This window comes from Rhodobacter ferrooxidans, from assembly GCF_000176015.1.
GTDB lineage: Bacteria > Pseudomonadota > Alphaproteobacteria > Rhodobacterales > Rhodobacteraceae > Pseudorhodobacter_B > Pseudorhodobacter_B ferrooxidans.
Genome location: NZ_ACYY01000001.1, coordinates 1 through 54,137, shown reverse-complemented (window position 1 = coordinate 54,137; position 54,137 = coordinate 1). Strand labels below are relative to the sequence as shown.

The 54,137-nt window shown below is 65.9% G+C and carries 57 protein-coding genes and 1 pseudogene (1 of these 58 running past the window's edge); 40 read left to right on the top strand and 18 right to left on the bottom strand.

The genetic code is table 11. From position 1 onward, the window contains the following. The 4 genes in view from RSW2DRAFT_RS00275 to RSW2DRAFT_RS00260 are tightly spaced (at most 13 nt apart) and all read left to right on the top strand, a layout consistent with a single transcriptional unit that may run on beyond the window. On the top strand, nt 1-1,666 hold the 3' portion of the coding sequence (locus RSW2DRAFT_RS00275; protein WP_008026860.1) for a dehydrogenase E1 component subunit alpha/beta. Its footprint begins 524 nt before the window's first position; only the last 1,666 of its 2,190 coding nucleotides appear in the window; its start codon lies off the left edge, out of view; it ends in the stop codon at nt 1,664-1,666. Then, nucleotides 1,663-2,685 carry an ACP S-malonyltransferase gene (locus RSW2DRAFT_RS00270; RefSeq protein ID WP_008026858.1) on the top strand — a complete coding sequence of 341 codons (1,023 nt, stop codon included), beginning with the start codon at nt 1,663-1,665 and terminating at the stop codon, nt 2,683-2,685. The genes RSW2DRAFT_RS00275 and RSW2DRAFT_RS00270 overlap by 4 nt, the downstream gene beginning before the upstream one ends. Before the next feature lie 8 nt (nt 2,686-2,693). Then, a complete protein-coding gene (amaB, locus tag RSW2DRAFT_RS00265; protein WP_008026856.1) occupies nt 2,694-4,193 on the top strand; it encodes an L-piperidine-6-carboxylate dehydrogenase in 1,500 nt (499 codons plus the stop codon). A 13-nt stretch (nt 4,194-4,206) separates the two neighbouring features. Further along, entirely contained in the window at nt 4,207-5,286 is a 1,080-nt protein-coding gene (locus tag RSW2DRAFT_RS00260; protein ID WP_008026854.1) for a saccharopine dehydrogenase family protein, read from the top strand. Between the two features lie 49 nt (nt 5,287-5,335). Here RSW2DRAFT_RS00260 and lpxK read toward each other — a convergent pair whose 3' ends face one another. The 6 genes from lpxK to RSW2DRAFT_RS00230 form a co-directional block, all read right to left on the bottom strand. Continuing rightward, nucleotides 5,336-6,310 carry a tetraacyldisaccharide 4'-kinase gene (gene lpxK / locus RSW2DRAFT_RS00255; RefSeq protein ID WP_008026851.1) on the bottom strand — a complete coding sequence of 325 codons (975 nt, stop codon included), beginning with the start codon at nt 6,308-6,310 and terminating at the stop codon, nt 5,336-5,338. Continuing rightward, nucleotides 6,310-7,506, bottom strand: coding sequence for a 3-deoxy-D-manno-octulosonic acid transferase (locus RSW2DRAFT_RS00250; protein ID WP_008026849.1), 1,197 nt, complete (start codon nt 7,504-7,506; stop codon nt 6,310-6,312). The genes lpxK and RSW2DRAFT_RS00250 overlap by 1 nt, the downstream gene beginning before the upstream one ends. Nucleotides 7,507-7,518: 12 nt before the next feature. Beyond that, complete coding sequence (locus RSW2DRAFT_RS00245) at nt 7,519-7,764, bottom strand: DUF4170 domain-containing protein (RefSeq protein WP_008026848.1); 246 nt, start codon at nt 7,762-7,764, stop codon at nt 7,519-7,521. Between the two features lie 144 nt (nt 7,765-7,908). Continuing rightward, nucleotides 7,909-9,024 carry a CaiB/BaiF CoA transferase family protein gene (locus RSW2DRAFT_RS00240; protein ID WP_008026846.1) on the bottom strand — a complete coding sequence of 372 codons (1,116 nt, stop codon included), beginning with the start codon at nt 9,022-9,024 and terminating at the stop codon, nt 7,909-7,911. Nucleotides 9,025-9,027: 3 nt separating this feature from the next. Then, nucleotides 9,028-9,690 (bottom strand): DsbA family protein, encoded by a 663-nt coding sequence (locus RSW2DRAFT_RS00235; protein ID WP_008026844.1) that lies wholly within the window; start codon nt 9,688-9,690, stop codon nt 9,028-9,030. An 11-nt stretch (nt 9,691-9,701) separates the two neighbouring features. Next, a complete protein-coding gene (locus RSW2DRAFT_RS00230) occupies nt 9,702-10,244 on the bottom strand; it encodes a DUF721 domain-containing protein (protein ID WP_008026842.1) in 543 nt (180 codons plus the stop codon). A 101-nt stretch (nt 10,245-10,345) separates the two neighbouring features. On the opposite strand from RSW2DRAFT_RS00230, the gene RSW2DRAFT_RS00225 reads away from it, so the two are divergent. From RSW2DRAFT_RS00225 to RSW2DRAFT_RS00215, 3 genes are all read left to right on the top strand, one after another. Beyond that, entirely contained in the window at nt 10,346-11,377 is a 1,032-nt protein-coding gene (locus RSW2DRAFT_RS00225; RefSeq protein ID WP_040671357.1) for an A/G-specific adenine glycosylase, read from the top strand. A gap of 46 nt (nt 11,378-11,423) precedes the next feature. Then, nucleotides 11,424-12,602 (top strand): alkane 1-monooxygenase, encoded by a 1,179-nt coding sequence (locus RSW2DRAFT_RS00220; protein ID WP_008026839.1) that lies wholly within the window; start codon nt 11,424-11,426, stop codon nt 12,600-12,602. A 134-nt stretch (nt 12,603-12,736) separates the two neighbouring features. Further along, the gene (locus RSW2DRAFT_RS00215; protein ID WP_008026838.1) at nt 12,737-14,059 is read left to right on the top strand and encodes an MFS transporter; all 1,323 of its coding nucleotides are present in this window, start codon (nt 12,737-12,739) and stop codon (nt 14,057-14,059) included. 154 nt (nt 14,060-14,213) lie between these two features. Here RSW2DRAFT_RS00215 and RSW2DRAFT_RS00210 read toward each other — a convergent pair whose 3' ends face one another. The 3 genes from RSW2DRAFT_RS00210 to RSW2DRAFT_RS17030 form a co-directional block, all read right to left on the bottom strand. Then, a complete protein-coding gene (locus tag RSW2DRAFT_RS00210) occupies nt 14,214-15,341 on the bottom strand; it encodes a site-specific DNA-methyltransferase (RefSeq protein WP_008026837.1) in 1,128 nt (375 codons plus the stop codon). Between the two features lie 84 nt (nt 15,342-15,425). After that, nucleotides 15,426-16,067 (bottom strand): ribonuclease HII, encoded by a 642-nt coding sequence (locus RSW2DRAFT_RS00205; protein ID WP_008026836.1) that lies wholly within the window; start codon nt 16,065-16,067, stop codon nt 15,426-15,428. 163 nt (nt 16,068-16,230) lie between these two features. Next, entirely contained in the window at nt 16,231-16,731 is a 501-nt protein-coding gene (locus tag RSW2DRAFT_RS17030) for a hypothetical protein (RefSeq protein ID WP_008026835.1), read from the bottom strand. A gap of 197 nt (nt 16,732-16,928) precedes the next feature. Here RSW2DRAFT_RS17030 and RSW2DRAFT_RS00195 point away from each other — a divergent pair, with 197 nt between their 5' ends. The 6 genes from RSW2DRAFT_RS00195 to RSW2DRAFT_RS18415 all read left to right on the top strand — a co-directional run bounded on the left by RSW2DRAFT_RS00195 (nt 16,929) and on the right by RSW2DRAFT_RS18415 (nt 22,072). Continuing rightward, nucleotides 16,929-17,219: a hypothetical protein gene (locus tag RSW2DRAFT_RS00195; protein WP_008026834.1), complete on the top strand. Its 291-nt coding sequence runs from the start codon at nt 16,929-16,931 to the stop codon at nt 17,217-17,219. Beyond that, complete coding sequence (locus tag RSW2DRAFT_RS00190; protein WP_008026833.1) at nt 17,191-17,895, top strand: winged helix-turn-helix domain-containing protein; 705 nt, start codon at nt 17,191-17,193, stop codon at nt 17,893-17,895. Before RSW2DRAFT_RS00195 ends, RSW2DRAFT_RS00190 begins: the two co-directional genes overlap by 29 nt. Nucleotides 17,896-17,984: 89 nt before the next feature. Next, nucleotides 17,985-19,307, top strand: coding sequence for a mechanosensitive ion channel family protein (locus tag RSW2DRAFT_RS00185; protein ID WP_008026832.1), 1,323 nt, complete (start codon nt 17,985-17,987; stop codon nt 19,305-19,307). Between the two features lie 8 nt (nt 19,308-19,315). Further along, entirely contained in the window at nt 19,316-20,464 is a 1,149-nt protein-coding gene (locus tag RSW2DRAFT_RS00180) for a TIGR03862 family flavoprotein (protein WP_040671384.1), read from the top strand. A gap of 400 nt (nt 20,465-20,864) precedes the next feature. Further along, nucleotides 20,865-21,386 carry a peptidoglycan-binding domain-containing protein gene (locus RSW2DRAFT_RS00175; RefSeq protein WP_008026829.1) on the top strand — a complete coding sequence of 174 codons (522 nt, stop codon included), beginning with the start codon at nt 20,865-20,867 and terminating at the stop codon, nt 21,384-21,386. 212 nt (nt 21,387-21,598) lie between these two features. Next, nucleotides 21,599-22,072, top strand: a complete 474-nt coding sequence (locus RSW2DRAFT_RS18415) for a hypothetical protein (protein ID WP_156790585.1) — start codon at nt 21,599-21,601, stop codon at nt 22,070-22,072. Nucleotides 22,073-22,168: 96 nt separating this feature from the next. Here the strand turns inward: RSW2DRAFT_RS18415 and RSW2DRAFT_RS17685 are convergent, their stop codons facing one another. Both RSW2DRAFT_RS17685 and RSW2DRAFT_RS00170 read right to left on the bottom strand, forming a co-directional pair. Further along, entirely contained in the window at nt 22,169-22,321 is a 153-nt protein-coding gene (locus tag RSW2DRAFT_RS17685; RefSeq protein ID WP_008026828.1) for a hypothetical protein, read from the bottom strand. A 140-nt stretch (nt 22,322-22,461) separates the two neighbouring features. Continuing rightward, nucleotides 22,462-22,791 carry a hypothetical protein gene (locus tag RSW2DRAFT_RS00170; protein WP_008026826.1) on the bottom strand — a complete coding sequence of 110 codons (330 nt, stop codon included), beginning with the start codon at nt 22,789-22,791 and terminating at the stop codon, nt 22,462-22,464. Nucleotides 22,792-23,165: 374 nt separating this feature from the next. Here RSW2DRAFT_RS00170 and zapE point away from each other — a divergent pair, with 374 nt between their 5' ends. Beyond that, complete coding sequence (gene zapE / locus RSW2DRAFT_RS00165) at nt 23,166-24,245, top strand: cell division protein ZapE (protein ID WP_040671355.1); 1,080 nt, start codon at nt 23,166-23,168, stop codon at nt 24,243-24,245. A gap of 3 nt (nt 24,246-24,248) precedes the next feature. Here the strand turns inward: zapE and RSW2DRAFT_RS00160 are convergent, their stop codons facing one another. Beyond that, nucleotides 24,249-24,893 (bottom strand): carbonic anhydrase, encoded by a 645-nt coding sequence (locus tag RSW2DRAFT_RS00160; RefSeq protein WP_008026822.1) that lies wholly within the window; start codon nt 24,891-24,893, stop codon nt 24,249-24,251. A 132-nt stretch (nt 24,894-25,025) separates the two neighbouring features. On the opposite strand from RSW2DRAFT_RS00160, the gene RSW2DRAFT_RS00155 reads away from it, so the two are divergent. The 5 genes from RSW2DRAFT_RS00155 to RSW2DRAFT_RS00135 all read left to right on the top strand — a co-directional run bounded on the left by RSW2DRAFT_RS00155 (nt 25,026) and on the right by RSW2DRAFT_RS00135 (nt 29,606). Next, nucleotides 25,026-25,409 carry a hypothetical protein gene (locus RSW2DRAFT_RS00155; protein WP_008026819.1) on the top strand — a complete coding sequence of 128 codons (384 nt, stop codon included), beginning with the start codon at nt 25,026-25,028 and terminating at the stop codon, nt 25,407-25,409. Nucleotides 25,410-25,470: 61 nt separating this feature from the next. Further along, on the top strand, nt 25,471-26,856 hold the full coding sequence (locus tag RSW2DRAFT_RS00150) for a leucyl aminopeptidase family protein (protein WP_008026818.1): 1,386 nt from the start codon (nt 25,471-25,473) through the stop codon (nt 26,854-26,856). Next, a complete protein-coding gene (locus RSW2DRAFT_RS00145) occupies nt 26,857-27,675 on the top strand; it encodes a C40 family peptidase (protein ID WP_008026816.1) in 819 nt (272 codons plus the stop codon). A gap of 90 nt (nt 27,676-27,765) precedes the next feature. Beyond that, nucleotides 27,766-28,851: a hypothetical protein gene (locus tag RSW2DRAFT_RS00140; protein WP_008026813.1), complete on the top strand. Its 1,086-nt coding sequence runs from the start codon at nt 27,766-27,768 to the stop codon at nt 28,849-28,851. Continuing rightward, nucleotides 28,848-29,606: a hypothetical protein gene (locus RSW2DRAFT_RS00135; protein ID WP_008026811.1), complete on the top strand. Its 759-nt coding sequence runs from the start codon at nt 28,848-28,850 to the stop codon at nt 29,604-29,606. The genes RSW2DRAFT_RS00140 and RSW2DRAFT_RS00135 overlap by 4 nt, the downstream gene beginning before the upstream one ends. 3 nt (nt 29,607-29,609) lie before the next feature. Here the strand turns inward: RSW2DRAFT_RS00135 and RSW2DRAFT_RS00130 are convergent, their stop codons facing one another. Continuing rightward, the gene (locus tag RSW2DRAFT_RS00130) at nt 29,610-29,951 is read right to left on the bottom strand and encodes a DUF2794 domain-containing protein (protein WP_008026810.1); all 342 of its coding nucleotides are present in this window, start codon (nt 29,949-29,951) and stop codon (nt 29,610-29,612) included. Nucleotides 29,952-30,211: 260 nt separating this feature from the next. Continuing rightward, complete coding sequence (locus tag RSW2DRAFT_RS00125; RefSeq protein ID WP_008026808.1) at nt 30,212-31,207, bottom strand: asparaginase; 996 nt, start codon at nt 31,205-31,207, stop codon at nt 30,212-30,214. 184 nt (nt 31,208-31,391) lie between these two features. Between RSW2DRAFT_RS00125 and RSW2DRAFT_RS00120 the strand changes: the two are divergent. The 13 genes and pseudogenes from RSW2DRAFT_RS00120 (at nt 31,392) to RSW2DRAFT_RS00060 (ending at nt 42,732) form a co-directional block, all read left to right on the top strand. Further along, nucleotides 31,392-31,921: pseudogene (locus tag RSW2DRAFT_RS00120) on the top strand (invasion associated locus B family protein). Between the two features lie 102 nt (nt 31,922-32,023). Beyond that, nucleotides 32,024-33,313 (top strand): 23S rRNA (adenine(2503)-C(2))-methyltransferase RlmN, encoded by a 1,290-nt coding sequence (gene rlmN / locus RSW2DRAFT_RS00115; protein WP_008026804.1) that lies wholly within the window; start codon nt 32,024-32,026, stop codon nt 33,311-33,313. A 42-nt stretch (nt 33,314-33,355) separates the two neighbouring features. After that, nucleotides 33,356-33,790, top strand: a complete 435-nt coding sequence (locus RSW2DRAFT_RS00110) for a relaxase family protein (RefSeq protein ID WP_008026803.1) — start codon at nt 33,356-33,358, stop codon at nt 33,788-33,790. Between the two features lie 212 nt (nt 33,791-34,002). Further along, nucleotides 34,003-34,308, top strand: coding sequence for a hypothetical protein (locus RSW2DRAFT_RS00105; protein ID WP_040671354.1), 306 nt, complete (start codon nt 34,003-34,005; stop codon nt 34,306-34,308). A gap of 1 nt (nt 34,309) precedes the next feature. After that, complete coding sequence (locus tag RSW2DRAFT_RS00100) at nt 34,310-35,974, top strand: methyl-accepting chemotaxis protein (protein WP_008026800.1); 1,665 nt, start codon at nt 34,310-34,312, stop codon at nt 35,972-35,974. A gap of 243 nt (nt 35,975-36,217) precedes the next feature. Beyond that, nucleotides 36,218-36,490, top strand: coding sequence for a hypothetical protein (locus RSW2DRAFT_RS00095; RefSeq protein ID WP_040671353.1), 273 nt, complete (start codon nt 36,218-36,220; stop codon nt 36,488-36,490). 131 nt (nt 36,491-36,621) lie between these two features. Further along, nucleotides 36,622-37,506 carry a hypothetical protein gene (locus RSW2DRAFT_RS00090; protein WP_008026797.1) on the top strand — a complete coding sequence of 295 codons (885 nt, stop codon included), beginning with the start codon at nt 36,622-36,624 and terminating at the stop codon, nt 37,504-37,506. A gap of 197 nt (nt 37,507-37,703) precedes the next feature. Then, the gene (rplU, locus tag RSW2DRAFT_RS00085) at nt 37,704-38,159 is read left to right on the top strand and encodes a 50S ribosomal protein L21 (RefSeq protein WP_008026795.1); all 456 of its coding nucleotides are present in this window, start codon (nt 37,704-37,706) and stop codon (nt 38,157-38,159) included. Nucleotides 38,160-38,165: 6 nt separating this feature from the next. After that, a complete protein-coding gene (gene rpmA, locus RSW2DRAFT_RS00080) occupies nt 38,166-38,435 on the top strand; it encodes a 50S ribosomal protein L27 (protein ID WP_008026794.1) in 270 nt (89 codons plus the stop codon). 142 nt (nt 38,436-38,577) lie between these two features. Further along, nucleotides 38,578-39,117 carry a GNAT family N-acetyltransferase gene (locus tag RSW2DRAFT_RS00075; RefSeq protein WP_008026791.1) on the top strand — a complete coding sequence of 180 codons (540 nt, stop codon included), beginning with the start codon at nt 38,578-38,580 and terminating at the stop codon, nt 39,115-39,117. 78 nt (nt 39,118-39,195) lie between these two features. Beyond that, a complete protein-coding gene (obgE, locus tag RSW2DRAFT_RS00070; RefSeq protein ID WP_008026790.1) occupies nt 39,196-40,221 on the top strand; it encodes a GTPase ObgE in 1,026 nt (341 codons plus the stop codon). Beyond that, entirely contained in the window at nt 40,218-41,333 is a 1,116-nt protein-coding gene (gene proB, locus RSW2DRAFT_RS00065; RefSeq protein ID WP_156790593.1) for a glutamate 5-kinase, read from the top strand. The genes obgE and proB overlap by 4 nt, the downstream gene beginning before the upstream one ends. A 139-nt stretch (nt 41,334-41,472) precedes the next feature. Continuing rightward, the gene (locus tag RSW2DRAFT_RS00060) at nt 41,473-42,732 is read left to right on the top strand and encodes a glutamate-5-semialdehyde dehydrogenase (protein WP_008026786.1); all 1,260 of its coding nucleotides are present in this window, start codon (nt 41,473-41,475) and stop codon (nt 42,730-42,732) included. A gap of 6 nt (nt 42,733-42,738) precedes the next feature. Here the strand turns inward: RSW2DRAFT_RS00060 and RSW2DRAFT_RS00055 are convergent, their stop codons facing one another. After that, nucleotides 42,739-43,332, bottom strand: a complete 594-nt coding sequence (locus RSW2DRAFT_RS00055) for a histidine phosphotransferase family protein (RefSeq protein ID WP_008026784.1) — start codon at nt 43,330-43,332, stop codon at nt 42,739-42,741. Between the two features lie 27 nt (nt 43,333-43,359). Between RSW2DRAFT_RS00055 and RSW2DRAFT_RS17305 the strand changes: the two genes are divergently transcribed. The 3 genes from RSW2DRAFT_RS17305 (at nt 43,360) to RSW2DRAFT_RS00045 (ending at nt 45,296) form a co-directional block, all read left to right on the top strand. Continuing rightward, nucleotides 43,360-43,533, top strand: a complete 174-nt coding sequence (locus RSW2DRAFT_RS17305) for a DUF3553 domain-containing protein (RefSeq protein WP_008026783.1) — start codon at nt 43,360-43,362, stop codon at nt 43,531-43,533. A gap of 159 nt (nt 43,534-43,692) precedes the next feature. After that, nucleotides 43,693-44,478: a GNAT family N-acetyltransferase gene (locus RSW2DRAFT_RS00050; protein ID WP_008026781.1), complete on the top strand. Its 786-nt coding sequence runs from the start codon at nt 43,693-43,695 to the stop codon at nt 44,476-44,478. Next, nucleotides 44,475-45,296, top strand: a complete 822-nt coding sequence (locus RSW2DRAFT_RS00045; protein ID WP_008026779.1) for a lysophospholipid acyltransferase family protein — start codon at nt 44,475-44,477, stop codon at nt 45,294-45,296. The genes RSW2DRAFT_RS00050 and RSW2DRAFT_RS00045 overlap by 4 nt, the downstream gene beginning before the upstream one ends. Nucleotides 45,297-45,471: 175 nt before the next feature. On the opposite strand, the gene RSW2DRAFT_RS00040 is transcribed toward RSW2DRAFT_RS00045, so the two are convergent. After that, the gene (locus RSW2DRAFT_RS00040) at nt 45,472-46,092 is read right to left on the bottom strand and encodes a thiamine phosphate synthase (protein ID WP_008026776.1); all 621 of its coding nucleotides are present in this window, start codon (nt 46,090-46,092) and stop codon (nt 45,472-45,474) included. A 119-nt stretch (nt 46,093-46,211) separates the two neighbouring features. Here RSW2DRAFT_RS00040 and RSW2DRAFT_RS00035 point away from each other — a divergent pair, with 119 nt between their 5' ends. From RSW2DRAFT_RS00035 to RSW2DRAFT_RS00025, 3 genes are all read left to right on the top strand, one after another. Next, nucleotides 46,212-46,961 carry an RNA methyltransferase gene (locus tag RSW2DRAFT_RS00035; protein WP_040671380.1) on the top strand — a complete coding sequence of 250 codons (750 nt, stop codon included), beginning with the start codon at nt 46,212-46,214 and terminating at the stop codon, nt 46,959-46,961. A gap of 134 nt (nt 46,962-47,095) precedes the next feature. Continuing rightward, nucleotides 47,096-48,247, top strand: a complete 1,152-nt coding sequence (locus RSW2DRAFT_RS00030; RefSeq protein WP_008026772.1) for a COX15/CtaA family protein — start codon at nt 47,096-47,098, stop codon at nt 48,245-48,247. Then, a complete protein-coding gene (locus tag RSW2DRAFT_RS00025; protein WP_008026770.1) occupies nt 48,244-49,713 on the top strand; it encodes a carboxypeptidase M32 in 1,470 nt (489 codons plus the stop codon). The genes RSW2DRAFT_RS00030 and RSW2DRAFT_RS00025 overlap by 4 nt, the downstream gene beginning before the upstream one ends. 82 nt (nt 49,714-49,795) lie before the next feature. Here RSW2DRAFT_RS00025 and RSW2DRAFT_RS00020 read toward each other — a convergent pair whose 3' ends face one another. After that, nucleotides 49,796-50,581 (bottom strand): enoyl-CoA hydratase, encoded by a 786-nt coding sequence (locus RSW2DRAFT_RS00020; RefSeq protein WP_008026768.1) that lies wholly within the window; start codon nt 50,579-50,581, stop codon nt 49,796-49,798. Between the two features lie 11 nt (nt 50,582-50,592). Then, nucleotides 50,593-50,967, bottom strand: coding sequence for a bactofilin family protein (locus RSW2DRAFT_RS00015; protein WP_008026767.1), 375 nt, complete (start codon nt 50,965-50,967; stop codon nt 50,593-50,595). Between the two features lie 198 nt (nt 50,968-51,165). Here RSW2DRAFT_RS00015 and RSW2DRAFT_RS00010 point away from each other — a divergent pair, with 198 nt between their 5' ends. Beyond that, nucleotides 51,166-52,146 carry an agmatinase gene (locus RSW2DRAFT_RS00010; protein ID WP_008026765.1) on the top strand — a complete coding sequence of 327 codons (981 nt, stop codon included), beginning with the start codon at nt 51,166-51,168 and terminating at the stop codon, nt 52,144-52,146. Then, on the top strand, nt 52,143-53,810 hold the full coding sequence (locus tag RSW2DRAFT_RS00005; RefSeq protein WP_008026763.1) for an amidohydrolase: 1,668 nt from the start codon (nt 52,143-52,145) through the stop codon (nt 53,808-53,810). Before RSW2DRAFT_RS00010 ends, RSW2DRAFT_RS00005 begins: the two co-directional genes overlap by 4 nt. Nucleotides 53,811-54,137 lie beyond the last annotated feature (327 nt).

The following is a 54,137-nucleotide window of genomic DNA, read 5'->3' as shown; positions in this document are numbered from 1 at the left end:
CGATGCCATTGTAATGTGCAGCTTTGGCGATGCCTCGGCCAACCATTCCACCGCGCAGGGGGCGTTCAACACCGCAGGCTGGACCGCCTATCAGTCGATCCCGCTGCCCTTGCTTTTCGTCTGCGAAGACAATGGCATCGGCATTTCCACCAAGACCCCGAAAGGCTGGATCGAGGCCGGGTTTTCCGCCCGCCCCGGTCTGCAATACTTTGCCTGCGATGGTCTGGACATCTTCGAAACCTACCGCGTGGCGCAAGCCGCCGCGCAGTTCACCCGCCAGCGCCGCAAGCCCGCCTTTCTGCACATCCGCACCATCCGGCTTTACGGCCATGCCGGCGCCGACGTGCCCACCACCTATCTTTCGCGCGAGGAGGTCGAGGCCGAGGAGGCCAACGATCCCCTGCTGCACGCCGTGCGGTTGCTGGATCAGGCCGGGGCGTTGACCCCTGCCGAGGCCTTGGCGATCTACACCGAAACCAACGACCGGGTGGCACGGATCGCTGCCGAAGCCGTCACTCGGCCAAGGCTGAAAACCGCCGCCGATGTGATGGCCAGCCTCATTCCGCCCAAGCGCCCCTGCAAGCCCACCAACGGCCCGACGCCAGCGGCGCGCGAGGCGGCGTTTGGCGGCGATCTGCGGCAGATCGACGAGCCGCAGCCGATGAGCCGCATCCTCAACTGGGCGCTGACCGACCTGATGCTGGCGCACCCCGAAATCGTGATGATGGGCGAGGATGTCGGGCGCAAGGGCGGGGTCTATGGGGTGACGCAGAAGCTGCAGGCGCGCTTCGGGGCCGAGCGGATGATCGACACCTTGCTGGACGAGCAGTCTATCCTCGGTCTCGCTATCGGCATGGCGCAGAACGGATTCATCCCGATGCCCGAGATCCAGTTCCTGGCCTATCTGCACAATGCCGAAGACCAGATCAGGGGCGAGGCGGCGACCTTGCCGTTCTTCTCCAACGGGCAATACAGCAACCCGATGGTGCTGCGGATTGCCGGGCTGGGGTATCAGAAGGGCTTTGGCGGGCATTTCCACAACGACAATTCGGTGGCGGTGCTGCGGGATATTCCGGGGCTGATCCTCGCCATTCCGTCGAACGGTGCCGATGCCGCGATGATGCTTCGGACCTGCGTGCGGCTGGCGCGCGAGGAGCAGCGGCTGGTGGTGTTCCTTGAACCCATCGCGCTTTACCCGATGCGCGATCTGCATGCCGACAAGGACGGCGGCTGGATGCGTCGCTATCCGGCGCCTGATCGCAGCATTCCGCTGGGCGAGGTGGGGGTGACCGGCGATGGCGCCGATCTGGCCATCGTCAGCTTTGCCAACGGTCATTACCTTAGCCAGCAGGCGCTGCCGCGGCTGGAAGCCAAGGGCGTGAAGACCCGGCTGATCGACCTGCGCTGGATTTCGCCCCTGCCCGAAGCCTCGCTGTTGCAGGCGGTGCAGGGGTGTCAGAACATCCTGATCGTCGATGAAACCCGCCGTTCAGGTGGGGTGGCCGAGGCGCTGATGGCGGTGCTGGCCGAACGCACCGATACCAACACCGCCCGGCTGACCGCCGAGGACAGCTTCATCGCCACCGGCCCGGCCTATGCCGCCACCATGCCCTCGGCCGACAGCATCTATGCAGCAGCTTTGCAGTTGTTGGGAGTGCGGCCATGACCACCGCTGTCGTCATCTGCCCCGGTCGCGGCACCTATGGCAAGGCCGAGCTGGGCTATCTGGGCCGCCACTTCCCCGACCGCGCCCTGCTGGCCGGTTTCGATGCCCGCCGCACTGCCTTGGGGCAGGAAACCCTTTCGGCGCTGGATGGGGCAAGCGCCTATTCGGTGGCCCGCCATACCCGCGGCGACAATGCAAGCGGGCTGATCTATGCCGCCACGCTGGGCGATTTCCGCAGCCTGAGGGGCGTGGACGTGGTGGCGGTGACCGGCAATTCGATGGGCTGGTATTCGGCGCTGGCCTGTGCGGGCGCGCTGAGCGCCGAGGCCGGGTTTGATCTGGTCAACACCATGGGCACGCTGATGCAGGATCGGCTGATCGGCGGGCAGGTGATCTATCCGTTCGTCGGCGAGGACTGGCAGACCGACCCCGCACGCAAGGCAGAACTGCTTGGGATCGTTGTCGAAATCGGCACGCGCTCCGGTCATGCTCTGGCGCTTTCCATCGACCTTGGCGGCATGCTGGTGCTGGCGGGCAACGAGGCTGGCCTTGCGGCGTTCGAGGCGGCGGTGCCGCAATTGCAGGGCCGTTTCCCGATGCGGCTGGCCAATCACGCGGCCTTTCACACCGCCTTGCAGGCCCCCATTGCCGCCGAGGGTCGCGCTCGGCTGGAACCGGACCTGTTCGCCCAACCGAAGGCTCCGCTGATCGACGGGCGCGGTGCCATCTGGTGGCCGGGCGCCACCGATCCCGCGGCGCTGTGGGATTATACGCTGGGCCATCAGGTTACCGAGCCTTACGATTTCACCCGCGCCATTGCCATTGCCGCCCGCGAATTTGCCCCCGATCTGTTCATCATCCCCGGCCCCGGCACCACGCTGGGCGGGGCGGTGGCGCAGTCGCTGATCCTGGCCGATTGGCGCCACATGCACAGCAAGACCGATTTCCAGACATTGCAAACCGCCACGCCGCTGCTGGTCTCCATGGCCATGGACGACCAGCGCGCCACCGTCACATGAGGACAAAGATGACCCACGCCGCCACCCTGACCGCCGCCGGTTTCACCTCTGCCGAACTGACCGGCGGCACGCTGACCGTGCGCTCGCCGATCGACGGCGCCGAAGTGGCGCATATCACCGAAACGCGGGTCGAGGAGATGGGCGAGATCATCGCGCTCAGCCAGGCCGCCTTTCGCCAGTGGCGCGAGGTGCCCGCCCCGCGGCGCGGCGAGCTGGTGCGGCTGCTGGGCGAGGAACTGCGCGCCGCCAAAGCCGAACTGGGCGCGCTGGTGACGCTGGAAGTCGGCAAGATCACCTCGGAAGGTCTGGGCGAAGTGCAGGAGATGATCGACATCTGCGATTTCGCCGTGGGCCTTTCGCGGCAGATCTACGGGCTGACCATCGCCTCGGAGCGCCCCGGCCACCGGATGATGGAAACCTGGCACCCGATGGGGCCCTGCGGCATCATCTCGGCCTTCAACTTTCCGGTGGCGGTGTGGTCGTGGAACGCGGCACTGGCGCTGGTGTGCGGCGATCCGGTGATCTGGAAGCCGTCGGAAAAGACGCCGCTGACCGCCATGGCCTCGATGAAGATCATGGAGCGGGCGCTGGCGCGGTTCGGTGATGCGCCCGAGGGGCTGGTGCAACTGGTGATCGGCGGGCCGGCGATTGGCGAGGCGCTGGTGGCATCGAAGGACGTGCCGATCATTTCCGCCACCGGCTCCACCCGGATGGGGGCAATTGTCGGGCCGAAAGTGGCGGCGCGCTGGGGGCGGTCGATTCTGGAGCTTGGCGGCAACAACGCGATGATCGTGGCGCCCTCGGCCGACCTTGACATGGCGGTGCGGGCCATCGTGTTTTCGGCGGTGGGCACGGCGGGGCAACGCTGCACCAGCCTTCGCCGACTCATCGTTCACAAATCGATTCACAATGAACTGGTGGCGCGGCTGACCAAGGCTTACGCCAGCCTGCCGATCGGTGATCCGCGGGTGGGAACCACGCTGATCGGGCCGCTGGTGGACCATGCGTCGCGCGACCGGATGCTGGCGGCGCTGGCAGCGGCCAAGGCCGAGGGCGGCACGGTGCATGGCGGGCAAACCGTTTCCAGCGGTGTGCCGCAGGGCGGCGCCTACATCGCGCCCGCGCTGGTCGAGATGCCTGCGCAGACCGCAACGGTAAAAACCGAGACCTTCGCACCGATCCTTTATGTGCTGTCCTACGACGATTTCGCCGAAGCGATTGCCCTGCAGAACGACGTGCCGCAGGGGCTTTCAAGCTGCATCTTCACCCTGAACCTGCGCGAGGCCGAGGCGTTCCTGACCGCCGCGGGTTCCGATTGCGGCATTGCCAACGTCAATATCGGGCCGTCGGGGGCCGAGATCGGCGGGGCGTTCGGCGGTGAAAAGGAAACCGGCGGCGGGCGCGAAAGCGGCTCGGATGCCTGGCGCGGCTATATGCGGCGGCAGACCAACACCATCAACTATTCCGCGCACCTGCCGTTGGCGCAGGGCGTGAAATTCGATTTCTGAAGGGGAATCCATCATGGCGTTCAACAAGATAGCCGTTCTCGGCCTGGGCAAGGTCGGCCATCTGGCCGCTGAATTGCTGCACGAGGCCGGGTTCACCGTTACCGGCATCGACACCCGTGCGCTGCCCGGCGCGCCCTTCCCGACGCAAGTGGCCGACCTGACCACTGCCACCGGTTTGCAGGATGCCCTCAAGGGCCAGCAGGCGGTGCTGTCCTGCCTGCCCTACCATCTGAACATCGGGGTCAGTTCCGCCGCACACGCGCTGGGCCTGCACTATTTCGACCTGACCGAGGACGTGCCGACCACCCGCCACATCCGCGAACTGGCCAAGACCGCCAAGGGCGTGATGGCACCGCAATGCGGCCTGGCGCCCGGCTTCGTCGGCATCGTCGCCGCCGATCTGGCGCATCAGTTCGACAAGGTGCGCTCGATCCGGCTGCGGGTCGGCGCGCTGCCGCAGAACCCCACCGGCCTGTTGGCCTATGCCTTCAACTGGTCACCCGAAGGCGTGGTGAACGAATACCTGAACGATTGTGAGGTTATCGAGGAAGGCGTGTTGAAAACCGTCTCGGCGATGGAATGGCTGGAGACGATCTATGTCGATGGCATGCAGTTGGAGGCCTTCACCACCTCGGGCGGGCTGGGCACCATGTGCGAAACCTTCGCGGGCGTGATCGAAAACCTCGACTACAAGACCATGCGCTATCCCGGCCACATGGCGCTGATGAACTTCTTCTTCCACGAGCTGCTGATGCGGGAAAACCGCGCCGATGCCGGGCGGATTCTGACCCATGCCAAGCCCCCCGTCGATGCCGATGTGGTGTATTTCCACGTTGCTGCCGAGGGCTGGCAGAACGGCCAGTTGCACCGCCACGAATTCGTGCGCTCGTATTACCCGTTGCAGATTGGCGGCAAGTCGCGCACCGCGATTGCCTGGACCACCTCGGCCTCGGTGGTGGCGGTGATCGAGATGGTGCGGGCGGGGGCGCTGCCGTTGCAGGGCTTCATCAAGCAGGAAGAGATTCCGCTGGCGCCCTATCTGGCCACCCAGACCGGCAATTACTACAACATCGGCCACCGCAGCCGACGGTAAAGACGCGAGTCAGGCGGCAAAACCGGTATCCACTTTTGCCTGACCCGCTTTAATGCGCACCAATCCGGGAAAGGGCGGCGTCCAGCGGCGCCCAATCGTCCAGCACCAGCCGCACCGGCAGGGTCAGCACCTTGGGGCGAAAGCTGGCGGGCAGGCGCACGGCGTCTTTCTCGGTGGTGACAAGCTGCGCGCCCAGCATTGTCGCCTCGACCTCCAGCCGCGACAGCAGGCGGCTGGACAGCGGCTGGTGATCCTCCAGCGCCTGCGCCCGCACCAGCACGGCACCTTCGGCCCGCAGGCTGGCAAAGAACTTCTCCGGCTGGCCGATGCCGGCAAAAGCCAGCAGCCGCTCGCCTTGCCAGTCCATGCCCATCTGCAAGGTTTCCAGCCGCCCGGTCAGCCGCGGCACCGGGGCGTCAAGGCGAGCGGCGAAGCTGGCCTGATCCTCGGGGCTGCCGATCGACAGCAGGAAATCGGCGCGCGCAAGGCCCACCGAAACCGGCTCGCGCAGCGGCCCCGCGGGGATGCACCGCTGGTTGCCAAAGCCGCGGGCGGCATCGACCACCACGATGGACAGCGATTTCTGCACCGAGGGGTTCTGAAAGCCATCGTCCAGCAGGATCGCCCGGGCTCCTGCCGCTTCGGCGGCCTTCACCCCTGCCGCCCGATCGCGTGCCACCCAGGTCGGGCCGAAGGCGGCCAGCAGCAGCGGCTCGTCCCCGACATCGGCCGCCGAGTGGCGCAGGGGGTCCACCAGCAGCGGCCCCGCCAGCCGCCCGCCATAGCCGCGCGTCACCACCTGCGCACCGGGCAGGTGCTGGATCAGCGCGATGGCGGTGGGGGTCTTGCCGGTGCCGCCGACATTCAGATTGCCGATGCAGATCACCGGCACCGCAGCGTGATAACCGGGCTGGCGCAACCGGCGCGCGGTGGCGGCACCGTAGGCCCAGCCCAAGGGGGCCAGCAGCCGCGCCCACAGATGCGGGCGCTCGGGCGGGGTTTGCCAGAACGCCGGTTGCGCCATCAGTCCTCTCCCAGCGTGCGACGGATCAGCTCCAGCACCCGGTCGGTCACATCCACCCCGTCAGAAGCCACGCTCCAGGCCGCCTGTGCCAGCCGCGCCGCCCGGTCGGGCGACAACAGATCGCCCAAAGCCTCGGCCATGTCGTTGGCCGAAGCCACCAGCCGCGCCGCCCGCGCCGCCCCAAGCCGCCCGAACACCGCACCGTAAGCCCCGGGCCGCGGGCCGTGGATGATGCCAGACCCCAGGGCCGCCGCCTGCAACGGGTCGGTCAGGCAGCCGCTGCCATAGAGGCTGCCGCCCAGAAAGGTGATCGGTGCCAGCCGATACCACAAGCCGTTTTCCGACGCCGTATCAGCGATGTAAACTGCGGTTTCGGCGTCGGGTTCCTGATCGGCGGCGCGGCGGGCCACCGCCCAGCCCTCGGCCTCTTCCATCCGGCGGGCAAGCTCGCCAGCCCGCGACGGGTCTTGCGGCACGATGATCAGCAAAAGTCGATGCGCCAGCCGCAACGCCGCATGATGCGCCGCGATCACCGCGTCCTCCTCGGCTGGCGGCAGACCGACCGCCAGCCAGACCGGACGGGTGCTGATCACCCTTGCCAGCGCCGCACGCTCGGCCTCGGTGCAGCGCAGGGCGGCGCTGCCCTCCTCCATCCGGCCGGACAGCTTGATCTGCGTGGGCGTGGCGCCCGCCTTGCGAAAGGCGCGGGCGGCAGCCTCGTCGCGCACCAGAACATATTGAAAACAGGCCAGACTGCTGCGGACAAGGCCGGGATACCAGCCGGCGCGCTCGCGCTGGAAATGCGGGGCGCGGCCATCAACCATCAGCAAGGGCACCTGCCGGGCCCGCGCCTCCAACAGCAGCGCCGGGCGCAACTCGCCCTCGGCCATCAGCGCGATGTCGGGCTTCCAGTGGTCCAGAAACGCCCGCGCATCGGGTTGCGTATCGGGCGGCGGCGGCTGGATGATCACGCCCGGAATAGGTGCCACCGGCACGCCGCAGGTCAACAGCACCGGGTGGCCATCCTCGTGCAGCAGCCGCCGCGCCAGTTCGGCCATCGACCTGGCATCATCGGCTTGTGGCGCGTGCAACCAGATCAGCCGCCCGGCGGGGCGCGGCGGGGCAGGTTCGGGCGCGGCCACGGTTTCGCGCCGCGCCGACATGCCGTAAAGCGTCAGGCCAAGCGAGTTTGCCATTCCGGCCCTGCGTCAGTCGCCCATTTCCTCGGTCGAGGAGGCAACCTCGGCCTCGTCGCGAAGGCGGTGGATATGGGCGATGAAATAGCGCATGTGGGCATCATCGACGCTGTGCTGGGCGGCCTTTTTCCAGGCGTTGAAGGCCAGGGCATAGTTCGGATACATGCCGACGATGTCGATGGCGTTCACATCCTTGAACACGTTCTTCGACGGATCGACAAGTTCGCCACCAAAGACAAGGTGCAGGCGTTGGGACATCGGGTGCTCTCCGGCAAGGTATATCGCCGGGCAACCTAACGCATGGTCTGGCAAAGTTAAAGCCGCGCTGGTGGCAGGTGCCGGCCAAGAGTTTTCGAAAACTCTTGGAAAATCCTTCGAAGGATTTTCGGCCGGTCTGTGGGGCTACTGCGGTTCCTGATCGGCCCCCAGTTTCGGCGCTGGTCGGTCCAGCGCCAGTTCCGCCCCTGAAAACGTGAAGGGCGAGCGCAGGCCCGGGATGCCGCCCAGATCAAGCTGCAAGCCGCGGTGCACCACCTGGGGGTCGGCAAACACCTCGGCCAGATCGTTGATCGGGCCTGCGGGCACCCCTGCGGCTTCGCAGGCGGCCAGCAGGTCGGCCTTGGCGCGCAACCGGGTGGCGGCGGTCAGCTCGCGGGTCAGCTCGGCGCGGTTGGCCACCCGGTCGGCGTTGGTCTGGTAGGGTTCCGACGCCAGTTCCGGCAAGCCCAGCAAGCCGCACAGCCGCTGATACTGCCCGTCATTGCCGGTGGCGATGATGATCCAGCCATCGGCACATTCGAACACCGCATAGGGCGTCAGGTTGGGGTGGGCGTTGCCCATGCGGTTCGGTGCCACTCCGGTCGCCAGATAATTCATCGCCTGATTGGCCATGATGCTGGTCGCCACATCCAGCAGCGCCATGTCGATCTGCTGGCCGACGCCGGTGGTCGCCCGCTGATGCAGCGCCGCCAGAATAGCCGTGGCAGCATAGACGCCGGTGAAGATGTCGGTCACCGCCACCCCCACCTTTTCCGGCGGGCCATCGGGTTCGCCGGTGACACTCATCAGCCCCGACATGCCCTGAATGATGAAATCATAACCGGCGCGGTGGGCGTAAGGCCCGGTCTGGCCGAAACCGGTGATGGAACAATAGACCAGCCGCGGGTTCACCGCGCGCAGGCTGGCGTAATCGAGGCCGTATTTCGCCAGTCCCCCCACCTTGAAATTCTCGATCACCACATCGGCATCGGCCACCAACGCCCGCACCAGCGCCTGCCCCTCCGGCGTGCGGAAATCGCAAACCACCGAGCGTTTGCCGCGGTTGGTGGCATGGAAATAGGCCGCCGAGCGTTCGCCTTCATGGTCGATGAAGGGCGGGCCCCAGCGGCGGGTGTCATCGCCTTCCGGTGCCTCGACCTTGATCACCTCGGCACCCAGATCGGCCAGCGTCTGCCCGGCCCAGGGGCCAGCCAGAATCCGCGCCAACTCGACGACCTTTACCCCCGCCAGCGGCGTCATGGCTTACTTGGCCAGTTCGGCGTCAAGGATCGGCTTCAGCTCGGCATAGCTCATGTTCTGGTATTTGGTGCCGTTGATGATCAGCGATGGCGTTCCTTCGATGCCGTCCGCCTCCATGTTGGCCTGGAAGGCGGTGACCATCGCCATCGCCATGTCGTTGTCGTTCAGGCAAGCCTCCATGGTGGCATCGTCCATCCCCGCGGCGCGGCCGATGGTTTTCAACTGGTCCACCACGGCGGTGGCATCGGAAAACGCCGCCCATTCCTTTTGGGTTTCGAACATCATGCCGCTGATGCCGAAGTAGCGCATCTCGCCGCCGCAGCGCGCGATCATCGACGCCCAGAGGCCGTATTTGTCGAAATACACCTCGCGGAAGATGAAACGCACCTTGCCGGTGTCGATGTAATCGGCCTTCAGCGGCTTGAACACGTCCTCGTGGAAATGCGCGCAATGCGGGCAGGTGTAGGAGGCGTATTCGGTGACAGTCACCTTGGCGTCCGGATTGCCGATGGCAAGCTCTGGCACGGCGGGCACTACGGGGGCCGGGGTGGTGGCGGTGTCCTGTGCCCGTGCGGCAGAGGTCAGGGCCTGCGGGGCGGCGGCCAACAGCCCCAGCGTCGTGGTCAGGGCCAGCGCCAGCGCGGTGGAGCCGAGTGTCTTGATCATGTCTTGCCTCTTCATGCTTTGGGGCGAGTTAAGATGTTTTGCGCCAGCGCTTCAAGGGCGGCGCGCAGGGTATCGTCATGCACACCGGCCGCAGAGGCGGCGGCGGCTTTGGCAATCGCCGGGTCGGCCGGTTTCGGCTCGGGTTTCGGCGCCGGGGTGAAACTGGCCTGGCCTTCGGCAAAGCCGGTGGCGGCGGTTTGCGTCAGGCTGATGCGGGCGATGGCGGCATAGCCGTAGCAGGCGTTCACCCGGTCCTTGATCTGCGGCAGTTGCATCTGCACCATCGGCGCTTCGGCGGCGCGGGTCAGCAGGGTCAGGGTGGCCCCCATGCCCTCGCGGGTGTGGCCGACCTTGACCGGGCGGGTGATGCGCGCCAGATCGGCGCCGACAATCTCGGGCCAGTGGGTCAACAGCCGGGTCATGGCAAAGCCGCGCGATTCGCCCGCCGCCCGGATGCGGTCTTTCAGCAGGCCGACAGCCGGTTCGAAGCCGCGCATCCGGCGGCCCGATGACGGGTAGCTTGGGGGGGTCGGCGGGCTGGGCGCGCGGGCCATCTGGCAAATTCCTTTTCCGGCCCTATCCTATGCAGACTGCGGGCAGGCTGGCCAGACCATTGGCAGGGCAGGGGGCATAAACATTGCGTGACGATCGGGTGATGACGGCGGGGGTGGCTCTGCTGGCATGGTATGACCGCGCCGCCCGGGTGCTGCCCTGGCGGGTTTCGCCTGGCGACCGCGCTTTGGGCGTGCGCCCCGATCCCTACCGGGTCTGGCTGTCCGAGGTGATGTTGCAGCAGACCACGGTGGCGGCGGTGCAGGGCTATTTTCACCGCTTCACCACGCGCTGGCCGGATGTGGCAGCACTCGCGGCGGCGGCAGATGCCGAGGTGATGGCCGAATGGGCCGGGCTTGGCTATTACGCCCGCGCCCGCAACCTGCTGGCCTGCGCCCGTGCTGTGGTGGCCGACCACGGCGGGCAGTTTCCGAGCCGCCGCGAAGCTTTGCAGGCGTTGCCCGGCATCGGCCCCTATACCGCCGCAGCAATTGCCGCCATCGCCCATGACGCGGCGGAAGTGGTGGTGGATGGCAATGTCGAACGGGTGATGGCGCGGCTTTTCGCGCATCCCGAACCGATGCCAGCCGCGAAACCGGCGCTGATCGGGCTTGCCGCCCAATTCACCCCCAGGCTGCGCCCCGGCGACCATGCGCAGGCGGTGATGGACCTTGGCGCCACCATCTGCACCCCGCGCAACCCGACCTGCCCGGATTGCCCGCTGGCGGAGTTTTGTGCCGCCTGTGCCATGGGCCTGCAAGCCGAACTGCCGCGCAAGCTTGCCAAGCCCGAGAAACCCATCCGGCAGGGCGTGGTCTGGATCGCCCGCCGCGCCGATGGCGCCTGGCTGCTGGAGCAACGCCCCGAGCGTGGGCTTCTGGGTGGCATGCTGGGTTGGCCCGGCACCGGCTGGGATGGCAGCGATGCCGCGCCGCCGCTGGACGCCGACTGGCAGGCGGCAGGCGAGGTGCGACATACCTTCACGCATTTCCACCTGACCCTGACCGTACTGCATGCTGAAACGCCCCAGAACGCCACCCCCGACCGTGGCTGCTTTCTTGGCGCCAACGCCTTTCGCCCCGCCGATCTGCCGACGCTGATGCGCAAGGCCCATGCAGCGATTGGCCACAGTTGAGTGCCCCGGCCACAGGCGTAGGCTGCCAAAAACCCCGGAGGTTGCCATGACCACCATACCCGATCCTGCGCCAAAGCCCGTCCCCGCCCCCGTGAACGAATTTGCCCAGTTCAAATCGGCCCGCCCCTACTGGCTGTCGCTTGGGCTGGTGCCGCTGATCATCCTCGCCGCCACGCAAGGCGGCTGGTGGCTGCTGCTGCCGCCGATCTATGGCTGGACCATGGTCACGGTGATGGACGCGATCTTCGGGCTGAACCTGAAGAACCCCGACCCAGAAACCCCCGAGGCCGACCTTTACTGGTATCGGCTGCTGACGCTGATCTGGTTCCCGATCCAGTTCCTGACGATCTATGGCGCGCTGTGGTGGGTGACCAATACCGCGGTGCTGAGCGGCTGGGAGAAGGTTGGCCTGTTCTTCGGCATCGGCGTGATGTCGGGCGTGGTCGGCATCGTCTATTCGCATGAGCTGATGCACCAGCGCACCAAACTGGAACGCTGGCTGGCCGACCTGTTGCTGGCGACCGTGCTGTATAGCCATTTCCGCACCGAGCACCTGCTGGTGCATCACTGGTATGTCGGCACCCGCCGCGATGCGGTGACGGCGCGCTATAACGAGGGGTTCCACCGCTATTTCTGGCGCATCCTGAAGGAATGTCCGCAATCGGCGTGGAAGGCGGAAAAGCTGATGCTGGCCCGTGCCGGGCGCAAGGTGCAGCACCTGTCCAACCCGTTCTGGCGTTATGCCGGGCTGCAATTTCTGGCGCTGGCGCTGGCGGTGTGGATCGGCGGTCTTGCGGGGCTGCTGCTGTTCCTGTTCCAGGCCGGGGTGGCTATCTGGCAGCTTGAACTGACCAATTACGTCGAACACTACGGCCTGACCCGGCAATATCTGGGCGAGAGCCGCTATGAACATGTGCTGCCGCGCCATTCGTGGAACGCCTCGCACAAGGCGTCGAACTGGCTGCTGATCAACCTGCAACGCCATTCCGACCACCACTACAAGCCGGAACGCCGCTTCCCCTTGCTGCAAACCTATTCCGAGGATGAGGCGCCACAACTGCCCTTCGGCTATCCGGTGATGACGACGCTGGCGATGATTCCCCCGCTGTGGCGGCGGCGGATGAACCCGCGGGTGCGGGCATGGCGACGCAAGTATTACCCCGATATCCAGGATTGGAGCGCCTACAACAAGGCCGAGAATCCCGATCCCGTCGGCTCGGTGTAACGCGGGCTGGCGCTTGGAAAACCTGCGGTGATGTGATTTGCTTTGGCGCAGAGGCCGGGCAAAGCGCTGCGCATGTCCTGCACATGCGCGTCGTCGCCACGGCGCGGCCGGAAGCGTCCTGAAAGGCACCGCCGATGCTTGCCGTCTTTCGCAATGAAACCTATGCGCGGCTGTTTTCAGCCCAGGTGATCGCGCTTCTGGGCACCGGCTTGCTGACCGTGGCGCTGGGGCTCTTGGCCTATGATCTGGCGGGGGATCGTGCGGGGCAGGTGCTGGGCACCGCCTTTGCCATCAAGATGATCGCCTATGTCGGGCTGTCGCCGGTGGCGGCGGCGCTGGTGCAGCACCTGCCGCGCAAACCGGTGCTGATCGGTGCCGATCTGATCCGGGCGGCGGTGGCTTTGTGCCTGCCGTTCATCGACGCGGTCTGGCAGGTCTATGCGCTGATTTTCGTGCTGCAGGCGGCCTCGGCCACCTTCACACCGGCGTTTCAGGCAGTGATCCCGGATGTGCTGCCCGACGAGGCCGACTACACGCGGGCGCTGTCGCTGTCGCGGCTGGCCTATGATCTGGAAAACCTGATCAGCCCGGCGCTGGCCGGGGCTTTGCTGCTGCTGGTCAGCTTTCACTGGCTGTTTCTGGGCACGGTGGTGGGGTTTCTGGGCTCGGCGCTGCTGGTCTGGCGCGCAGCGGTGCCTGGCGCCACCGCTGCCCCGCCGCGACCGTTCCGCGAGCGGTTGACCCGCGGCACAAGGATATACCTCGCAACGCCAAGGCTGCGCGGTCTGCTGGCGCTGAACATGGGGGTGGCGGCGGCGGGGGCCTTTGTGCTGGTCAACACCGTGGTGCTGGTGCGGGCGGGCTATGGCGGCAGCGAGGTGGCGGTGGCGCAGGCGCTGGCGGCGTTTGGCGCAGGGTCGATGGCGGTAGCGCTGCTGTTGCCGCGGCTGCTGGAGCGGCTGGAGGATCGCAGCGTGATGCTGGGCGCCGGGGCGGCGCTGGCGCTGCTGACGCTGGGGCATGGCGGCTGGCTTGTCGCCGGGGGCAGCGTCGGCTGGGGGCCATTTCTGGGGCTGTGGCTGCTGACCGGGGCGGGATATGCGGCGGTGCTGACGCCTTCGGGGCGGCTTTTGCGCGCCTCCAGCCAGTCCGAGGACCGCCCGGCGCTGTTTGCCGCGCAGTTCGCGCTGTCGCATGCCTGCTGGCTGCTGACCTATCCGTTTGCCGGCTGGGCCGGCGTTGTGATCGGCCTGCACGCGACGCTGCTGGCGCTGGGGTTGGTCGCGGCCATCAGCGAGGCGGTGGCGCTGCGGGTCTGGCCACCGGCGGCGGCGGAACTGCCGCACGACCACCCCGACCTTGCCCCCGACCATCCGCATCTGCGGGAAAACCCCGCCCGCCATGCCCATGTTTTCGTGATCGACGACCAGCACCGCCGCTGGCCGCATCCGGCCTGAGCCGCTCGTCCGCCCTGACAGGCGTCATCGCTGGCGAAGAGCAACCGTCAGGGCGCGATGAGCCGCCGCCAATAAAAAGCCCCGCCGTGCGGACACGGCGGGGAGGTATGCCACCGGCGGTCGGTGGCACAGGCGTTTGAAACTTATGGGAAACTCAGTGCGGCAGGCCCGCCTGATCGGCCTCCATCTCGGCCCGGATCTGCTGGCGCAGGATGTCGATCGGCACCATCTTGCCGTCACGCTTGAAGTGCCAGTAGGTCCAGCCATTGCAGGACGGTGCCCCCTCCAGCGCCGCGCCGACCTGGTGGATCGAGCCTTTCACGTCATTGCCGATCAGCGTGCCATCGGCCCGCACCTTCACCTTGAAGCGGTTGCCCAGCGAGAACAACTCCTCGCCCGGCCGCAACATGCCACGCTCCACCACCTGCCCGAACGGCACGCGGGGTTCGGCACGTTTCGACCCGGTGGTCTCCAGCCCGGTCGCATCGAACCGCCGCACCCGTGACAGCCGTTCGGTGGCGGCCTGACGGTAAATCTCTTCCCGCTCGATACCGATGAAATCACGTCCCAGCATCTTGGCCACCGCCCCGGTGGTGCCGGTGCCGAAGAACGGGTCCAGCACCACATCGCCCGGGTTGGTGGTGGCCAGCAAAATCCGGTGCAAAAGACTTTCCGGTTTCTGGGTCGGATGCGCCTTGTCGCCCGCGGCGTCCTTCAGCCGCTCGTGCCCGGTGCAGATCGGCAGCACCCAGTCCGATCGCATCTGCACCCCGTCATTCAGCGCCTTCAGCGCCTCGTAGTTGAAGGTGTATTTGCTGGCTTCCTCTTTCGACGCCCAGATCAGCGTCTCGTGCGCGTTGGTCAGCCGCTTGCCGCGAAAGTTCGGCATCGGGTTCGACTTGCGCCAGACCACGTCGTTCAACAGCCAGAACCCCTGATCCTGCAACGCCGCCCCGACCCGGAAGATGTTGTGATACGACCCGATCACCCAGATCGCGCCATTGGGTTTCAGCAGGCGGCGGGCGGCGGCCAGCCAGTCGTGGGTGAACTTGTCGTAGGCGGCAAAGCTGGAGAACTGGTCCCAGTGGTCATCGACCGCATCCACCAGGCTGTTGTCGGGCCGGTGCAGATCGCCCTTCAGTTGCAGATTGTAGGGCGGGTCGGCGAAAATCAGGTCGATGCTGGCCGCGGGCAGGCCGTTCATCGCTGCGATGCAGTCGCCCTCAAGGATCTGGTTCAGCGGAAGCGTCACCGCTTCGGCTGCCTTCAATTTTATCGCCATCTCTGCCTCTGTCCCCGGCTTTAGCGCCGTTTTGTTGCCTAGCAGGATGAGTCAAAGCTGATTCGCCGTCAAATTCTTTTTGAATCAAGGGGTTAGAGATTTATCTTGATACAAGATATTGTGGACGGGCTTGAACGAACGCCTATGCCAAGGGGTGACACCAAGATTTAGCAGCGCCGCCAGATGCGCCTTGGTCGGGTAACCGGCATTCGCCTCCCAGCCGTAGCCGGGGTGCTGTTGCGCCAAATCCACCATGATCGCGTCGCGCGTCACCTTGGCGATGATCGAGGCCGCGGCAATCGACAGGCTGCGCCCGTCGCCCTTGACGATGGCTTGCGCGGCGCAGCTCAGACCGCGGGGCAGCAGATTGCCGTCGATCAGCGCGTGGTCGCAGGGTTCGGGCAGGCCCGCCAGCGCCCGCTGCATTGCCAGATGGCTGGCGCGCAGGATGTTCAACTCGTCGATCTCGGCCACCGTTGCATGGGCGATGGACACCTGCGCCTGCTCCATCAGCGCGTGAAACAACGCCTCGCGCCGTGCTGCCGAAAGTTTCTTTGAATCATTCAGCCCCAGCGGGATGCTTCCGGGAAACAACCGCACCGCCGCCGCCGTCACCGGCCCGGCCAGTGGCCCGCGGCCCACTTCGTCAACGCCCGCGACCACCCGCGCACCACGGGCGAGGGCGGCGGTTTCGAAACTGAAATCGGGAAAGGGGGGCCGGATCATCGCGTGGCAGAAAACCTGATCCGGGCCGGAAAGAAAAGCTGCAATATCGGTGCCGTGCAATGCGCGCAGAAGTTAAGTCGGGGACAGAAGCTGCTCACCCTTCTGCCCCCGGTCGGGGTGCGGCGGTCGAGGGGATCACCCGCCACCCCCGCAACGGCGGTTCTCAGTCGTTCGGAGAAATGCGATTCGGCCGGTGGTGGCCGCGACGGCGGTAGTGCTCGATCTCGAAGCCGGCATCCAACATGCAGTTTTCGGCATAGACCCGGTCGCGATGGCGGCCGATGCGCACGTCATGGGCGCAGGCGCGCGGCAACCGGGCATTGACACCTTCGTCGCGCAGGCACCGCTCGGCGTAGGCGGTATCCTCGTGGCGCAAGCCGTCGATCGGCATGGCGCAGACCCGCGGCAAGGTCATCACCACCTGGGCAGGCTGGATCCCGGGGGTGCGGCGGTTCGGCTTCTGCGCGTCATTGACGATGATGCCGATCACGGCAAGTCCGGCCAGCGCCTTGGCCATATTGTCGCTTTCGCGGTCGGCGCGGGCCGGCAGGGCGGTGGCGGTCAGCAGGCCAAGGGTGGTGGCCGCAATCGCAAGTCCGGCAAAGAACCGGTTCTGCACGCTGCGGCGCGACGGTATCGCGTAAGAGGTGATCTCGGCAGGCATGGCGCATATCCTTTCTGACAGGGGCTGCGATGCGGGATGCGTATCGAAGCTGATGCCCCGATCTGGCGCCATTGGCAAAAGACAAGCAATAACGCCACGCTGCTATGCGATAGCAGTCGGCGGAACGCTGCCGGATATTGAATATCAGCGGCCCCGCGCGCAGGATGCCTGCAATGAAGAAACCCCGGAGCAGCCCCATGAAACCCTTCAGCTTGATTGCTGCCCTTGTTTTTGCCCTAGGCATGGCAAGTGCGGCCAACGCCGCCTGTTATGCCGACTACAAGGCCAAGCAGGACAACCCGCTGCGCCTGCATTACGGCGTGGCCGAATTGCCCGATTCCGCCTGTGACCGGGGTTCGGCCCAGGCCGTGCTGGCCGGGCGGCTGGCCAATGCCGGCTGGACCCTGCTGAACGTGGTATCGGTGTTTGGCCCCGAGGGCCTGGACGAAAGGAAAGCAAGTGCCGGAGACTATTTCCTCCGCTACTGACAGCCTGCGCGCGGGCAACCGCGTGGTGGCCGGTGGCATTGCCGCAATCGTGCTGATCCTCTTGGCGGCGGCGGTGTTCCTGTTCGTCAACCTGCCCGACGGCAACGCCTTCAACGCCAGGGTCGAGCGGATCTTCGTTGAAAACGACCGCATCACCACCGGCGCCGAGATCCGGCTGCTGGAGATATTGGCGCAATCGGGCACCTCGTTTTCCGAAGTGCTGACCAGCTACCGCATGGTGATCTTTGTGCTGCTGGTATTCGCCACGGCGCTGCTGCTGGCGGCGCTGGTGTTTCTGGTGACCATCGTCACCCTGAACCGGCGCATCTCGGCCATCCAGCGCTCGGGCATCCAGGTCGCCAGCCTGCTGATCAGCCGCGAGGCGCGGGCGGTCTATATCAACGACATGGAGTTCTCGCTGACCGAAGCCGCGATCGAAACCCTGTCGGTGCTGGCCGAGGCGCGGATGGATGACGAGGTGCTGACCGGCGCGCAGATCGAGGGCGTGATCTCGGGGCGCAACGCCGTGGATTGCGACGAGGCCGCGGGGGCGACCCGCGTCAAACGGCTGCGCGATGCGCTGGGCAACCAGTTGGTCAGCGAGCTTTTGGTGAAAACCATCGCCCGGCGCGGCTATATGCTGGCGGTCGGCAAGGATGTCATCCGCATGAAATAGCCCAAGGCGGCATATGGGCGCGGGCGCGGGGCTTGTTTCCGCCGTCGTTTCTTGCGACTGCTTTCCCCGCAAGGCTGCGGGGGCAGGCGATGGATCAACAACCGGCAATTGTCGGCAAACTGCTGGGCTGGCTGGATCAGGCCGGGCAGGTGGCACTGGGCTGGGCCAAAAGCCCCGCCGCCTGGTCGCAATTCGGGCTGCTGGTGGTGGCCTTTGTCGCCGCGGTGCTGATCACCCGCCGCCTGCAACCGCTGCTGCAACGGCTGATCACCCCGGCGGAAGGCCGCGAGGGTTTGATCGCCACCATCCGCCAATACGCCCTGCTGTTCCTGCCCTTGCTGCTGCCGCTGATCGCCTATGGCCTGACCGCCGCGGGCGAGCAGGTGACGCGCTCGATCTTCGGTTCGGGCGCGGTGATCGCCTTCGGCAAGCGGGTGTTCCTGTTCATCGCCGCCCGCATCTTCGTGCGCGAGGTGTTGACCGACGGTTTCCTGCGCCTGCTGGGCCGTTATGTGCTGGTGCCGGTGGCGGCGCTGTATGCCTTGGGCGTGCTGGACGACATCACCACCCGGCTGGACGAAACCGTGGTGGCGCTGGGCAATATCCGGTTTTCGGTGATGGCGCTGATCCGCGGGGTGATTGCGGGCAGCCTGCTGTTCTGGTTGGGCGCCTGGTCGAACCGCCAGAGCGCGGGCTACATCAAGGCGCAACCGGCGCTGCGCCCCGCCACCCGCGAACTGGCCGCGAAAGCCGCCGAGGTGCTGATCTTCGGTGCGGCCTTCCTGTTGCTGATGTCGATCATGGGCATCGACCTGACCGCCGTCGCCGTGCTGGGCGGTGCGCTGGGTGTCGGCATCGGGCTTGGCCTGCAACAGATCGCCGCCAACTTCGTCTCGGGCATCATCCTGTTGATCGAGGGGCAGACCACGGTCGGAGATTATGTGCAGCTTGACGGTGGCGAAAAGGGCACCATCGTCAAGATGACCGCCCGGGCCTGCGTGCTGGAAACCTTTGACGGCCGCTGGATCGTGGTGCCGAACGAGCATTTCATCACCAGCCGGGTCATCAACTATTCCGACCAGGGCAGCGCCAACCGCTACGAGGCGCTGTTCTCGGTCAGCTATGACACCGACATCAACCGTGTGCCGCCGATCATCGAGGCGGCGGTGGCGCAACTGCCCTTCGTGTTGCAGGCGCCGGATGGGCCGGATTGCGAGCTGAAAGGGTTTGGCGAAAGTGCGGTGGATTTCGCGGTGGAATACTGGGTGAACGGCATCGACGACGGCAAGAACAAATACGCCTCGCCGGTGCTTTTCGCGATCTGGAACGCGCTGAAGTCGGAAGGCATCGAGATGCCATATCCGCAGCGCGTGGTCGAGATCAAGCGCCGCGCGCCGGGTGCCGGGGCGTGACCGAGGCCCTGGATGCCCTGGTGATCGGTGCAGGGCCTGCCGGTCTGATGGCCGCCGAGGCGCTGGCGGCTGCCGGGCGGCGGGTGGTGATCTGCGAGGCCAAGGCGTCGCCGGCCCGCAAGTTTCTGATGGCCGGCAAGTCTGGGCTGAACCTCACCAAGGCCGAAGATTTGCCCCGCTTCACCGCGCATTACGACAGCGATTGGCTGGCACCGATGCTGGCAGCCTTCGGTCCCGATCAGGTGCAGGACTGGTGCCGCGCGCTGGGGCAGGAGGTGTTCACCGGCTCCTCGGGCCGGGTGTTCCCCAAGGCGATGAAAGCCTCGCCGCTGCTGCGGGCCTGGCTGAAGCGGCTGGGTGAGGCCGGGGTGACCCTGCGCAGCCGCTGGCGCTGGCAGGGCTTTGCCGAGGGTGGGTTGGCCTTTGATACCCCCGATGGCCCGCAGCTTCTGGCGCCGAAGGTGACGGTGCTGGCCTTGGGCGGCGCAAGCTGGGCGCGGCTGGGGTCGGATGCCGCCTGGGTGCCGTGGCTGGCCGCCAAGGGCGTGCAGATCACCCCGTTCCAGCCCGCCAACATGGGCTTTGTCGTGGACTGGTCGCCGCATATGGCGCGGTTCTTCGGCGCGCCGGTGAAGGGCGTGGCGCTTTGCGTCGGCAACCGGCGCGAGCGTGGCGAGTTCGTGATCTCGGCCCGCGGGCTGGAGGGTGGCGGCATCTATACCGTCAGCCGCGATCTGCGCCTGGGGGCGGCGCTGGTGCTGGACCTGTTGCCCGATCTGGCCGAGGCCGAAGTGGCCGCACGGCTGGCAAAGATGCGCGCGGCCGAGACCACCGCCAACCGCCTGCGCAAGCTGGGTCTGGCCCCGGCGGCGGTGGCACTGGTGCAGGAGTTCGGCCGCAGCCTGCCCATGGTGCAGGCGATAAAGGCGCTGCCGATCCGGCTGGCCGGGCCACGCCCGATCGACGAGGCGATCTCCTCCGCAGGTGGTATCGCCCGCCAAAGCCTGACCGAAGGGCTGGAACTGCGCGCGTTGCCCGGGGTCTTTGCCTGCGGCGAGATGCTGGATTGGGAGGCGCCGACTGGCGGCTATCTGCTGACCGGCTGCCTTGCCACCGGCAAATGGGCCGGACAAATGGCGGCCAAAGCTGACGGATAAACCCGACGGGCGGGCCCGCGTGAGGGGCGCAGGCCCGCCCTTTCAGGCGTTCAGCAGGCCGGAACCCCGGCGTTTACATGCCGCAGGCCTGAAGAACGACTCCGGCCACCAGCAGGCTGGCCAGCAGAGCAACGCGCGACCTGTCGAACTTGAACAGTTTCATGGCATTTCCCCATCGTTTCATCAAATGGCCGACTCGCGGCCAGCGGAAAACCCTTCCCGCGAACCCAGCATGAACCGATGCCACTTGCGCGCAATGACTTGAATCAAAACGGCTTTGCGCGGCAGGGCTGACGCGGGGCAACGCTTGTTATCGCCTATCAACCCGCTGATTTTGCCTAGCGTCGGCAAGCGGCCCATGTTGGCTGCAGGAAATACCGCAACCCGAAAGGACCATGACATGCTGTCCACTGTCATCAAGACTTCGACCCTGGCGAAAACCGCCATCGTCGCGCTTACCGCCCTCAGCATCGGCCTGACCGCCCCCGCCCCTGCCGAGGCGTTCGGCCGGAATGAGCGCAATTTCGTCCAGGGTGCCGCCGCGGCGCTGCTTCTGGGTGCCGTGATCCGCGATGCCAACCGGCATCAGCGCCAGCCGGTCTATACCCAGCCACGGCAACGGGTTTACTACGACGAGCCGCGCTACCAGCCGCCGCGTCAGCAGCCGCAGCCGTATTACGCCCCCGCCCCCAGCATCTACCGCACCCCGGTGGCGCAGGCCTTCAACTCTTACAGTTCCAGCCAGCGCCGGGCGATCCAGGCGCGGTTGGCGGCATACGGCTATTACCGTAGCGGCATCGACGGCTCATTCGGGCCGGGCACCTACAATGCCGTGGCGGCCTATGCCCGCGATACCGGCAATGACCAGCAACTGAGCTCGACCGCCGGTGCCTTCGGGGTGTTCGACGCGCTGATCTACTGACCGGACCTGCCGGGACGGGGAAAGCCCCGCCCCGGCAGACCGAAGCCACCGTATCCTCGCAGGAAAGCCGTGAAAGGTCGAAGCCGTTTGCGGCGCACCCGCAGGCGTGGCGGCCTGCCCTTCGCGGATATGCGGCGCAGAAGCGCCGGCCAGTCTCTATCCGCGGCCAACCGGCAGACCCGACCGCAGGCCGACCGGCTATATCAATCGTGGTGGCCTTCGTGTTCGTGTTGACCAAGGGCGTTGTTCAGTACCCGATCACCCACCGTTCCTTTCACCGTGTCACAGGCAGCAAGCGAGGTTGCCATGACAAGCAAAACCGCAATGGCAAGGTGCCGGTATTGGCGTTTGTTACCGTCCATGATGCCGATCCCTGGCGTGCAACCTGCCGCACGCAGGCCGCAGGGACCACCCCTGCAGCCACAGGCTACGACCGGAATCCGCCGACAAATTTGATCCAGATCATGCCCGACTGCGGCATTTGTGCTGTGATGTTGGAGCGAAATCGGGGCATCGCATGCGCCGGTCTGCACAAGGCCAAGCCGCCGACGCAGCGCCATGCTGCCCCTACCGCTCGCCGCCAAGCTGACCGCCGTTGGTCGATGCCGGTCGCTGCGCAACATAAGACAAGGCGACCGTTTGGCGGCGGCAGTCAACAGCACAGTTCGTGGTCAGACCCCGGTTGACCGCATCAATTGAATCAGAAATCAAGCCGATCCAAGCCGAAGCCGCGCGCCCGTGGCCTTGACCTGCTGCGCTGCTTTCAAAGGCAGCCTAACCTGTCAGTCGTGGTGACCGTTGTGTTCATGCTGGGGCGCGGCCGGTTCAATAGAATAGCTTATTTCCTCCTTCTTGCCGCAGGCCGAAAGCGCAATGGACAGAACCAGGAAAACCGCGATGGCAAGGTGTTTGCTTTGGCGATGAGAGCCGGTCATGATGCCGATCCTTGGCGTGCCATGCGCCGCACGCTGGCCGCAGGGGCGATCCCTGCACGCACAGGATAGGCTTGGCGAAACTGGCAAAGCTTGATCCAGATCACGCCAATCTGCGGCATTTGCGCGGTCGGGCCGGCCTCTCAGGGGCAGGGCTGATAGATGTAGGTGCCGTCGGCGTCGATCACCACCAATTCGCCCCCGATCCCGCGGCTCAGCAGCATCCGGCGGGCCCAGGTCTGCCCCTCACCCGAGCAGGCGCCGTCATAGAATGTGGCACCCGCCATGTCGGCAACAGCGGTCGGATTGGACAGCGCGCAGCGGGTCTCATAGAAGGTGATGGCGTCGCCCTGCACCTCGACCTTGCCATCGCTGTAAGGGTTCTGGCAGTCGGCCATGTCGTAACGGCCGTCGAACGGCGTGGCCAGCGCGAGGCTGGGGGCAAGGGCAACAACAAGGGCACTCAGGCGCATGGCACGATCTTTCGTTGGAACAGCCAAAGCTTAGGGGGTGATCCGGCGTGCGGCAAGCCGGTGCGACGATAGGTGCGCCAACGCCTTGCGATCTCTCACCGCCGGTTCCCGCCCTTCGCCTTGTGGCTTCTTCTCTGGTCAAATATCCCCGCCGGAGGCTTTGGCCGTTGGACCGGGTGCCTCCGGCGGGGATATTTTCAAACAGATGAAACCGGTTCACGCGGCAGCTGTCCCTGTCGGTCGTTTTCGTCGCGCGGGTGACCGAAGGCTTGGATCGCGCGCAGCAGGATGGTCATGCGATCAGCAGCGGGCCGGGGAAAAACCTGTGGCACATGTGGGGTTTTCAGCGCGCCGCGGCTATTCTATGCAACGTTATGCGAATGACCCTGACCGAGATCTACGAGGCCCGCATCGAATGCGGCGATCTGCGGGCCGACCCCGGCCAGCACGCGCTGCTGCCCGATCTGGAAAGCCTGCGACAGTGGCTGGAGGCCAATGCCGTGCGCAAGATCGGCCTGTTTGCCGGCCTGTTCGCCCGCCCGGTGCCCAGCCCCAAGGGCATCTATCTCTGGGGGGGCGTCGGGCGCGGCAAGTCGATGCTGATGGACCTCTTTTACGACTCCGTCGCCATCACCGCCAAGCGGCGCGTGCATTTCCACGCCTTCATGCAAGAGGTGCAGCGCGGCTTGCACGCCGCCCGTCAGACCAATGTCGAGGATGCCCTGACCCCGGTGGCCGAGGCGCTGACCCGCGACCTGCGCCTGCTGGCGTTTGACGAGATGCAGATCGGCGATATTGCCGATGCGATGATCGTGGGTCGGCTGTTCGAGAAACTGCTGGCGGCGGGGGTGGTGATCGTCGTCACCTCGAACCGGGTGCCGGACGATCTGTACAAGGACGGGCTGAACCGCAACCTGTTCCTGCCGTTCATTGCCCTGCTGCACGCCCGGTTTCAGGTGCGGCAACTGGAAAGCCCGACCGATTACCGCCAGCACCGGCTGCGCGGCGCCCAGGTGTATTTCCACCCCGCGGGCAAGGCCGGCCCGGCCATTGGTGCGATCTGGCGCGACCTGACCGGGGGGGCGCCGGGGTCGCCGCTGGCACTGGACGTTGGCGGCCGCACCGTGGAACTGGCGCATTTCGCCAACGGCGTCGGCCGCGCCACCTTCTGGGAGCTGTGCGCCCGCCCGCTCGGCCCCGCCGATTACCTGGCCATCGCCGCCGAGGTGCGGGTGCTGATCCTTGAAGACATCCCGCAGCTTTCCGCCAGCAATTACAACGAGGCCAAACGCTTCGTCACCCTGATCGACGCGCTGTATGAGGCAAAAGTCCGCCTGGTCGCCTCTGCCGCAGACGTGCCGGAACGCCTGTATATCGAAGGCACCGGCGCGTTCGAATTCGAACGCACTGCCAGCCGGTTGCGCGAGATGCAGGCGGCGGACTGGGGGCAGTAGGGTTCAGACCGGGACGAATCCCACGGCCGGGTCATACTGCTCCAGTCCACCCTCGCCGGTGTCGGTCCACAACCCGTGCAGGGTCAGGCGTTCGGCCTCTACCGCGGCGCGCACGAACGGGAAGGTCATCAGGTTTTCCAGGCTGACCAGCACCGCCTCTTTCTCCAGCGCGCGGGGGCGGGCGGCGTCGGGCAGGTGGGCCACGCGGGCATAGCCGGGGCGCAGGATGTCCATCCAGCGGCCGACAAAGCTGGAGGCCAGCTCCAGTTCCGGCGCCGCACCGCTGCACATGTCGTGGCAGCCCTGCACGCCGCCGCAATGCGAATGCCCCAGCACCACGATATGCGCCACCCGCAGCGCCGTGACGGCATATTCCACCGCCGCCGAAGTGCCGTGCACCTGGCCATCCGGGCTGAACGGCGGCACCAGATTGGCGACATTTCGATGGATGAAGAACTCGCCCTCGTCGGCGCCGAAGATCGAGGTCACATGCACCCGGCTGTCGCAGCACGAGATCACCATGGCGCGCGGATGCTGGCCGCTTTCGGCCAGACGGCGGAACCAGGCCTTGTTTTCCTGATAGGACGTGGCTTTCCAGCCGTTGAAACGCTGCACCAGATAGGCAGGCAGGGGTTTGGCGTAGTGCATGGGGCCTCCAATGGTTGCCCATTACCTAGGGGGCGGATCGGGAAAATTCGAGCGGTTTCGTGCGCAGGGTTCAACCTTTTGTTCAACATGAGGGCGCAGGTTGGCCCTGGGTGTGTAACGGAGGTTGGGTTGATGGACGGCAATATTGTGGTGCTGCGGCCGCATGATCGGGTTCGGCAGGATGCAGAGCCGGTTGCGGCGATGTATCGCGACATGGGCACCAAGGCCGCCGAGCAGGTGGTGACGCGGGCCTTGGGCGAGCTGGCGCTGACCATGTCGGGCTTGGCGCAGAAGGTGCGGGCGCATGATCTGACCGATCTGTCGCGGCAGTTGCGGCGGTTGCAGCGGATGTCGGAGCAGTTGGGCATGGTCAGTCTGGGTCTGGTGGCGGGCGATGTGCGCAATTGTCTGGAAAGCAGCGATGTCACGGCGTTTTCCGCGGTCTGGGCACGGCTGTTGCGGGTGGCGGAGCGTTCCCTGGCCTCGGACAAGGATCTGCTGGATCAGTCGATCTGAGGCTTGCGGGTGGCCATGGAACGGCTAGGGTCGCGGGGTATCCCTGAACCCGGAAGCCGCCATGACCCTTGCCTTTGCCGCCCCCGATGCCGCCTCGCGCCCCCTGCATGTGGTTGTCGCTGATGATCTTTCCGGCTGGCTGGCCGCACAGCCCGCCGCGGTGCGGGGCTGGCTGACGGATGGGGATTTCAAGGCGGCCTTGGGCGATTTGCGGCTGCTTCCGGCGGCGGATGGTGGCGTGGCGGCGGCGGTTGTCGGCTATGGCAGCGCCAAGACCCGGGCGCGGGGGCGGTTCGGGTTGGCGCGGGCGGCGACGGCATTGCCTGCTGGCGACTGGCATTTCGAGGGCTTGCCCGAGGCTGACCGCGACGAGGCGGCGCTGGGCTGGCTGCTGGCGCAATACCGCTTTGACCGCTATCGCCCGGGTGCCGAGATCGGCCCGATTGCCCGGTTGAAACTGCCGAAGGGCTGCGATGCGAAACGCCTGCTGGCGATGGCGACCGGCGAATATCTCACCCGCGATCTGGTGAATACGCCTGCCTCCGACATGGGGCCTGCGGAACTGGAGACGGCGTTTCTGGCGCTGGCGGCTCGGCATGGGGCGCAGGCGACGGTGGTTTGTGGCGACGATCTGTTGGCACAGAATTTCCCGATGATTCATGCGGTTGGCCGGGCGTCGGACCGCGCGCCGCGGCTGCTGGACCTGCGCTGGGGCGGCAGTGGCCCCAGCCTGACGCTGGTCGGCAAGGGCGTGTGTTTCGACACCGGCGGGCTGAACATCAAGCCGTCTTCGGGCATGCTGCTGATGAAAAAGGACATGGGCGGCGCGGCCACGGTGATGGGGCTGGCCGAGATGATCATGGCGCTGGGGCTGAAGCTGCGGCTGCGGGTGATCGTGCCTGCGGTGGAGAACTCGATTTCCGACCGGGCGCTGCGGCCGCGCGATATCCTGACCTCGCGCAAGGGGCTGACGGTCGAGGTCAACGACACCGATGCCGAGGGGCGGCTGGTGCTGGCCGATGCCCTGGCGCTGGCCTGCGAAGAGGCGCCGGACCTGCTGATCTCGATGGCGACGCTGACCGGGGCGGCGCGGGTGGCGGTGGGGCCGGACCTTGCGCCCTATTACACCGATGACGAGGCGGTTTCCGACGCGCTGGCCAAGGGTGCCAAGGCCGGCTGCGACCCGGTCTGGCGGCTGCCGTTCCACACGCCCTACGAGCATATCATCGAGCCGGGGATTGCCGATCTGGACAACGCGCCCGGCTGGGGCTTTGCCGGGTCGGTGACGGCGGCGCTGTTCCTGCGGCGGTTTGTCGATGCCCCGCGCTATCTGCATTTCGACATCTATGCCCACAGCCCCGCCGATCTGCCGGCCCGACCCAAAGGTGCGGTGGGGCAGGGCGCGCGGGCGATCCTGTCGGCGCTGCCGCAGATGCTGGGGCTGTAGATGGACCGCCGTTTGACCCCCGCCAACGCCCGTGCCGCCCTGCAAAGCCTGCGCGGCAGTGTCGAAGCGCCGCGCTATACGCCGGGCGAGGCCATGCAGGTGGCGCTGCCCTTGGTCGATCTGCTGGCCAGCCCAAGTGGGGCGCGCGAGCGGCAATTGCTGTTGGGCGACGGTTTCACCGTGATCGACCGGCATCAGGGCTATGCCTTCGGTCAGGCGGCGCGCGACGGCTATTGCGGCTATCTGCCCGAGGCGGCGCTGGGGCCGCCCCAAGCACCGACCCACTGGATTGCCGCCCTTGGCAGCCACCTCTATTCCGGCCCCAAGGTGCAGGCGCCGGAAACCGCCAGCCTGAGCTTTGGCGCGCGGCTGACGGTGCTGGGCACCCAAGGCAAGTTCAGCGAAACGCCGAAGGGTTTCGTGCCGACCTGCCACTTGCGCGAAATTGGTGACTGGTTCAGCGACCCGGTGGGGGTGGCGGAAAGCTTCCTTGGCACGCCCTACCTGTGGGGCGGCAACAGCCGGGCGGGGCTGGATTGCTCGGGTCTGGTGCAGGCCTCGCTTCTGGCCTGCGGGCAGCAATGCCCCGGCGACAGCGACCTGCAACAGGCGCTGGGCACCGAAATCCCCGAAGACGCGCCGTTGCAGCGCGGCGATCTGCTGTTCTGGAAAGGCCATGTGGCGATGGCGATGGATGCCGCCCGGATGATCCACGCCACTGGTCATGCCATGGCGGTGGTGATCGAGGATACCGCAAGCGCCATCGCCCGCATCATTTCGCAAGGCGGCGGGCCGGTCACCCATCGACGGCGGCTGTAACCCGCACGAAAACGCACGTTTTGCGCCACAAACCCGCCCAAAACCCATGGTCTGTCTGCAATCTGGAAATGATTGCGGTGGAGCCGGGTGATGGAGCCGAAAACGATCCTGCTGTCTTTGGTTGGTCTTGGGGCGGCTTTTGCATTCCTGACCACCGGCGAGGGTTTCAAGCTGCCGATTGACGGCCTGTTGCCGGGCGGCATGACCACCATCGGCACCATGGACAACCGCAGCGCCCGCCTGACCGAGATCGAACGGCAGGACGGTGCGCCACTGGAACTGGCGACGCTGGCCGAAGGCTTTGACCGCGACACCGTGATGGCGATGCCCGCGGCCTTGCAGGTGCTGACCCCCGCCGCGGATTGCGCGTTGACCGCACCTGCCAAGGGCGAGCGGGTGGTGCCCTTGCTGGCCAATGGCAGCGAACAGCCGACGCTGGTCTATGCCTATGCCGAGGACATGGTTCTGACGCAGGCGGCAGCCGGGCTGGAGCATCATTACAAATACAATCTGGACGAGACCAAGCTGCCGAAGAAGGGGCTGATCAACGTGCGATCCGACCTGGCGCTGCAACTGGTGAACCTGGTGGTGCCGCCGGGGCCGGAGCCGGTCTATCTGATCTTGCAGGACCGCAATGCCGGGGTGTTGTGGAACATCCTGCCGATGCCGGGAGCCAAGGTGGCGCGGGTGGTGCTGTTGTCGGGGGTGGCCTCGGGCGTGGTGAACCTGCCCGAAGGGGCGGTGCTGGAAACCGTTGATCTGCATAGTGATGCCTGTAATGGCGTCGGCGCGCCGAAATGGGCGCTGCCGCAGACCGATGGCATCGGGCGTGACACGCCGCAACAGGATCTGGACGCCTATGCCGCCTATGACCGCTGGTATCGCGGCGCGTTCGGTCAGCCTGCCGACAAGGACTTGCTGCATCGGGGCGCCAGTAACGGCCTGCTGGCAGGCTCTGTGCCGCCGGAAACCGCGGCCAAGGCCACCTGGCGTGGCGTGGCGGGGGCGACGGTGCATCTGATGCCTGCCGATCTGGTGTTTGCCTCGGGTGCCGAAGAACATGACGCCTGGTTCATCCAGCGCGCCGAAAACCATATCCGCGCCGCCTTTGGTCTGGACGGCGCTGCCGATCTGGCCGCTGCGGTGGTGCCGGTTGTTTACGAAAGGGTGCAATGATGCTGTTCAAGGCGTTTTCCAGCAGCATGCGGCTCTTGCTGCTGATCCCCTTCCTCGGGGCGATGGGCTACGGGCTGTTCATGACAAAGTTCATGAACGAGGCGCAGAATGGCGAGCTTGGCTTTGCCGGGCGTATCCTGATGGAAGTCGGCCGGGTGGCGATTGAACACCGGGCCGACAGCCAGCGCGATGCGGTGTTCGATATGGCCGGCCTGAGCACTGACCGGGTGGTGCGGCTGGAACGCCGGGTGCCGGTGGCGGAATTATTGGGTGAGGGCGATCTGCCGCAAGGGGCGGCGCTGACGCTGGCGGTTCAGGCGCGCGGCAAGCAACTGGCCGAGGCCGATTGCCCGCTGCTGCTGGCCACGCTGGCGCAATCCTGTGCGCTGCGCGAACTGACGGTGCGGATGGCCGACCGTGAAGGCATCGTGATCGTCGAGGCCAGCCTTGCCTTCACCCCCGCCGATCCGGCAGGCGATATCGAAGGGGTCGAGGGCCGCGACATGCACAGCCGCGAGGTCAAGCTGCTGGGTGGCAACACGCGCCCGGTGGCCGCCACCGATCTGGCCGCCCGCCGCAGCGCCGCGCTGACTGAAGCCGCCGCCGCCTGCGCCGAGGTGCGCAAGACCGAGGGCAATTGCGTGGTCCGCTCCGTGTCGCTGTCCGAACGGCCGCGCGACGACGGGCGCTATGATGTGCGGGCCGAGGCGCGGCTGGCGGTGCTGGCACCGTTGCCGAAACCTCCCACCTCGTAAGGTTTAGTCCACCGGGCGGATCAGCTTGCGCTCCAGCACCCGCAGCACCGCGGCCAGATCGGGGCCGCGGCGCAGTACCTGCCCGTCCTGCCCGACCACCGCATAAAGCCCCTGTCGCGCCCGCAGCTTGGGGCGCTTTTCGATGCGATACAGCGGATGCTCGGCAGTGCGGCGGAACACCGAAAACACCGCCAGATCGCGCAAGGACGAGATGCCGTAGTCGCGCCATTCACCGCAGGCCACCATCCGGCCATAGAGCGACAGGATGGCGTTCAACTCGCGGCGGTCAAAGCTGACGACCTCGTTTATGCTGTCGGCAAGCGGGAAAGGGGTGGGTGCGGTCATCGGAAAATCTTAGCGGCTTGCGGTCACAAATCAAGCCTGCAGCCCTGCCGCGAAATTGCCGTGAAATGACCGCCAAACCGGCGCGGCGTGATCATTTCCTTGCCTGATTGCCTTGCAATAACAGCGCTGTAGCAAGTGACGTAGATCCGGTGGCGCGGTCTTTTGCCCCCGCCCAGACCACGCCACCGGGTCGCTTGCTGCGCTTCTTTGGCCGTCGTCGGAGCGCCTGCGCCCCGGCGGCGGCCGTTCCTTTTCAGGCCCTACAGGAACCCCGGCGCCAGTTGCAGAATGCCGGTCTGCTTGCCCCGCCAGTTGGTCTGAACGGCGTTCAGCCTTTTGCGGGTGGCAGGATGGTCCGCCTCCAGCACGCCCAGCCGCACCAGCAGCGCGGCAATCACCGCCTCGGAGGCGCGGCTGTTGCCATCGACAATCTTGACCGCGATACCGATTTGCCGCTCGGGCACGATCGCCACGAACACCGCCTCGGCGCCGGTCTTGATCGCCACCCGGCCATCCATCGCCCGCATCAATTCGGTGCAGGCCCTGCCCTCACCCGCCACCAGATCGGGATAACTGGCCATCGCCGCGGTCAGCCGGTTGGCGGCGCGGCTGCGGGCATCGCCACCATCACTGGCATTGGCAAAATAGGCCATCGCCCGCGCCAGCCCGTGCAAAGAGGTGGCAAAGTTGGGTGCCGAGCAGCCGTCGATGCCCCAGCCGGCGCTGGTCTCGCCGGTCACTTCCTCGAACGCCGCTTTCACCGCGCGCTGCACCGGGTGGTCGTGTTCGACATAGTCGGCATGGCCGCCCAGATGCTTGTTCAGCGTCAGGAAACCGCTGTGCTTGCCCGAGCAGTTGTTGTGGATCTGGCAGGGCGAGGTGTCGGTCTTGATCAGCCGATCCCGCTCGGCACGGTCGTAAGGCTCGTGGCTGCCGCAACGCAGGTCGGGCTCGGCCAGATCCAGCGCCGCCAGCCAGCGCGTCACCATGCCGGTATGCAGCGCGGCCCCCTGATGGCTGGCGCAAGACAACGCCACCTGCGCGTCGGTCAGGCCGTAAGCCTCGGCAGCACCACTTTCCAGCAGCGGCAGCGCCTGGATCATCTTGCACGACGAGCGCGGAAAGATCACCGCCGCAGGGTCGCCCCAGGCATCGACGACCTCACCATCCGGCCCACAGATCACCGCATGGCCGACATGGCTGCTTTCCAGCATCCCGCCGCGCCAAAGCTCGACCATCGGTATGGCTTTTGTCATGCTACCCTCCGTCACAGATGCGCGAATTTACGCCCATGGGGCTTTTGCATCCGGCCCTTTTTGCGCTAAGAGTGGGATATCGGGTTGAATTGCCCTGCGCCACAGGAAAAGCTTGATATCAAAGCGCTGTTGCATGCAGCGTGGCGCGGGCAAAGGCAGAAGGCAGCTGGAGGCTGAGATCGACATGACATCCAATTTGGGGCGCACCCTGGCCGGGGCGGTGATCGCGATGGCGCTGACCGGGTCGGCGCCGGTGGCTTTTGCGCAGGAATCCACCAATCAGGTCGCGGTGATGACCGACTGGAGCGTGTTCACCGAGAACGAGCCGAAGGAATGTTGGGGGTTTCCAAGCCCAAGGAGACCGTCAACACCCGCGACGGCAAGCCGGTGTCAGTGCGGCGCGGCGATATCCTGCTGTTCGTGACCTATCGCCCCGGCAAGCCCGGCGAAGTGTCGTTCAGCGGCGGCTATCCGTTTGCCGCCGGTTCCACCGTGAACGTCAACATCGACGGCACCACGTTCGAGCTGTTCACCGATGGCGAATGGGCTTGGCCCGCCAATACCGCCGATGACGCGGCCGTGCTGGCGGCGATGAAGAAAGGCACCACGGCGGTGCTGTCGGCGCGGTCCGGCAAGGGCACCCAGACCAAGGATACCTTCAGCCTGCGCGGTTTCACTGCCGCGATGACGGATGCCGAAAAGCGCTGCAAGTAAGCTTGCGGTTTCAGGTTCCCCAAGCGCCCCGGCAGCACCCGGGGCGTTTTGCATTTCCGCCCGGATCGACTATATCCAGCCCAACCCAGCGACGAGGATACCATGACCCCGCTTGCGCCGATCACCCAGGACGTGCTGACCCTGCCGCGCAAGCTGCCCGAGGGCGGCAAGATCAACATCGTCGGCCTGACCCGCGACCAGTTGCACGCCGCCCTGGTGGCCGCAGGCACGCCCGAGCGGCAGGCGAAGATGCGGGTGGGGCAGGTCTGGCAATGGGTCTATCACTGGGGCAAGCGCGATTTCGCGCTGATGTCCAACCTCGCCAAGGACTACCGCGCCTTTCTGGCCGAGCATTTCGTGATCGAGTTGCCGCAGGTGGTGACGCGGCAGCTTAGCGACGATGGCACGCGCAAGTATCTGGTGCGCATCGCGGGCGGCCACGAGGTCGAGGTGGTCTATATCCCCGAGGACGGGCGCGGCACGCTGTGCATCTCCAGCCAGGTGGGTTGCACGCTGACCTGCACCTTCTGCCATACCGGCACGCAGGTGCTGGTGCGCAACCTGACGGCGGCGGAGATTGTCGGCCAGGTGATGCTGGCGCGCGACGATCTGGGCGAATGGCCGGTGCAGGGCGCACCGAAGGATGAAACCCGGCTGATCAGCAATGTGGTGCTGATGGGCATGGGCGAGCCGTTGTATAATTTCGACAATGTGCGCGACGCCATGAAGGTGGTGATGGACAACGAGGGCATCGCCCTTGGCCGCCGCCGCATCACGCTTTCGACCAGTGGCGTGGTGCCGGAAATTGCCCGCACCGCGCGCGAGATCGGCTGCCTGCTGGCGGTGTCGCTGCACGCCACCACCGACGAGGTGCGGGACAAACTGGTGCCGATCAACCGCAAATGGAACATCGCAGCACTGATGGACGAGTTGCGCGCCTATCCCGGCCTGACCAATTCCGAACGGATCACCTTCGAATATGTGATGCTGCAAGGGGTGAACGACAGCAAGGAAGACGCCTACCGGCTGGTCGAGCTGATCAAGGGCATCCCCGCCAAGATCAACCTGATCCCGTTCAACGAATGGCCGGGCGCGCCCTACAAGCGCTCCAGCGGCAACCGCATCCATGCCTTTGCCGACATCATCTATAATGCCGGTTATGCCAGCCCGATCCGCACCCCGCGCGGCGAGGATATCATGGCGGCCTGCGGTCAGTTGAAATCGGCGACCGAGCGGGCGCGCAAGAGCCGGGCGGTGATCGCACTTGAGGCCGGGCAGGAGCCGGTGGCACCGATTGCCCGCGACTGGCGGCAGGGGGTGGGGAAGCGGGTGACCAAGGCCACTGCGGAAGATGCGGCGCGGTCGGCTTTGGGCGAGGATGGCGGGCACTAAGGGTTCAACGGTTTGTTAACCAGGTTCTGCCAGCATCGCGGCATGGAACCGGAAATCGTCACCCTGAAACTGCCCAAACCGATGCTGGCCGCCTTGCGGCGGATCGCGGCGGGCGATGATGTGACGGTGGGGCAGGTGATCCGCGACGCGATCAGTCGTGACATCGCGCGCCGGGAAAAAGCGAAGACGCCCGTGCGGGCGGATGAGCGGCTCGTCGCTCCCTTGCGGGCGCTTCTCGCGGACGATTTCGCCTATGCCACGGATTGGGCCGACCTGATCACCCGATTGCGCCGCAAGGGTTATGCACTGGCCGAGGCTGGCGGGGGCCTGATCCTGCAAGACCACGCCAGTGGCCAGCGACTGTGCAAGGGGTCCGAGCTGGGCCATGGCTATGCCCAGCTCTTGCGCAAGTTCGACGCCCCCTTCCCCGGCCATACTCACCAGTGGCTGCTGGACCGGGTCCGCGCCCGCGCCTGATTTTTCGGAACGCCCGCAGCATTTGCGATGAACATGGCGACATCGGCCATCAGCCCCGGCGACTGCGCGGTATGGGCCGGGTGGCGTTTGGCGATGCGTGGCGGCGCTGATCACGCGAAGGCAGGCGTGTTTCCATAAACCCAATGGCAGGCGGCGCTTAACTGAGCGTTCAGGGTTTCATGGCAAAAGCGATCCGGTAAGGGGAACCAGAAATGTCTGTCTATGCCAGCACAATGTTGATTTCGGTCTTGGGGGTTTCTGTCTTGACCGGGCTCACCTTCGGGCCAACGGACCAGTCACGCCAGATAGCAGTCTTGTTTCCACCTTGGCAAAATGACGGTTTTGGTCGTGCGGCGGCAACTGGATTGGCGATCATTGATCTGCATTGGCAGGGACACGTCGTCATCCTTGACACTGGCGGCGATCCGACCGCGTTGGCCCATCTCAAAAGTCAGGGTTTCTGGCTTTTGGACGCATCGGGAACGGTGACTTGCGGGAATCCGATCGAAAGGACGTGAAATGATTGCGACGATTGATGACCTGCAAAAACGCGCTTTGTTCTACGCGGTCATACTGTTGTGGGCGCATGTGCCGCTGGTTGGTGCGCTGGGGGTGGTTCTGGGTAAGGGCGGCTTGATTGAAGCCGCTATGCTGGCGCTGGTGGCAGGGCTGGTGACGTTTGAAAAATGGCGTCTTGGTCCGGCACTGGCGGTACAGATGGCGGCATCTGCCGGGCTGGCGGTGGCAGTTTCGACGATCGTTTACATGTTGCGCGGCCACCCGTGGCAGGCCGACAGCCACATGATTTTCTTCGCAGCCTTCGCCCTGACGGCGGTGTTTTGCGACTGGCGGCCGATCGTGACCTATGCCAGCGTAATTGCGGTGCACCATCTGGTGCTGAACTTCACCTTCACCGAAGCGGTGTTTCCAGGCGAGGCCTCGCTGGGGCGGGTGACGCTTCATGCCGTCGTTCTGGTGGTGCAGACGGTGCCGCTGATCTGGCTTTCGATGGTATTGGCGCGAATGTTCCAGACCTCGGATGCCCTTCTGTGCCAGGCAAATGAGTCGCAACAAGAAGCCATGAACAGCGCCGAATCGCTGACGAAAGAACGTGAGGCCCTGCAAAATGTCGTGCAATCCCTGAGCTGCGGCCTGCGCGATCTGTCGGTGGGCAATCTGACACGACCGATCAGCGATGCCTTTGCGGCGGGCTACGATGCGCTGCGGACCGATTTCAATACCACGCTCGAAAAGCTGTCCGACACGATCGCCCAGGTGGTTGATGCGTCACAAAGCATCCGCGCCCGTTCGAATGAAATCAGCACGGCATCCGAGGATCTGTCGCGGCGCACTGAAAACCAGGCCGCCGCCCTTGAAGAAACGGCGGCGGCGCTGGACGAATTGACTGCTTCTGTCAAATCGGCAGCAGATGGGGCACGCGAAGTGGAGGGCATTGTCCACCAGGCCCGGAAAGAGGCAGAAGCGAGCAGCGCCGTGGTGGAAGGTGCGGTTGCCGCAATGTCCGAGATCGAGAGGTCGTCACAACAAATCTCGCAAATCATCGGGTCCATCGACGACATCGCTTTCCAGACCAATCTTCTGGCGCTGAACGCCGGAGTGGAGGCTGCGCGCGCCGGAGACGCAGGCAAGGGCTTTGCGGTGGTCGCTTCTGAAGTGCGGGCACTGGCGCAGCGCTCGTCGGCCGCAGCAAAGGAAATCAAGACGTTGATTGGAACTTCCGCCCAACATGTCGGCCGCGGCGTTGAACAGGTCGGAAAAGCCGGCGAGGCGCTGCACAACATCGTCGGATCGGTGGCCAGTATCTCGACCCTTGTGTCAAATATTGCCGTGGGTGCGACCGAGCAATCGACCGGTCTTGCAGAGATCAATATCGGCGTGACGCAACTGGATCAGGTAACACAGCAGAACGCCGCCATGGTGGAAGAAACGACCGCAGCCAGTCATGCTTTGAGCCAGGATGCGACAGGTCTTGCCACGATCGTGTCGAAATTCAAGGTGGGGCAGGGCACAGAAAATCAGGGTCGAATTGTCGCGCTGTCCGCGTTTAAACGCCACACGCGCTCTGATGTTGACATCACGGAAATTGCCACTGCCGAAGATCAGGCTGCGCAGGCGCAGAAAGTGACGGGAACGAACGGAAATGCACTTTGGAAGGATTTCTGAACGTGACGATCAATTGATGGCGGCTTCAATTGGGCTTCGAGCCTTCTTTTCTGCCGGGATCCGCCGACTGACCTTGGCACATGGTGACTGTCGTCGCAGGCTCTGATCCGACCCCTTCCCGAGATGCTGTCCCCGTGCGTGGAGATGGCTATTGGTGAGATGGTCACCGGCGAAGCTCCGGTGGGGTCTGGTTGCAGACACCAACCCGGACCGGCGATTTCACCGATGCCCGCTGATATACCGATGACCCCGGATACGAGAAAGCTGCACGACCTCGCCGAGAACACCCCAGATGCGGACCTGCTGCGCGAGATGATCGGCTTGGCGGCCGAGCGGCGGATAGAGCCGTCGCTTCCGCGGCCCAACGCGGGAAGGCACCGGTCGATCTGGTGGCGGGGGCTGACATCCATCCAAACCGGATACGGCAGTGGCGTGATCCGTTCCGGAAAGGCGCAAGGATGGTGCGTGATCCAGCCCACAACCTTTCCAAAACTCGGAAACAGGTGGCGGCGCTGATAGTCATACAGCCCAGTCAGAACATCTTTCAGACCGTGACCATGGCGCAAAGGACCAACTCCATCCAGGATGTGGCAGTGTGAAGCTTGGCAACCGGCGGTGTTGCGGCTAGCTGTTTGCAGGCAGTCCTCATGCGAAAGTCCTTTCTGATGTTCCTGTTCCGCCTGGTCCTTGTGGTTTTCACCACCTTTGCCGCACTGCCGCTGGCAGCGGAAACTCCGGTGGCGACCCAGTCCGAGGCCGCGGCGGTCAGCGCCGAGGTGGTGCGGCTGGCCGACACCATGCAGATTTCCGGCGTGCTGGAGGTGATGCGCGAGGAAGGCTTGAGCTATGGCCAGACGCTGGCGGACGAGATGTTCGCCGGACGTGGCGGGGCGGAATGGCGGGCGACCGTGGCGCAGATCTATGATCCTGCGGTGATGCGGCGCGAGTTCGACCGGGTTCTGGCGACCGAACTGGGCGGCGACAAAGCGGGCATTGCGGCGATGCAGGCGTTCTTTGGCAGCGTCACCGGCCAGACCATCCTGACGCTGGAACTGGAAGCCCGCCGCGCCATGCTCGACCCGGCGGCCGTGGAGGACGCCCGGCTGGCGGCACAGGACATGATGGCCGCCAACGATGCGCGGATGGCAGCTTTGCAGCGCTTTGCCGAAACCAATGACCTGATCGAGTTCAATGTGTCGGGCGCACTGAACGCCAATCTGGCATTTTACCACGGACTGTCCGAAGGCGGCGCTTTCGAAGGCGGCATGACCGAACAGGACATGCTTGCCGATGTGTGGTCGCAGGAGGCCGATGTCCGGGGCGAGACCGCCGACTGGTTGTTTCCCTATCTGGCGCTGTCTTACCGCGCGCTTTCGGACGCCGATCTGGCCAAATATCAGGCCTTTGCCGAAACCGCCGCCGGCAAAAAGCTGAATGCCGCGGTATTTGCGGCTTTTGACGTGGTTTTCACGCGCATCTCGCATGATCTGGGCTGGGCAGCGGCCAAGCGGATCCTGGGCGAGGATATCTGATTTCCGGCCGTTCACGCTGCGTTGCGGGCCTTGACTCGGGCCGCGCGATCCGGGATAAGCCCGCATCTCGGGCGACCCTTGGGTTTGGCCCGGGATTTCATTTTGATACCGTCCCTCAGGGGCGCGCTGTCCGAGGCAAAGCCCAAACGCCGGTGATCCCGGGGCCAGAGGACGCGGAACACGAGAAGGAATGACCCATGTTCGCGGTCCTCAAGACAGGCGGCAAGCAATACAAGGTTCAGGCTGGCGACATCCTGCGCGTTGAAAAACTGGCTGCAAATGCTGGCGACAAAGTCCAGTTCAACGAGATTCTGATGGTTGGCGGCGACAGCCTGACCGTTGGCGCGCCGCTGGTGGCGGGGGCTGCCGTGCAGGCCGAAGTGATCGCCCAGATCAAGGCTGACAAGGTGATCCACTTCGTCAAGCGCCGCCGCAAGCACTCATCGCAGCGCACCAAGGGCCACCGCCAGCAACTGACGCTGCTGCGGGTGACCGACGTGCTGGCCTCGGGCGCCGATGCCTCGGGCGTGGCCGCTGCCACCGGCACCGCCGATGCCCGCCGCGCCGCCCACAACGCCGCCCCGGCCCCCGTGGCTGCGGCACCGGCGAAACCGAAACGCGCGGCCAAAGCCGCCGTTGCTGCACAGGAGTAACACCCCATGGCACACAAGAAAGCAGGCGGTTCATCCCGCAACGGCCGCGACTCGGCCGGCCAGCGTCTGGGCGTCAAGCTCTATGGCGGTCAGGTTGCCATTCCGGGCAACATCATCGTGCGCCAGCGCGGGACGACCTTTTTCCCGGGCACCGGCGTCGGCATGGGCACCGATCACACGATCTTTGCCAAGGTTGTCGGCAATGTGACCTTCAAGAAGGGCTACAAGGGCCGCACCTTCATTTCGGTCCTGCCCGTTGCCGAGGCAGCCGAGTAAGCCGAACCTTTACAAAGCACTTGTAAACGGGGGGTCGGCTGTAAAGCCGGTCCCCCTTGGTCTTTTCCGGGGCATAGCCTGCGACCGGGCAGGACAAGACCGGGAAAACACCCCCCGGCAGTATCTTACGAGGAGAAAGCCCGTGACTTTGGACATGATCGCAGCGGACGGCCAGATTGCCGCAGGCCGCTTTAGCTTGCGACCGGCGCGCAAGTCCGATGCCGGGCTGATCGAGATGTATTCGGCCGACAGCCGGGTGGCGATGGGCACCCAGACCATCCCGCATCCCTTGCCGCCCGGTGCCGCCGAGGCCTATGTCGCCCGCGCCATGGCGCCGGGGGCCGCCGAGCAGATCTGGGTGATGGATGGTGCCGCCAACGGGTTGGCCGAGGTGCTGGGGGTGATCTCGCTGAAGCGGATGGACCGCGGCCAGTCGGAAATCGGCTATTGGGTGGCCCCGGCGTTCTGGAACACCGGTTTCGCGTCCGAAGCCGTGCGGGCGCTGATCGCCGCCAATCCGCAGGCCTGCCGCACCCTGTTTGCCGAGGTGTTTCAGGACAATCCGGGGTCCGCCCGGGTGCTGACCAACTGCGGTTTTGAATATCTGGGCGATGCCGAGGCGTTCTGCGTGGCGCGCAATGCCATGGTGCCGACCTGGACCTATCTGAAAAAGCTGGACTGATCCGGCCGCAAAAGGCAAATGAGCCTTGGCTGGTTCGGCGCTCTCTGCCTGCCAGCCCCAACCTGAAAGCCTGATGCCATGAAATTCCTTGACCTGACCAAAGTCTACATCCGCTCGGGCGGCGGCGGGGCGGGCTGCGTGTCGTTCCGGCGCGAGAAGTTCATCGAGTTCGGCGGGCCGGATGGCGGCGACGGCGGCAATGGCGGCTCGGTCTGGGCCGAGGCGGTCGAAGGGCTGAACACCCTGATCGACTTTCGCTATCAGCAACATTTCTTCGCCAAGTCCGGCCAGGGCGGCATGGGGGCGCAGCGCACCGGCAAGACCGGCGAGGACATCACGCTGAAAGTGCCGCTGGGCACCGAGATTCTGGATGAAGACGAGGAGACGGTGATTGCCGACATGACCACCGTCGGCCAGCGGGTGTTGCTGGCGCGCGGCGGCAACGGCGGCTGGGGCAATCTGCAGTTCAAATCCTCGACCAACCGCTCGCCCACAAGGGCCAATTCCGGGCAGGAGGGGGTCGAGCGCACGATCTGGCTGCGGCTTAAGCTGATCGCTGATGCCGGTTTGCTGGGGCTGCCGAATGCCGGGAAATCGACGTTTCTGGCGGCGACTTCGAACGCGCGGCCGAAGATTGCCGACTATCCGTTCACGACATTGGTGCCGAACCTCGGTGTGGTCGGGATCGACGGCCATGAATTCGTGATGGCCGATATTCCGGGTTTGATCGAAGGGGCGTCCGAGGGCCGGGGCCTGGGCGACCAGTTCCTGGCGCATGTCGAACGCTGCTCGGTGTTGCTGCATCTGGTGGATGGGACGTCCAGCACCATCGCAAAGGATTACCGCACCATCATTCACGAGCTGGAAGCCTATGCCGAGGAACTGGCCGACAAGCCGCGCATCACCGCGCTGAACAAGATCGACGCGCTGGATGCCAAGACCCTTTCCACCCGCAAGCGGGCGCTGGAAAAGGCGACGGGCGGGCCGGTGTTCCTGATCTCGGGCGTGTCTGGCGCCGGGTTACAGGACGTGCTGCGGGCGATCTATGCGCAGATCCTGCAGGGCCGGGTGGTGGTGACGGAGGACGAGCCTTGGCACCCCTGACGCTGACCGCCCCGGACATTCTGGCCGCGAAACGGCTGGTGGTGAAGATCGGCTCGGCGCTGCTGGTGGACCGGGTCAGCGGCTTGCGGCACGGCTGGCTGGAGGCGCTGGCGCAGGATGTCGCGGCGGCCAAGGCGCGCGGGGCGGATGTGATTCTGGTCTCGTCGGGGTCGATTGCCTTGGGGCGCGGGGTGCTGGGGCTGCCGGATGGGCCTTTGGCGCTGGAGCAATCGCAGGCGGCGGCGGCGGTGGGGCAGATACGGCTGGCGCGGGCTTACGAGGAAGTCTTGGCGCCGCATGGCATCACCACCGGACAGGTGTTGGTGACGCTGGAGGATACCACCGACCGGCGGCGCTATCTGAATAGCCGTGCGACTTTGGAGACGCTGCTGGGCCTTGGCGTGGTGCCGATTGTCAACGAAAACGACACAGTGGCGACGGATGAAATCCGTTTTGGCGACAATGACCGGTTGGCCGCGCAGATCGCGGTGACGGTGGGGGCGGATCAGTTGGTGCTCTTGTCGGATGTGGACGGGTTCTATTCGGCCAATCCGAAGGAAGACGCGAGTGCCGAGCGGTTCGATCTGGTGGCGGCGATCACGCCCGCGATCGAGGCGATGGCGGGCGATCCGATTTCCGGCTTTTCCAAGGGCGGCATGAAGACCAAGCTGATGGCGGCCAAGACCGCGGTGGCGGGGGGCTGCGCGATGGCGATCATGGAAGGCTCGGTGCTGCGGCCGTTGCAGGCGCTGGCGGCGGGGGCGAACCGCACCTGGTTCGTGGCACATTCCGACCCGCAACTGGCGCGCAAACGCTGGATCGGCGCGATGAAGCCGCGCGGCGAGGTAAGGTTGGATGCCGGTGCCGTGCGCGCGCTGGGGCAGGGCAAGTCGCTGCTGCCGGCCGGGGTGGTTTCGGTCAGCGGGGCGTTCGGGCGCGGCGATCCGGTGGCGATTGTCGGGCCTGCGGGCGAGGCTTTGGGCAAGGGGCTGGTGCGCTATACTGCCGGGGAAGCGGCGGCGATTGCCGGGCACCGGTCTGGGGATATCGAGGCGATATTGGGGTATGCCGGGCGGGCGGCGCTGATCCACCGGGATGACATGGTGGTGTGAGGGCAGACAAAATCCTTGTGAAGGATTTTGCAAAAGTTTTGATAAAACTTTTGGCTCTGGATGGGCGAGGGCGGTGTGGGGTGGCAGGTGGCGGTGCCTCCGGCGGGGATATTTTCGCAGAGAAGAAGGCGGCAGGGCGATGGGCGAGGATGTGGCGGCACTGATGCAGGACATCGGCGCGCGGGCGCGGGCGGCGGCGGCGGAGCTGGCCTTTGCCGGGTCGGAGCGGAAATATGTGGCCTTGATCGGCGCGGCAGAGGCGGTCTGGCAGCAGCGGGACGCGATCCTTGACGCCAATTGCGAGGATCTGGCTTACGGCGCGGAAAAGGGGTTGTCGCCTGCGATGATGGACCGGCTGATGCTGGATGATCGGCGGCTGCGCGGCATCGTCGATGGCTTGCGCAGCGTGGCCGAGCAGCGCGATCCGGTAGGGCAGGTGATGGCGGAGTGGGACATGCCTTCGGGGCTGAACATCCGCCGGGTGCGCACGCCTTTGGGGGTGGTGGGGGTGATCTACGAAAGCCGCCCGAACGTCACCGCGGATGCCGGGGCGCTGTGTCTGAAATCGGGCAATGCGGTGATCCTGCGTGGCGGCTCGGAAAGCTTTCACTCCTCGACCGCCCTGCACGGCTGTCTGCAGGTGGGTTTGCAGCAGGCGGGGTTGCCGTTGGATGCGATCCAGCTGGTGCCGACCCGCGACCGGGCGGCGGTGAGCGCGATGTTGCAGGCGGTGCAGCATATCGACGTGATCATCCCGCGTGGCGGCAAGGGTCTGGTCGGGTTGGTGCAGCGCGAGGCGCGGGTGCCGGTGTTCGCGCATCTGGAGGGGATCTGCCACGTCTATGCCGACCGTGATGCCGATCTGGAAAAGGCCCGCAAGGTCGTTCTGAACGCCAAGACCCGCCGCACCGGGATTTGCGGGGCGGCGGAGTGTTTGCTGATTGATTGGCAGTTCTACACCAGGCATGGCGCGGTGCTGATCGAGGATCTGCTGCGGGCGGGGGTGGAAGTGCGCACCACCGGCGAGTTGCTGAAGGTGCCGGGCACCGTGCAGGCCGCCCCGGATGATTTTGGCCGCGAGTTTCTGGACATGATCATTGCCGCCAAGCTGGTGGATGGGGTGGACGAGGCGATTGCCCATATCCGCCGCTATGGATCAAGTCACACCGAGGCGATCCTGACCGAGAACGATGCCACCGCCGAGCGGTTCTTTCAGCGGCTCGACAGTGCGATCCTGTTGCGCAATGCCTCGACCCAGTTTGCCGATGGCGGCGAATTCGGCATGGGGGCCGAGATCGGCATCGCCACCGGCAAGCTGCATGCGCGCGGTCCGGTGGGGGCCGAGCAGCTGACCAGCTTCAAGTATCTGGTGGTTGGGGATGGCACCATCCGGGCCTGAGCCCGGTCAGAACGCCAGACGAATCTCGGACTCGGCCATCTCGACCGTCAGATTGCGGCCCTGCTGCGCCAGTTCCAGCGGCACCAGCGCGAAATGCACCTGGGCGGCGTTCACCTCGACCGTGGCATCGGGATCGGTCAGGATATCCCAAAGTTCGGGGCTGACCTTCAGCTTGGCCGCGCTGCCGGTCAGTCGCCAGCCGTCGCCGGTCTGTTCCACGGTGATGCGGCCGCCGTAAGCCATCGCGGTTTCCAGGCACTGGATCAGCAGGAAAACCAGCTTCACCTCGGCGCGCGGCAGATCGCCGGCACTTTGCCAATCAATGCTCAGCCGACCGCCGCGGGTGATGTCGGTCAGGATTGCCATCACCTCGGGGCGGCCAATGCGCTGGTCGCGGCCCGAGGCGCCAAAGGCCACCCGGAAGAACCGGATCCGGGCATTGGCATTGGCCACGCTTTCGGAAATCAGCGCAATTTCCGGGCCGCGCAAGGATCCGTCCATCATCAAAAGCTCGACCCCGTTGCCGATTGCCCCGATCGGGCTGATAAGGTCATGGCAGATGCGCGAGCCCAGCAGGGCGATCAGATCGGGATTGGCCATCGGGGTTCCTTGAAGCGGGAGGTCGGGATGAACAGCGTGCTGGAGCCGGGAATGGTGGTCCGTCATCCGGGGCAGGCCGACTGGGGCTTGGGGCAGGTGCAATCGAACATCGGCGACCGGATCACGGTGAACTTCGAGCATGTGGGCAAGGTGGTGATTGATGGCAGGCGGATCGTGCTGGTCCGGGTATTCGACATTTGACTTCGGTATATTGACAGCGGGGGGCGGAATTCAACCCCGGATGATGGCGGCGGCCTGCGGAAATCGGTTCGCGTGTGTGCGGCGGTCCGGCGGTTGCAATCGCCGGGGCCAGACTCTAAGACACGGCGACGCCCGGTTGCGGGCTGCCAGGGGCAGGCCATGAACGCCAACGATCCGCATTATGTGCTGCGCCTGGCGCGGGATGGGCGCGATCTGGCGGCAGCACAGCGGCTGCGCTACACGGTTTTCATCGAGGAACTGGGCGGTGATGGACCCCTGGTCGATCATGCGGCGCGGCTGGAGCGCGATGCTTTCGACCCGCTGTTCGACCACCTTTTGCTGATCGACGCTCGCCGTGATCCGGCGGCGCTGGAGGATGTGGTCGGCGTGTACCGGCTGCTGCCCGGCGACAGGCTGGGGCCATTGGGGCAGTTCTATTCCGAGGCCGAGTATGATCTGGACCGGCTGAAAGCCTCGGGGCGGCGGCTCGTGGAACTGGGGCGGTCTTGCGTGCATCCGCAGCATCGCGGCGGCACGGCGATGCTGCTGCTGTGGAACGCTTTGGCCGATTATGTGCTGGAGCGCGGCATCGAGGTGCTGTTCGGGGTGGCCAGTTTCCACGGCACCGATGCGCGCGCGCTGGCGCAGCCGCTGGCCTGGCTGCACCGCGAACATCTGGCACCGCCTGCCTTGCGGGTGCAGGCGCGGGCGGCGCAGCGGCAAGAGATGGACCTGCTGGCCCCCGATCAGATCGACCGTCGGGCGGCGATGGCGGCGATTCCGGCGCTGATCCGGGCTTACCTGCGGCTGGGCGGTTTCGTCGGCGATGGTGCCTGGATCGACCATGGTTTCAACACCACCGATGTCTGTCTGGTGATGGATACGGCGCGGATGTCGGAACGGCACCGCGATTTCTATCTGCGCAAGCAGGGGCGTCGGGCATGAGCGACTGGAAAGCGTCGCGGATGGCGACACGGCCAGTGGGTGTTGTGGGCTGGCTGCGGGTGGTGGCGCGCGGTGGCGTGCTGGCGACGGTGGTCTATGGCGGCCTGCTGGTGCTGTTGCTGGCCCGGCTGCTTGAGCGGCCGCTGTGCGGGTTGAACCGGCCGGTCACGCCATACATCACCCAGGGCGTGTGCCGGGCTGCGCTGGTGATCCTTGGCATCGGCTATCTGCAACGCGGCTCACCCCTGACGGCGCCGGGGGCGGTGGTGGCCAACCATGGCTCGTGGCTGGACATCTTTGCGCTGAACGCGGCGCAGCGGGTGTATTTCGTGGCCAAGTCCGAGGTGGCGGGCTGGCCCGGCATCGGCTGGCTGGCACGCGCCACCGGCACCGCCTTCATCGCCCGCAAGGGCAGTGCCGCCAAAGCCCAACAAGCGCTGTTCGAGGCGCGGCTGCGAGCCGGGCATCGGCTGCTGTTCTTTCCCGAAGGCACCAGCACCGACGCGCTGCGGGTGCTGCCGTTCAAATCGACGCTGTTCGCGGCGTTCTACAGCCTCTGTCTCGATAACCTGCTGCATATCCAGCCGGTGACCGTGGTCTATCACGCCCCCGAAGGTGCCGACCCGCGGTTCTACGGCTGGTGGGGCGACATGACTTTCGCGGGCCACCTGCTGCAAGTGCTGGCCGCGCCGCGACAGGGCCTGGTCGAGGTGCAGTTCCACGACCCGGTGCCGGTGGACGGCTTTGCCGACCGCAAGGCACTGGCCGAACATTGCGAACGGGTGGTTCGTTCTGCGCACCCGCTTGCCCCGGCCTGAGCGTCCGCTCTTCAAGCCCGGACGGGCTTTCATCGCTTGTTCCGATGCGGTTTCTCCTTTGCTCAAATATCCCCCGCGGAGCGTCTGTGCTGGCAGCGGGTGCGCGCCGCGCGGGGATATTTGAACAGAGAAGAAGTCCAGCGAGGACGCCGGTCACGGCGGAGGAGCGGCGGGGTCAGCCCAGCGGCGCCAGCAAGGCGCGCAGGGCGGCAAGGGCGTCATCGTGGCGCCAGATTTCCTCGCCCAGGCCAAAGAAATCGGTAACGGGGCCAAGGCTTGCCACCAGTTCGGCGGTCAGCGCACCTTCGGCCACCACCGGCACTTCGATCATCTCGGACCACCATTCGAACAACTCATGCTCGGCCAGACTGCCATCGCCCAGCGGCGTGGCGCCGACCGGGCCGAAGGCGACATAGTCGGCCCCCGCCTCGGCGGCGGAGATACCGTCGTGGCGGGTGGTGCCGCAGAACGCGCCGATGATCGCATCGGCCCCCAGATCCTTGCGCACCTTGCGGATCGAGCGCGCGCCATCGGTCAGGTGCACGCCGTCCAGCCCCAGCCGTTCCACCAGCAGCACATGCCGCTCGATCACCAGCGCCACGTCGCGGGCATGGGTCACCTGGCGCAGCGCGTCGGCAGCACGGGCGACGCGGTCTTCGTCGGCACTGGCAAGGGCCAGGCGCACGCAGGCTACTTCGGCGCCGTCCAGCACGGCGGCGAGGCGGTCGGGAAACACCTCCAGATCGAACGCGGGCGGGGTGACAAGATAGATCTGCGGGCGTTCGGTTTCGGGCATGGCGGCGTCCTTTGCGGCGAATTGGCCCGTCCTAGCGCAATAGCTTCGGTTTGGCCATGGGGCGGCGGCTTGGACAGCGGCGGCTTGGCAAACCGCTGCGGGCGGCGTATCTGGCGGCGATGCAAGATCCTCAAGCCTCCCCCGCCTTCATTCTGGTGCGCCCGCAGATGGGCGAGAACATCGGCGCCGCCGCCCGCGCCATGCTGAACTTCGGGTTGGAGCGGCTGCGGGTGGTCGGGCCGCGCGACGGCTGGCCCAACCCCAAGGCGGTGGCGATGGCCAGTGGCGCCGGGCGGCTGCTGGATTTTGCCGGGCCTTACCCCGACGTGCAGGCGGCGATTGCCGATTGCGACTATGTCTTTGCCACCACCGCCCGCAACCGCGAGTTGACAAAGCCGGTGATGACCCCCGAGCGCGCCATGGAACATGCCCGCGCGCTGATTGCGGCGGGCAAGCGGGTCGGCGTGCTGTTCGGGCCGGAGCGGGCCGGGCTGGAGAACAGCGATCTGGTGCTGGCCAATGCCATCGTCTCGGTGCCGGTGAACCCCGATTTCCCCTCGCTGAACCTTGGCCAATGCGTGCTGCTGCTGGGCTATGAATGGCGTCGCCAGACCGCCTGCGTTCCGCCCGAGGTGATGGCGATGGCGGGCACCGATTTCGCCTCCGGTATCGAGGTGGAAAAGCTGGGCGATCATTTCGAGGACCGGCTGGAGGCGGCGGGCTTCTTCTTTCCGGCCACCAAGGCCGCGGGGATGAAACTGGTGCTGCGCAACATGTGGTCGCGGCTGCACTTGACCCGGGCCGATGTGCAAAGCCTGCATGGCATGCTGCGGCAGATTGCCCGGCATTTGCCCAAAGACGGTGATTAGACTGGAGCGGGTCGGCGGATCGTGGTTTGCAGGATCGCGGTTTGTGGGGGGCCTGGGGGCGGCAGTCGCCGTCGCTTGGGGGTTGAAGGGCAGGGGGCGGCGGCCTAGTCTGGCCGCGCAACAGGAGACCGACGATGGCAGGCAAACGCAGCATCTTCGAGGAGGTCGGGCAAGGCAGCAGTCCCGCGCCGGTGCAGACCGGCGGCATCGACCGCGGCACCGGCGGCGGACGGTTGGCGACGCGGCTGTGGGTGTTGCTGCTCTTGGCGCTGGTGGCGGCGCTGGTGGTGCAGGGCGGGCTGATGCGGCTCTTTGACACCGGCCTGATGATCCCCGGTGGTTGGCCGCTGACCGGGTTTCTGCCACCGTTGACCGAGGCAGACTGGGCCGCGGCCTTTGCCCGCTATCAAATGACGCCTGAATACCTGTTGCAGAACAAGGCGATGAAACTGGATGTCTTCAAGTCGGCCTATCTCTGGCCCTGGAGCCATGTGCTGCTGTCGCGGCTGTCGCTGCTGGTCTGGCTGCTGGGTTTCGCCGGTTTGGGGCTTGCCAAACGCATCCCCGCGGGCTGGTCGGGCAGGCTGTTGGCGTTGGGCGTGCTGATCGGTGGGCAGGGGCTGGTGGGCTGGTGGCTGGTGGACTCCGGTCAGGCCGAAGGCGTTGTGGACAGCTCGGCGCTGCGGTTGGCGGTGCATCTGGGGCTGGCGTTCCTGGCGATGGGGCTGGCGGGCTGGTTCGTGCTGCTGCTGGGGCGACCCGAGAAAGACCTGCTGGCGGCGCGGCGCAACCGCGAGGGCAAGCTTTACGGCATGACCTCGGGGCTGATGCATTTCGCTTTTGTGCAGGTGGTGCTGGGCGCGCTGGTGGCGGGCAACAATGCCGGTGCCGCCTTCCCGACCTGGCCCCTGATGAACGGCAGCTTCTTTCCGGCGGATGCCTTCTATGCGCCGGGCCGCCCGGCCTGGGCCGCCTTTGTCGAAAACCCCGGCATGGTGCAGTTCGTGCACCGGATGGTGGCGTATCTGCTGGTGGCCTATGGGATCGTGGTCTGGCTGAAGGGGCGCAAATCGGCGCATCTGGCAACGCGGCGGGCTTATTACGCGGTGGGTCTGATGCTGCTGGCGCAGGTCGGCCTTGGCATTGCCGCCGTGCTGACCGCAGGCCAGTTGCACGCCGCCGTCAGCCATCAAGTCGGTGCCGTGCTGCTCTGGGTGCTGATCCTGCGCGCCCGTCACCTGGCGCAATACCCGATTGCCGGGTCGATCCGAAAGGGAACGCAATGACCGCCTATGACCATCTGATGGCGCATCAGCGCCAGACCGAAGCGCTGTCGAAGGTGGCCGAGCGGTTGGGCTGGGATCAGGAAACCATGATGCCGCGCGGCGGTGCCGAACAGCGCTCGGAAGAGATGGCCGCGATGGAGGGTGTGCTGCATGCCCGGCGCACCGACCCGCGAATCGCTGACTGGCTGGCCGAAGTGGTGCCTGCCGACGAGGTGGCGCAGGCGCAGATCCGCCATATCCGCCGCAGCTACGACCGCGCCACCAAGGTGCCGGGCGATCTGGCACAGGAATTGGCCCGGCTGACCTCGGTCGCGCAAGGCATCTGGGCCGAGGCGCGGGCGGCCGATGATGTGGCGGCCTTTCTGCCGACGCTGTCGCAGGTGATCGACCTGAAGCAGCAGGAAGCGGCGGCGCTGGCGCAGGGCGGCGATCTTTACGACGCGCTGATCGACGATTACGAACCCGGAGCCACCGCGGCGACCCTGGGCGCGATGTTCGACCGGATGCGCCCGCGGCTGGTCGATCTGCGCGCCGCCGTGCTGGCAGCGCCCGCCCCCGCGCCGCTGCACGGCCATTTCGGGCTGGAGGCGCAGTTGCGGCTGGCCCGCGATCTGGCCTCGACCTTTGGCTACGACTGGGGCCGTGGCAGGCTGGATATGGCGGTGCATCCGTTCTCCAGTGGTGGCGGCAGCGATTCCCGCATCACCACCCGCGTGGTCGAAACCGAGCCGTTCAACTGCATCTATTCCACCATCCACGAGGTCGGCCATTCCAGCTACGAGTTGAACATCGACCCCGATTACGCGCTGTCGCCCCTGGGCCATGGCGTGTCGATGGGGGTGCATGAAAGCCAGAGCCGGATCTATGAAAACCAGATCGGCCGCAGCCGCGGCTTCACCGGCTGGATGTTCGGCCAGATGCAGGAACGCTTCGGCGATTTCGGCGTGGCCTCGCCGCAGGCCTTCTACGCCGCGGTCAACCGGGTGCAACCGGGCTTCATCCGCACCGAGGCCGACGAGGTGCATTACAACCTGCACATCATGATGCGCTTCGATCTGGAGCGGGCGCTGATTCAGGGCGATCTGGCGGTGGACGATCTGGAAGCCGCCTGGAACGACCGTTTCCTGGCCGATTTCGGCGTGGCGGTGGACCGGCCGGCGCATGGGATGTTGCAGGACGTGCATTGGTCGGTGGGGCTGTTCGGCTATTTCCCGACCTATACGCTGGGCAATGTTTATGCCGGCTGCCTGAACCAGGCAATGCGCGCCGCCGTGCCCGACCTTGACGAGGCCTTGGCGCGTGGTGATACCTCGGGCGCTACCGGCTGGCTGCGCGAGAACCTGCAACGCCACGGCGGGCTTTATGAACCGCGCGAGGTGGTCGAACTGGCCTGCGGTTTCGCCCCTAACGAAGGCCCGCTGCTCGACTATCTGGAAACCAAGTTTCGCAGCCTCTACAACCTCTGACCCTGCGGCTTCACCTTTGCGCAAATATCCTCGGGGGTGAATGTGCCAAAGGCGCAGAGGGGGCAGACAGCCCCCTTTGCCTTCAGGCCTTCCAGCCCGGCGGTCGCCGTTCCAGAAACGCAGCAAACCCCTCGGCGGTGTCGTCCAGCAAAGCGTTCTGCACCATCGCCGCGCCCGCCACGGCATAGGCCTCGGCCAACCCAAGCCCCGCCTGCGCCCGGAACGCCGCCTTGCCCAGCCGCAACGCCGGACCAAGCTTGCCCGCCACCTGCTGCGCCAGCGCCCGAGTTTCCGCCTCCAGCGCCTCGGGCGGCACCACGCGGTTCACCAGACCCAGCGCGAGGGCGCGGGTGGCAGAGATGAAATCGCCGGTCACCAGCATCTCGAAGGCGGCTTTCGCAGCCACCGCTCGACTGAGCGCCACGCCGGGCGTCGAACAGAACAGCCCGATGTTGATGCCATTGACGCCAAACCGCGCGGCCTCATCCGCCACCGCCATGTCGCACGACGCGACCAACTGGCAGCCAGCCGCCGTGGCCACGCCCTGCACTTGCGCAATAACCACCTGCGGCAGGGCGACAATCGCCGCCATCACGTCGGCGCAACGCCCGAACAGGCCGGCGAAATAGTCGGCGCCCTGATCCGAAGCACTCCGCGCCGCCTGCATTTCCTTCAGATCATGCCCGGCGCAGAACGCCCGGCCGGCCCCGCGCAGCACCACGACGCGGATCGCCTCATTGCTGGCCAAAGCTGTCAGTTCGGCCCGCAACGCCGCCAGCATGGGCATCGACAATGCGTTGAAACTGCCCGGGCTGTTCAGTGTCAGAACCGCAATCGGCCCGTCATCCTCGCGCAGCAGCAGCGGCACGTTCAGGCCGCTCAGGCCTTGGCCAGGGTAAAGCGGCCCTCGATCTGGGCACCGCTTTCGATCACCAGCGTGGTATAGGTGCTGTCGGCCCGCACCGAGGCCGCCGCCCGCAGAGTCAGCCCGTTGCAACTGATCCGGCCATCCAGTTTGCCGCGCACCTCGACGGTTTCCGCCGAAACGCTGCCCTTCACCTTGCCCTCGGCACCGATCACCAGCGCGCGGGCGGTGATCTTGCCTTCGACATCACCCAATATCTCGACCGTGCCGTCCGAAGTGACATCGCCCTTGATCTTCAGATCGGCGGCCAGCACCGACCGGCTGGTGGCGGACCCGGTGCGCGAGGCAGGGGCGGCGGGGGCGGTCGGTTCGGCGGTTTTGGTCTGCATGATGGCTTCCTTGGGAAAATCGGCGGGCAATCCGGTGCGGGCGGCGGCGATGCGCGCGCCGCTTGCGGTTGGCTGATAGAGGCGCAAGGGGGCACATGGGTCAAGGGGCCAAAGTGAAAGCGGCGGTGTTTTGCCGGGTTGGGGCGTGACAAGGCCGGGGCGGGATGCTCAGATGGCGGCGGGAATCGGGGGACACAGATGCAGAATGACGACTTTTTCCGGCCGGTGTCGGGGTTCGATCTGCCGCGCTATGCCGGGGTGCCGACCTTCATGCGGCTGCCGCATGTCGGGCTGGACGACCCGCGGCTGGCGCGGGTGCAGGTGGGCCTGATCGGCGCGCCCTGGGATGGTGGCACCACCAACCGCCCCGGCCCGCGCCATGGCCCGCGGCAGTTGCGCGATCTGTCCACCATGATCCGGGCCGAGAACGGCATCACCGGGGTGCGGCCGTTTGAGGCGGTGCGCTGCGCCGATCTGGGCGACGTGGCGCCCAACCCCGCCGATCTGATGGATACGCTGAAGCGGATGGAAGCCTTCTATACCCGTGTTCGGGCGGCGGGCATCCTGCCGCTGACTGCGGGGGGCGACCATCTCTGCACCCTGCCGATCCTGCGGGCTTTGGCCAAGGATCGCCCACTGGGGATGATCCATTTCGACAGCCATACCGATCTCTTTCACAGCTATTTCGGCGGCACCATGTACACCCACGGCACCCCGTTCCGCCGCGCGGTGGAAGAGGGGCTGCTGGACCCGCACCGGGTCTGCATGATCGGCATCCGCGGCACCGCCTACGACCGCGAGGACCGCGATTTTGCCCGCTCCGTCGGCATCCGCATCATCCCGATCGAGGAATTCCACGCCCGCGGCCCGGAAGACGTGATGGCCGAGGCCCGCGGCATTGCCGGGACCGGCGAGACCTATGTGTCTTACGACATCGACTTTATCGACCCCGCCTTCGCCCCCGGCACCGGAACGCCCGAGGTCGGCGGGCCGAACTCGTGGCAGGCGCTGCTGGTGGCGCGGCTGCTGAAAGGCGTGAACATTGTTGGCGCCGACCTCGTGGAAGTGTCGCCGCCGTTCGACGCCTCGGGCGGCACCGCCTTTCTGGGCGTGTCGGTGATGTTCGAGATGCTGTGCGTGATCGCTGAAACCCTGGCTGCAAAAGGCATAACTGAATGACCCCCGAGATGATCCTGATCAATGGCCGCGTGCTGACGATGGACGACGGCACGCCGAGGGCCGAGGCGCTGGCGGTGGCCGCCGGGAAGATTGCGGCGGTTGGTTCCACCGCCGAGATTGCCGCCATGGCCGGGCCGCAGACAAGGGTGATCGACGCGGGCGGGCGCTCGGTGCTGCCGGGGTTCGTGGAAAGCCATCTGCATCTGGTGCTGGGCGGGGCGGAACTGGCGCATCTGCAATTGCATGGTGAAGGGGGGCTTGCCTCGATGCAGGCGGCCTTCGGCGCCTATGCTGCGGCTAACCCCGACAAGCCGCTGCTGATGGCGCAGGGGGCGGATTATGCCATGCTCGACCATCCGGTGTCGCGCCACGACATGGACGCCATTCTGGCCGACCGACCGATTGCAATGACCGCCCACGACCATCACACCGTCTGGGCCAATACCGCCGCGCTGCGGGCGGCTGGCATCCTGCACGGCTTTGCCACGCCCCCCGGGCACGAGGTGGTGATGGGCGACGATGGTCTGGCCACCGGCGAGTTGCGCGAGTTCGAGGCCTTCGCCCCGGTGGTGGCGCTGGGCGGCGAGGCGCGGCTTTACTTCGGCATCGCCACTGGCGGCGAGCCGGACCCCTGGCCATCCGAGGCCGAGCGGGCGATGGACAAGGAAAAGATCGCGCGGGGTCTGGCGCATTGCGCGGCGCATGGCATCACCTCGATGGTGAACATGGACGGCAACCGCTACACTCTGGCCTTGCTGGCCGAGATGCGCGACGAGGGGCGGTTGACCGCGCGGGTGAAGGTGCCGTTCCACTTCAAGCCGCATATGGAGCTTGATGCCTTGGACCGCGCCGATGCGATGAGTGCCGAGTTTGACGACGATTGGCTGTCTTGCGGTTTCGTCAAGCTGTTCATGGACGGGGTGATCGATTCTGGCACCGCCTACATGCTGCACGACTATCCGGGCCAGCAGGGGCATCGGTCGGTGCCGCTGTTCCCGCCGGAACGCTTCAACCGGATCGCCACCGAGATCGACCGCCGCGGCCTGCAGATCGCGGTGCATGCGATCGGCGATGGCGCGGTGCGCACGGTGATCGACGGCTATGCCGCGGCCCGTGCCGCCAACGGCCCGCGCGACAGCCGCCACCGGGTCGAGCATATCGAGCTGATCGACCGGGCCGATGTGCCGCGGCTTGGCGCCCTGGGCATCGTCGCTAGCTTGCAACCGCCGCACCCGCCCGGCGCCATGGAGTTTCCGTTGCAGCCGACGCTGGACGTGATCGGCAAGGCGCGTTGGCGCGACGGCTATCTGTGGAAAACCCTGGCCGACCACGGTGCCCCCATCGCCTACGCATCGGACTGGCCGGTGACCGATGTTTCGGTGCTGCGCGGCTTGCAGGCGTCGCAAACCCGGGTGCCCTACGGCGCTGATTGCACCGACGAGCGGCTGGGGCTGCTGGACAGCCTTTACGCCTATACCGCCGGCGGCGCCTGGGCGGCGCATATGGAAGGGCTGACCGGCAGGCTGCGGCCGGGCCTTGCGGCAGATATCGTGGTGCTGGATGGCGACATCGAGGCTATCCCTGCCGATCAATTGGGAAAAACCGCCGTCAGCCTGACAATCTGCGGCGGGCGGATCACCCATCAGGGGCCGGGATTCGCCTGAGTCGTCGGGAATCGGGGCCGGATTCGTCCCGGATTCGCCGCCAGATTCGGGGCAGGGCAGGGCGCGGGCGGGGAAAACCCGGCCCGCGCCCTGCACATTCTGGCGGCATCCTGCCGGTTCCGCCCTGTAAAAGCAGGGGTCTGCGCGGCGCCGTCAAGAAATCGTCACATGCCGTGCTTTTTGTGCTTGCGGCCCGCCGCGTCAGACCCTAGATACCGCCTCACCGAAACGAAGGGTGCAGCGAAAGCGGCGCAGTACGGTGCGGGAGCGGATGGCGAAAGCCGGATGCGAACTGAAGATCGATCGGGCGGCGCGCCTAAAGTAATA

Bases quoted from the DNA above. Each gene is read 5' to 3' on its own strand.
- RSW2DRAFT_RS00185 (WP_008026832.1), top strand. From the start codon at position 17,985: ATGGATCAACAACCGGCAATTGTCGGCAAACTGCTGGGCTGGCTGGAT.
- amaB (WP_008026856.1), top strand. From the start codon at position 2,694: ATGACCCACGCCGCCACCCTGACCGCCGCCGGTTTCACCTCTGCCGAA.
- RSW2DRAFT_RS00040 (WP_008026776.1), bottom strand. From the start codon at position 46,092: ATGCCCGAAACCGAACGCCCGCAGATCTATCTTGTCACCCCGCCCGCG.
- RSW2DRAFT_RS00240 (WP_008026846.1), bottom strand. From the start codon at position 9,024: ATGACGCCGCTGGCGGGGGTAAAGGTCGTCGAGTTGGCGCGGATTCTG.
- RSW2DRAFT_RS00260 (WP_008026854.1), top strand. From the start codon at position 4,207: ATGGCGTTCAACAAGATAGCCGTTCTCGGCCTGGGCAAGGTCGGCCAT.
- RSW2DRAFT_RS00220 (WP_008026839.1), top strand. From the start codon at position 11,424: ATGACCACCATACCCGATCCTGCGCCAAAGCCCGTCCCCGCCCCCGTG.
- RSW2DRAFT_RS00095 (WP_040671353.1), top strand. From the start codon at position 36,218: ATGACCCCGGATACGAGAAAGCTGCACGACCTCGCCGAGAACACCCCA.
- zapE (WP_040671355.1), top strand. From the start codon at position 23,166: ATGCGAATGACCCTGACCGAGATCTACGAGGCCCGCATCGAATGCGGC.
- RSW2DRAFT_RS00230 (WP_008026842.1), bottom strand. From the start codon at position 10,244: ATGGCCCGCGCGCCCAGCCCGCCGACCCCCCCAAGCTACCCGTCATCG.
- RSW2DRAFT_RS00050 (WP_008026781.1), top strand. From the start codon at position 43,693: ATGAACGCCAACGATCCGCATTATGTGCTGCGCCTGGCGCGGGATGGG.
- rplU (WP_008026795.1), top strand. From the start codon at position 37,704: ATGTTCGCGGTCCTCAAGACAGGCGGCAAGCAATACAAGGTTCAGGCT.
- RSW2DRAFT_RS00270 (WP_008026858.1), top strand. From the start codon at position 1,663: ATGACCACCGCTGTCGTCATCTGCCCCGGTCGCGGCACCTATGGCAAG.
- RSW2DRAFT_RS00025 (WP_008026770.1), top strand. From the start codon at position 48,244: ATGACCGCCTATGACCATCTGATGGCGCATCAGCGCCAGACCGAAGCG.
- RSW2DRAFT_RS00125 (WP_008026808.1), bottom strand. From the start codon at position 31,207: ATGACAAAAGCCATACCGATGGTCGAGCTTTGGCGCGGCGGGATGCTG.
- rpmA (WP_008026794.1), top strand. From the start codon at position 38,166: ATGGCACACAAGAAAGCAGGCGGTTCATCCCGCAACGGCCGCGACTCG.
- RSW2DRAFT_RS00030 (WP_008026772.1), top strand. From the start codon at position 47,096: ATGGCAGGCAAACGCAGCATCTTCGAGGAGGTCGGGCAAGGCAGCAGT.
- RSW2DRAFT_RS00155 (WP_008026819.1), top strand. From the start codon at position 25,026: ATGGACGGCAATATTGTGGTGCTGCGGCCGCATGATCGGGTTCGGCAG.
- RSW2DRAFT_RS00225 (WP_040671357.1), top strand. From the start codon at position 10,346: ATGACGGCGGGGGTGGCTCTGCTGGCATGGTATGACCGCGCCGCCCGG.
- RSW2DRAFT_RS00055 (WP_008026784.1), bottom strand. From the start codon at position 43,332: ATGGCCAATCCCGATCTGATCGCCCTGCTGGGCTCGCGCATCTGCCAT.
- RSW2DRAFT_RS00235 (WP_008026844.1), bottom strand. From the start codon at position 9,690: ATGATCAAGACACTCGGCTCCACCGCGCTGGCGCTGGCCCTGACCACG.
- RSW2DRAFT_RS17305 (WP_008026783.1), top strand. From the start codon at position 43,360: ATGAACAGCGTGCTGGAGCCGGGAATGGTGGTCCGTCATCCGGGGCAG.
- RSW2DRAFT_RS00090 (WP_008026797.1), top strand. From the start codon at position 36,622: ATGCGAAAGTCCTTTCTGATGTTCCTGTTCCGCCTGGTCCTTGTGGTT.
- rlmN (WP_008026804.1), top strand. From the start codon at position 32,024: ATGACCCCGCTTGCGCCGATCACCCAGGACGTGCTGACCCTGCCGCGC.
- RSW2DRAFT_RS00150 (WP_008026818.1), top strand. From the start codon at position 25,471: ATGACCCTTGCCTTTGCCGCCCCCGATGCCGCCTCGCGCCCCCTGCAT.
- RSW2DRAFT_RS17685 (WP_008026828.1), bottom strand. From the start codon at position 22,321: ATGACCGGCTCTCATCGCCAAAGCAAACACCTTGCCATCGCGGTTTTC.
- RSW2DRAFT_RS00010 (WP_008026765.1), top strand. From the start codon at position 51,166: ATGCAGAATGACGACTTTTTCCGGCCGGTGTCGGGGTTCGATCTGCCG.
- RSW2DRAFT_RS00195 (WP_008026834.1), top strand. From the start codon at position 16,929: ATGAAACCCTTCAGCTTGATTGCTGCCCTTGTTTTTGCCCTAGGCATG.
- RSW2DRAFT_RS00060 (WP_008026786.1), top strand. From the start codon at position 41,473: ATGGGCGAGGATGTGGCGGCACTGATGCAGGACATCGGCGCGCGGGCG.
- RSW2DRAFT_RS00110 (WP_008026803.1), top strand. From the start codon at position 33,356: ATGGAACCGGAAATCGTCACCCTGAAACTGCCCAAACCGATGCTGGCC.
- RSW2DRAFT_RS00045 (WP_008026779.1), top strand. From the start codon at position 44,475: ATGAGCGACTGGAAAGCGTCGCGGATGGCGACACGGCCAGTGGGTGTT.
- RSW2DRAFT_RS00105 (WP_040671354.1), top strand. From the start codon at position 34,003: ATGTCTGTCTATGCCAGCACAATGTTGATTTCGGTCTTGGGGGTTTCT.
- RSW2DRAFT_RS00140 (WP_008026813.1), top strand. From the start codon at position 27,766: ATGGAGCCGAAAACGATCCTGCTGTCTTTGGTTGGTCTTGGGGCGGCT.
- RSW2DRAFT_RS00130 (WP_008026810.1), bottom strand. From the start codon at position 29,951: ATGACCGCACCCACCCCTTTCCCGCTTGCCGACAGCATAAACGAGGTC.
- RSW2DRAFT_RS00250 (WP_008026849.1), bottom strand. From the start codon at position 7,506: ATGGCAAACTCGCTTGGCCTGACGCTTTACGGCATGTCGGCGCGGCGC.
- RSW2DRAFT_RS00145 (WP_008026816.1), top strand. From the start codon at position 26,857: ATGGACCGCCGTTTGACCCCCGCCAACGCCCGTGCCGCCCTGCAAAGC.
- RSW2DRAFT_RS00215 (WP_008026838.1), top strand. From the start codon at position 12,737: ATGCTTGCCGTCTTTCGCAATGAAACCTATGCGCGGCTGTTTTCAGCC.
- RSW2DRAFT_RS00100 (WP_008026800.1), top strand. From the start codon at position 34,310: ATGATTGCGACGATTGATGACCTGCAAAAACGCGCTTTGTTCTACGCG.
- lpxK (WP_008026851.1), bottom strand. From the start codon at position 6,310: ATGGCGCAACCGGCGTTCTGGCAAACCCCGCCCGAGCGCCCGCATCTG.
- RSW2DRAFT_RS00005 (WP_008026763.1), top strand. From the start codon at position 52,143: ATGACCCCCGAGATGATCCTGATCAATGGCCGCGTGCTGACGATGGAC.
- obgE (WP_008026790.1), top strand. From the start codon at position 39,196: ATGAAATTCCTTGACCTGACCAAAGTCTACATCCGCTCGGGCGGCGGC.
- RSW2DRAFT_RS00175 (WP_008026829.1), top strand. From the start codon at position 20,865: ATGCTGTCCACTGTCATCAAGACTTCGACCCTGGCGAAAACCGCCATC.
- RSW2DRAFT_RS00170 (WP_008026826.1), bottom strand. From the start codon at position 22,791: ATGCGCCTGAGTGCCCTTGTTGTTGCCCTTGCCCCCAGCCTCGCGCTG.
- RSW2DRAFT_RS00135 (WP_008026811.1), top strand. From the start codon at position 28,848: ATGATGCTGTTCAAGGCGTTTTCCAGCAGCATGCGGCTCTTGCTGCTG.
- RSW2DRAFT_RS17030 (WP_008026835.1), bottom strand. From the start codon at position 16,731: ATGCCTGCCGAGATCACCTCTTACGCGATACCGTCGCGCCGCAGCGTG.
- RSW2DRAFT_RS00210 (WP_008026837.1), bottom strand. From the start codon at position 15,341: ATGGCGATAAAATTGAAGGCAGCCGAAGCGGTGACGCTTCCGCTGAAC.
- RSW2DRAFT_RS00035 (WP_040671380.1), top strand. From the start codon at position 46,212: ATGCAAGATCCTCAAGCCTCCCCCGCCTTCATTCTGGTGCGCCCGCAG.
- RSW2DRAFT_RS00015 (WP_008026767.1), bottom strand. From the start codon at position 50,967: ATGCAGACCAAAACCGCCGAACCGACCGCCCCCGCCGCCCCTGCCTCG.
- RSW2DRAFT_RS00160 (WP_008026822.1), bottom strand. From the start codon at position 24,893: ATGCACTACGCCAAACCCCTGCCTGCCTATCTGGTGCAGCGTTTCAAC.
- RSW2DRAFT_RS00205 (WP_008026836.1), bottom strand. From the start codon at position 16,067: ATGATCCGGCCCCCCTTTCCCGATTTCAGTTTCGAAACCGCCGCCCTC.
- RSW2DRAFT_RS00245 (WP_008026848.1), bottom strand. From the start codon at position 7,764: ATGTCCCAACGCCTGCACCTTGTCTTTGGTGGCGAACTTGTCGATCCG.